We start from the raw sequence: 55,731 nt of genomic DNA, 5'->3' as shown, positions 1-55,731 counted from the left end.
GGGCCTGGCGTCACGGCGAGCACGAAGCTCGCCGCCAGAAAGGCCATGAACGCGGTGCTGCTCACGATTCAGGCCGTGCTTGGGCGACTTATGCCGAAGCCCTTCGCAGGTCGAGCGTGAACGGGAAGTTCGGGTTGCGCTCTTCTTTCGGCACGCTCATCGGGCCTGGCGTGTGGCCGGTGCGGAAGAAGCGCGCCAGGCGGCGGGCTTCGGCTTCGAGCGCGTTGATCGGGAAGGTGTCGTAGCTGCGGCCGCCCGGGTGCGCCACGTGGTACTGGCAGCCGCCCATCGAGCGGCTCATCCAGGTGTCGACCAGGTCGAACACCAGCGGTGCGTGCACACCGATGCTGGGGTGCAGTGCCGAGGGCGGGTTCCACGCGCGGTAGCGCACGGCGCCCACGAACTCGCCCACGTTGCCGGTGGGTTGCAGCGGGATCTTGCGGCCGTTGCAGGTGAGCACGTGGCGGTCGCCGACGAGGCCGGTCACCACGACCTGCAGCCGTTCCACCGACGAGTCGACAAAACGCGCGGTGCCGCCTGGTGCGCCCTCTTCGCCCATCACGTGCCACGGCTCCAGCGCCAGCCGCACTTCGACGTTCACGCCTTCGGCAGAAAAATCGCCGAGCCGCGGGAAGCGGAAGTTCAGGTGCGGCGCGAACCACTCGGGCTCGATCTTGTAGCCCGACTCGCCGAGCTCGGTGATCACGTCGCCCAGGTCTTGCGTGATGAAGTGCGGCAGCATGAAGCGGTCGTGCAGCTCGGTGCCCCAGCGCTTCAGGCGCTCGGGCCGGTAGGGCTTCATCCAGAAACGCGAGACCAGCGCGCGCATCAGCAGCTGCTGCATCAGGCTCATGCGTGCGTGCGGCGGCATCTCGAAAGCGCGCATCTCCAGCAGGCCGAGGCGGCCGGTCGGGCCGTCGGGCGAGTACAGCTTGTCGATGCAGAACTCGGCGCGGTGGGTGTTGCCCGACACGTCGATCAGCAGGTTGCGCAGAAGCCGGTCGATCAGCCACGGCGGGCACTGGCCTTCCTGTGCAGTAATGCGCTTGAGTTCGGCGAAGGCGATCTCGATCTCGTACACCGAGTCGTTGCGCGCTTCGTCGACCCGCGGCGCCTGGCTCGTGGGGCCGACGAAGAGGCCCGAGAACAGGTAGCTGAGCGCCGGGTGGTTGTGCCAGTAGGCGACCATGCTGGTCAGCAGGTCGGGCCGGCGCAGGAACGGCGAGTCGGCCACGGTGGCGCCACCGAGCACGAAATGGTTGCCGCCACCGGTACCCGTGTGGCGGCCGTCGAGCATGAACTTCTCGGTCGACAAGCGCGTTTCGTGCGCGGCCTGGTAGAGGTGTGTGGCCTGCTCGACCAGTTCGCCCCAGCTGTGCGCGGGGTGCACGTTGACTTCGATCACACCCGGGTCGGGCGTGACACGCAGCAGCGCCAGGCGCGGGTCTTTCGGCGGCTCGTAGCCTTCGAGGATCACCGGGAGCTTCATCTCGAGCGCCGTGTCTTCGACGGCGCAGACGAGCTCCAGGTAGTCTTCGAGCGCGCTCGCCGGCGGCATGAAGATGTAGAGCCGGCCGTTGCGCGGCTCGGCACTCATGGCGGTGCGTGTGACCGATGCGGCCGACTCGAACCGTGCCGGTGCCGGCAGGTGGGGTGTGACGCTGCTGCTGCTCGCGCCGCTGCCGTTCTCTGCCGCAAGCGCCGCTCGAGAGCGGCCCGCGAAGGTGCCGTTCGTTCCGTTGCTGGGGGTCACGGGCGCGCCATGACGGCTGTCACCCGTGGCCTCGCCACCGGCACGCTCGCCGAAGCGCAGGCGGCGGTACGGTGGCAGCGCCGCAAAGGTCTGCGTCTGGTCGGGCGGGTAGACCCAAGGCAGGTCGCTGTCTTTCGCCCACGGCTGCGAGTCGAGCGGCAGCCGGTAGCCCATTGCCGAGTCGCCGGGGATCAGGTAACAGCGCTCGCTGCGCAGGAACCACGGGCCGCTCTGCCAGCGAGGCGTGCCGCTCGGGTTGCGTGCCACAGGCAACACATGACCGACGATCTTGTCCAGCCCCTGCGTGAACACCTTGCGGATGCGGTCACGCTCGAGCTCGTCGCCTAGGCGCGCATCGAAAGGGTCGACGTTGACCGGCAGCTTGCGTTCGCGCCACAGGTAGTACCAGACGTCTTCGTGGGCCGGGAACACGAACGCCGGGTTCAGGCCGAGGCGCCTGGCCACGCCAGCGAGAAACTTGCGCGCCTCGACTTCGGTGACGCCGTAGTCCTTGTGTTCGCTGGCGAACAGCTCGGGGTGGGTCCAGATGGGCTCCTTGTCCTTGCGCCAGAACAGGTTCAGCGACCAGCGTGGCAGCTGTTCGCCCGGGTACCACTTGCCCTGGCCGTAGTGCAGCAGGCCGCCTTCGCCGTACTTGGCGCGCAGCTTGTCCATCAGGTCGGCACTGAGGATGCGCTTGGTCGGACCCATGGCCTCGGTGTTCCACTCGGCGCCTTCACGGTCGTCGACCGACACGAAGGTGGGCTCACCGCCCTGCGTGAGGCGCACGTCGTTGCGGTTCAGGTCGGCGTCGACCTGGTGTCCGAGCTTCTCGATCGTGGCCCACTGCGCTTCGGTGTAGGGCAGCGTGACGCGCGGCGCCTCCCACACACGCGTGACCGACATGCTGTGCTCGAACGTCGTCTCGCACTCGTCGATCGCGCCACTCACGGGCGCGGCCGAGCCGGGCTCGGGCGAACACGCGAGCGGGATGTGCCCTTCGCCGGCGAGCAGGCCCGAGGTAGGGTCGAGGCCGATCCAGCCGGCGCCGGGCAGGAACACCTCGCACCAGGCGTGCAGGTCGGTGAAATCGATCTCGGTGCCGCTCGGGCCGTCGAGCGACTTCACGTCGCTCTTGAGCTGGATCAGGTAACCCGAGACGAAGCGCGCGGCCACGCCAAGGTGGCGCATCAGTTGCACCAGCAGCCAGCCGGTGTCGCGGCACGAACCGCTCGCTTTCACGAGCGTTTCTTCGGGCGTCTGCACGCCCGGCTCCATGCGCACGAGGTAGCCGATGTCACGCTGCAGCTTCTGGTTCAGCGAGACGAGCCAGTCGTTGGTGGGTGTCTTCTCGCGCGGCACGGCCGCCAAGTACGCCTGGAACGCCTGGGCATCCTGCAGCTCGGGCGCCTTGGCGAGGTAAGGCGCGAGTTCGTGGGCGACTTCGGGTTCGTACTTGAAGGGGTAAGTCTCGGCCGACGGTTCGAGGAAGAAGTCGAACGGGTTCAACACCGCCATCTCGGCGACGAGGTCGATCTCGATCCGGAACGACGTGGTCTTGTCGGGGAACACCAGCCGCGCCAGGTAGTTCGACTGCGGGTCTTGCTGCCAGTTGATGAAGTGCGTGGCCGGTTCCACGCGCATCGAATAACTGAGGATTCGGGTGCGCGAGTGCGGCGCCGGGCGCAGCCGCACGATCTGCGGGCCGAGGTTGATCGGCCTGTCGTAGCGGTAATGCGTGACGTGGTTCAGCGCGACATGGATGGACATTCGGGGCTCCAGAACTTCGGTGAGATGCGCGCTAGGAAAACGGGCACGCGGCCCGTGAGAGGGTCAGGCCGCCACGGGCACGAGGAAGTCGCGGCTGATGCCCATGCCGAGGGTTCCGACACGTTCGAGAAATTGCGTGAGGTAGGCATGCAGGCCGGTAGCCAGGATCTCGTCGATGCGGCCGTATTGCAGGTCGGCGTGCAGCCGGCCGGCACGGCGCAGCGTTTCGGTCGACTGCTCGTTGGCCACGCGTTTCAGGTTCAGCACCACCTCTTGCATGCAGGCGGCGAGCGAGCGGGGCATGTCGGGGCGCAGGATCAGCAACTCGGCGACCTTCTCGGGGCGGATCACGTTGCGGTAAACCTTGCGGTAGACCTCGAAGCCAGAGACCGAGCGCAGGATGCCCGACCAGTGATAGAAGTCGACCTCGATGTCGCGGCCCGGGGCGCCGCCGTTGGTGCCGCCGTGGTACTCGCTTTCGACGGCGTGGAACTTCACGTCGAGCAGGCGGGCGGTGTTGTCGGCACGCTCCAGGAAGCTGCCGATGCGCAGGAAGTGGAAGGCCTCGTCCTGCAACATGGTGCCCACGGTCACGCCGCGCGAAAGATGCGAACGGAACTTGACCCACTCGAACAGGCTGCTCGGGTCGCGCAGATAGGAGTCGGTGGCGACCTTGCGCTGGAATTCGAGCCAGGTCTGGTTCTGCGTTTCCCAGACTTCGGTGGTCAGCGTGCCGCGCACCGCGCGGGCGTTTTCGCGCGCCGCCTGCAGGCAATTGCGGATGCTCGAGCCGTTCTCGGCATCGCTCACCATGTAGCGGATCACGCTGGCGGGCGTGACCTCGCCATAACGCCGGGCGAAGTCACCCGACAGTTCGCTGATGCTGAGCAGGCCTTTCCAGCCTTTCTCTGCCGCGTCGGCCGACTGCGGCAGCAGCGACGCTTCGTAGTTCACGTCGAGCATGCGCGCGGTGTTTTCGGCACGCTCCATGTAGCGAGCCATCCAGAACAGGTGATCGGCAGTGCGTGAAAGCATTTTTATTCTCCGGCCTCAGGCTTCCAGAACCCAGGTGTCTTTCGTACCGCCACCCTGCGACGAGTTGACGACCAGCGAGCCTTCTTTCAGCGCCACGCGGGTCAGGCCGCCCGGCACCATCTGCACTTCCTTGCCCGAGAGCACGAAGGGCCGCAGGTCGATATGGCGCGGCGCGATGCCACTTTCCACGTACGTCGGGCAGGTCGACAGGCTCAGCGTGGGCTGGGCGATGTAACCCGTGGGGTTGGCGAGAAGCGCCTTGCGGAAGTCCTCGATCTCGGCCTTGGTCGAGGCCGGGCCGACCAGCATGCCGTAGCCGCCCGCGCCATGAACTTCTTTCACCACGAGTTCGGCCAGGTTGTCGAGCACGTACTTCAGGTCGTCTTTCTCGCGGCACAGGTAGGTCGGCACGTTGTGCAGGATCGGCTTTTCGCCGAGATAGAACTCGACCATCTTCGGCACGTAGGGGTAGATCGACTTGTCGTCGGCCACGCCGGTGCCGATGGCGTTGCTGAGCGTCACGTTGCCGGCGCGGTAGGCCTTCAGCAGCCCGGCGCAACCGAGCGTCGAGTCCTTGCGGAACACTTCGGGGTCGAGAAAATCGTCGTCGACACGGCGGTAGATCACGTCGACGCGCTTGGCGCCCTGCGTGGTACGCATGTAGACGAAGTTGTCTTTCACGAACAGGTCCTGGCCTTCGACGAGCTCGATGCCCATCTGCTGCGCCAGGAACGCGTGTTCGAAGTAGGCGCTGTTGTGCATGCCCGGCGTGAGCACGACGACCGTGGGTTCGTTGACCGACGCGGGCGCGACCGAGCGCAGCGTTTCGAGCAGCAGGTCGGGGTAGTGCGCGACCGGTGCCACGCGGTGGCGGCTGAACAGCTCGGGAAACAGCCGCATCATCATCTTGCGGTCTTCGAGCATGTAGCTCACGCCGCTGGGCACGCGCAGGTTGTCTTCGAGCACGTAGTAGCTGCCGCTGCCGTCGGGGTTGGCGGCGCGCACGATGTCGATGCCCGAGATGTGCGAGTAGACGCCACCAGGCACGTCGACACCCATCATCTCCTTGCGGAACTGCGCGTTGTTCAGGATCTGATCGGCGGGCACGTGGCCGGCCTTGATGATCTCCTGGCCGTGGTAGACGTCGTGGATGAAGCGGTTCAGCGCGGCCACGCGCTGGGCCAGGCCCTTTTCCATTTCTTGCCACTCGTGGGCCGGGATCACGCGCGGGATCAAATCGAACGGGATCAGGCGTTCGTTGCCGTGGCCGTCTTCGTCTTTCGCGCCGTACACCGCAAAGGTGATGCCGACGCGGCGGAAGATCATTTCGGCCTCTTCGCGGCGCGACAGCATCACGTCGCTCGGCTGCTCGGCGAGCCAGCGCTCGTAGCCCTGGTAATGCTCGCGCACGGCGCCGGCGCTGGCATGCATTTCGTCGAAACTCGGTCTCATGGGCACGTCTCCTCGGGTGCAGGTTAGCAAATTCCAGGCCACGACCGGCGCCGATTCAGGAGCGGAAGAAACTTATCACGCCGGGCGATGGTGCCAGTAGCGCAAGGCCGCGTCACGCTGGCATTCACCCTCGGCAGAACCCCCGGCTTGCCAGCGCCACGCGCCACAGGCAGGGCTGGCTTGGGGCACGATGCCGCGCTCGCGGTAGCGCTGCAGCACGTCGGGAGCGGGGTGGCCGAAGCGGTTGCGGTAGCCGGCCTGGAACACCGCCGTGCCGGGGCGCACGGCGTCGAGGAAAGCGCCGGTCGACGAGGTGCGGCTGCCGTGGTGGGGCGCGATCAGCACGTCGCTGCGCAGCAGCTCGGCCTGCCCGGCCACGAGCGCCGCTTCCTGGTCGCGCTCGATGTCGCCGGTGAGCAGCACGCTGCGCCCGCCCTCGCGGGTTTCGGCCACGCGCAGCACACACGACATGGCGTTCGACTTGAGGTTGCGCTCGTAGTCGGCGGCGGCGGGGCGAAGCACGTCGAAGCGCACACCGTCCCAGAGCCACGACTGGCCGGCGCTGCAGCGGGTGTTCTGGCGGGCCATGCCAAGCAGCGGGTGCTGCGGTTCGAGCGAACTCAGCAGTTCACCGACCGGCACGGCCTTCAACAGCGCCGCGGCGCCGCCCACGTGGTCGAGGTCGCGGTGGCTCAGCACCAGCGTGTCGATGCGGGCTTCGCCACGGGCGCGCAGCAAGGGCAGGAGCACACGCTGGCCGGCATCGCTCTCACGCGAGTACTGCGGCCCGGCATCGAACAGCAGCAGGTGCTCGCGGGTGCGCACGAGCACCGAGGTGCCCTGCCCCACGTCGAGCGCCAGCAGGTCGAAGCGGCCGGCCTCCGGCAGTGGACGCGGTGGCAGCAGCAAAGGCAAGGCCAGAGGCAAGGCCAGTGCCCGCACGCGCCAGGGCAGTGGCAGCACCGCCAGCGTGGCCGCCAGCAGCCCGGCCACCTGCGCCCACGCCGGCGCGACCGGCACCGACCACACGGCTCCCGGCAACACACCCAGCAGGCCGAGCCAGGCATTGAGCCCTTGCACGACGCCGGCGCCCACCGACCACAGCGGCACCAGCACCACGCCGAGCAAGGCCAGCGGCGTGATCACGAGTGTGACCAGCGGGATCGCGACCAGGTTCGCGGCGAAGCCCACCACCGAGACCTGTTGAAAGAACACGAGCGTCAGCGGCGCCAGGCCGAGCGTGGCGATCAGTTGTGTGCGCAAGCCGTTGCGCACAGCCGCGCCGAGGCGCGAGAGCCAGCGACGCCCGCCCGCCGACTCGGCCGTGGCCGACTCTTCGCCGGGCGGCGCTGCCGACGCCATCAGCAAACCGACCGCCGCGAACGAGAGCCAGAACCCGGCCTGCAACAGGGCCCACGGGTCGAGCGCTGTCACGACCACCGCAGCCAACAGCAAGACCAGCGGCCAAGGCCAGCGCAGGCCCAGGCTCTGGAGCACGGTCACCGCGGCGAGCATCCAGACCGTGCGCTGCGAGGGCACGCCCCAGCCCGAAAACACCGCGTAGGCCGTCGCCAGCACCAGCCCGCCCCAACGCGCCGCGTGCGGCACCGGAACACTCATCATCAGGCGGGTACTGCGCCGCCACAACCCGCCGATGAGCGCCCCGCTGAGCCACGCGAACATCGTGATGTGCAAACCGCTGATCGAGACCAGGTGCGCCACACCGGTGTTGCGGTACAGGTCCCAGTCTTCGCGCTCGATCGCGCCCTGGTCGCCCACCGCGAGCGCGGCCAGCACCCCGGCGGCGCGGCGGTCGGGCACGCTCGTCTCGATGGCGTCGCGCACCCGCTGGCGCAGGCGTTCGACCGGGTGGCCGGCAGCGGCATGCAGCAGCACCGGCGCCGGCGCGTCGCGCACCGCGCCGGTTGCGCGCACACCTTGCTCGAACAACTGCAGTTCGTAGTCGAAGCCGTGCGGGTTCAGGTTGCCGTGCGGCTGACGCAAACGCAGCGTGAACGACCAGCGCTGGCCGGCGCGCAGCTCGGTCTGCGGCTGCGACAGCGTGGCGTCTTCGTGCCAGCCGCTGTACCAGCCGAGTGCCAGCAACGCGGGCAGCCGAACGGGCTGACCCTCGAGCAGCGCAGTGTCCACGTCGAAACGGAAACGCAGCCCTGAAGCACTGCGCTGCGGCAAGCTGGCCACGGTGCCGGTGACCTGGATGTCGCGCCCTTCCATCGTGGCGGGCAAGGCTTCGGCCAGGCGCAGCGACGCGCGCCAGCCCGAGGCCCCGAAGCCCAGCAAGGCCGCACCGAGCAGGCCCGCGGCGAGCGCCCACACGGCCGCCCGCTGCCAGCGCAAGACGACGATCAGCCCGAGCGCACCCACGCCCACTGCGGCCACATACAGAGCGGCGCCGGCAAGTTCGCGCTGCTGCAACTGCAGCGCCACGCCGGCCAGCCACGCCAGCGCCGCACCGGCCAGACGCCAGCCGGTGTTTGCTGTTCTCTGCATCGCTGCAGTGTAGGATTTGACGCTTCCGAACCGACCCCCACGAACCCATGCCCAACGCTGCCAGCTCCATCTACGACCGGCTCACCGAGCGTGGCATCACGCTGCCCCCGCTCGCCATTCCGGCGGCCGCCTATGTGCCCTTCGTGCGCACCGGCAACCTCGTCTTCATCTCGGGCCACATCGCCAAGCGCGATGGCAAGGCCTGGGTCGGCCAGCTCGGCCGCGACACCGACACCGCCACCGGCAAACTCGCCGCCCGCGCCATCTGCATCGACCTGCTCGGCACGCTGCACGCGGCCATCGGCGACCTGAACAAGGTCGTGCGCATCGTCAAGGTGATGAGCCTCGTCAACAGCACGCCCGACTTCACCGAGCAGCACCTCGTGACCAACGGCTGCTCCGAGCTGCTCGGCGAGATCTTCGGCGAACGTGGCGCGCATGCGCGCAGCGCTTTCGGCGTGGCGCAGATCCCGATGGGCGCCTGCGTCGAGATCGAGATGATCGTGGAGGTGGCTTGAGCGCGCCCGCACGCGGCGCCGACACCAGCCTGCTGCTCGCCGGAACCGCCATCGTCTGCATCGCAGCCGTGGCGGCCGCGTTGGTCTCGCAGCATGTGTTCGACATGCAGCCCTGCCCCTGGTGCGTGCTGCAGCGCGTGATCTTCCTCGCCATCGCCCTGGCCTGCGGCCTGGGGCTGCTGTGGCGCAACCGCACCGGGCGGTTGGTCTCGACCGGCCTGGGGCTGCTGCTCACCGTCTCGGGCATCGCCGCCGCGCTGTGGCAGCACTTCCAGGCGGCGGCATCGGCTTCGTGCAACCTGACGCTGGCCGACAAGATCGTGAGTGGCTTCCTGCAGCTCGACAGCCTGCTGCCCGAGGTGTTCTCGCCGCGCGCGAGCTGTGCCGACGCGGCCGTGAACCTGCTCGGTGTGCCCTACGACTTCTGGAGCCTGGCGCTGTTCGTCGCGATCGACGCGGTGCTCACGCTGGCGCTGATCAGAACGCTGCGCCGCGCCTGAGACGCACGCCCATGTGTGCGCCCCGATTGCAAATCGGCGGCGCCCACTCCATGCTCGGCTCCCCGCCCATACCGCCCATACCGCCCATACCGCCCATACCGCCCAGGAGCCCCGCATGACAACCAGATTCAAGTTCGCCATCACCTCGGCACTCGCCATCGCCACGCTCGGCGCCGCCGGTGCGTTGATGGCGCAGGCCAGCGGCCTGACGCGCACGCTGGTCGGCCGCGCCGACGTGTCGGTGCCGGGCCGCGAGGCGGTGGTCGCACGCGTCGAGGTCGCGCCCGGTGCCAAGGCCGGTCGCCACACGCACCCCGGCGACGAAATCAGCTATGTGATGGACGGCGAAGCCACCTTGCTGATCGACGGCCAGGCGCCCCGCACCGTGAAGGCCGGCGAGTCCTTCGTGGTCCCGGCCGGCGTCGTTCACGACGCCCACAACAACGGCGCGGCACCGATCAAGCTGGTCGGTGTGTACGTGGTTGAAAAGGGCAAGCCGCTCGCGTCGCCGGCCCCCTGATCGCCGGCACGGCGCAGCCCGCTCGGTTGCCGTTCAGGCGGCCAGCACGCGTGTGGCCTTCATCGCCGGGATGCCGAGCGCCTTGCCCTTGCGCGCACGCTTGCCGAGGTAAGGCGCGAGCGCCGCGCCTTTCAGCGTTTCGTCTTTCGCCTTTGCGCTGCGGCCGGTGCCTTGCACCAGCAGGGCCTGCGTGAACGCGGCCACGCTGACCAACGCGTCTTTCGCTTCCAGGTCGATCAGCGTCAGGCCACGACCGCCGTTGGCCTGCAGCTTCAACTCGTCGATGCCGAAGACCAGCAGTCGCCCGGCCATCGACAGGCAGGCCACCTGCGTCGCGCCCTGAACCGGGCTCGGCGGCAGCGGCTTCTCTTCGGCTTCGAGCGAGAGAAATCCCTTGCCGCCCTTCTGCCGCGAGACCAGATCACCCACCGTGGCCAGCAGACCGAACCCCCCGGTGCCTGCCAGCAGCAGCGTCTGCTGGACCGGCCCGGCGTGGTAGTGCGAAGGCTGCGTGCCCGATTCCAGATCGATCAGCGTCGTGATCGGCTGGCCGTCGCCGCGCCCGCTGGGCAAGAGGCTCACGGCGACCGAGTACACACGGCCATTGCTGCCGAAGACCAGCAGCACGTCGACACTGCGGCACTGGAAGGTGCCGTGCAAGGCATCGCCGGCCTTGAACGCGAGCGTGGCGGCGTCGACCTCGTGGCCCTTCAAGGCGCGCACCCAGCCCTTCAGGCTCACGACGACGGTGACCGGCTCGTCGACGATCTTCACTTCGGCGACCGCGCGCTTCTCGGCCTGGATCAGCGTGCGGCGTTCGTCACCATGCTGCTTCGCGTCAGCCTCGATTTCCTTGATGACCGTGCGCTTCAAGGCGCTCGGGTTGTTCAGGATGTCTTCGAGCTTCGCCTGGTCGGCGCGCAGCGCCGCCAGTTCCTGCTCGATCTTGATCGCCTCGAGCCGCGCCAGCTGGCGCAGGCGGATCTCGAGAATGTCTTCGGCCTGCCGGTCGCTGAGCTTGAAGCGTGCGATCAGCGCCGGCTTGGGCTCGTCGGCGGCGCGGATGATGCGGATCACCTCGTCGATGTTGAGCAGCACGAGCTGCCGCCCTTCGAGCACGTGGATGCGATCGAGCACCTTCGCCAGCCGGTGCTGCGTGCGCCGCTGCACGGTGGCCATGCGGAACTGCACCCACTCGGCCAGGATCTGGCGCAGGCTCTTCTGCGTGGGCCGGCCGTCGGCACCGATCATCGTGAGGTTGATCGGCGCCGAGCTCTCCAGGCTGGTGTGCGCCAGCAGGGTCGTGATCAGTTCCTGCTGGTCGATGGCGCGGGTCTTGGGCTCGAACACCAGGCGCACCGGCGCGTCCTTGCTCGACTCGTCGCGCACCGCGTCGAGCACGCCCAGCACGGTGGTGCGCAGTTGCGTCTGTTCGGTCGACAAGGTCTTCTTGCCGGTCTTCACCTTCGGGTTGACGAGCTCCTCGATCTCTTCGAGCACCTTCTGCGTGCTGGTGCCGTGCGGCAGCTCGTTGACCACGAGCTGCCACTGGCCACGCGCCAGGTCTTCGATCTTCCAGCGCGCACGCAGCTTCAGGCTGCCACGGCCGCTGGTGTACGCGGCGCGGATCTCGTCGGTGCTGCTGATGATCTGGCCGCCGCCCGGGTAGTCGGGGCCGGGCACGAGTTCGGCGAAATCTTCATCGCCCAGCTTGTCGTTCCGGATCAGCGCGACCGCCGCTGCCGCGATCTCGCGCAGGTTGTGGCTCGGCACTTCGGTGGCCAGACCGACGGCGATGCCGCTCGCGCCGTTCAGCAACACGAAGGGCAAGCGCGCCGGCAGCAGCTTCGGCTCTTCGGTCGAGCCGTCGTAGTTGGGCGTGAATTCGACCGTGCCTTCGTCGATTTCGTCGAGCAGCAGGCGCGTGATCGGCGCGAGCCGCGCTTCGGTGTAGCGCATCGCCGCCGCGCCATCGCCGTCGCGTGAGCCGAAGTTGCCCTGGCCGTCGATCAGCGGGTAACGCTGCGAGAAGTCTTGCGCCATGCGCACCATCGCGTCGTACGCCGCGGCGTCGCTGTGCGGGTGGAACTTGCCGAGCACGTCGCCCACGACCCGCGCGCTCTTCACGGCCTTCGGGCCGCTCGCGGTCGTGAACGCGAGGCCCATGCGTTCCATCGAGTACAGGATGCGCCGCTGCACTGGCTTCTGGCCGTCGCACACATCGGGCAAGGCGCGGCCCTTGACGACGCTGAGCGCGTATTCGAGGTAGGCGCGCTCGGCGTAGTTCGCGAGGCCGACGGCGTCGCCACCGCCGCCCGGGGGCGCGGTGAAAAGATCAGGTTCCGGAGTCATGGACAAGGGTGTTGGGAAAGGCAGATGGCCCGGCTGCCATCGTGAAACAAGCAGTCAGACCCGGATTCGATTCAGCGCGGAAAGCGCTCGCGCAACTTCAGCTTCCAGAACTTGCCGGTCGAAGTGCGTGGCACGGCGTCGATCACTTCGTAGCGGTCGGGCAACTGCCACTTCGCGAAGCCGTGCCGGAGCAAGTGCGCGCCCAGTTCGGCCGGGGCCGCATTCTGCCCCGGTTTCATCGCCACGCAGGCGAGCGGCCTCTCGCTCCACTTCTCGTCGGGAATGGCGATCACCGCCGCCTCGGCAATGGCCGGGTGCGCCATCAACGCGTTTTCGAGGTCGACCGAGCTGATCCATTCGCCGCCCGACTTGATGAGGTCTTTGGTGCGGTCGGTGATGCGCACATAGCCTTGCGCGTCCATCGTCGCCACGTCGCCGGTGCGCAACCAGCCGTCGGCGGTGAACTTGTCGGCCGCCACCGGCACCTGGTGGTACGAACCCGTGATGAAGGGGCCGCGCACCTGGATCTCGCCCATGCTCGTGCCGTCGTGCGGCGCGTCGTTGCCGTCGTCGGCACGGATGCGCACGTCGACCAGCGGCACCGGCATGCCGGCCATCGCGGCGCGGCGAAAGCGCTCGGCTTCGCCAGCGCCGTCGAGCTTCGACGACACGGTGGCCAGCGGCGAGGTTTCGGTCATGCCCCAGCCTTGCACGAGCCAGACCCCGTGGCGGTCGAAAGCGCGGATCAATGATTCAGGCACCGCCGCGCCGCCCACCATCGAGCGCATGCCGTTGGGCAGCTGCCAGCGGCCGGGCTCTTCGGCGAGCGCACGCTCAAAGCGCTGGATCAGGCCGAGCCAGATCGTGGGTACACCGACACTCAGCGTCGGCGGCTCGGCCTTGATCAAATCGAGCAGGTCGTCAGGATGCAGGTGGGGGCCAGGGAAGACGAGCTTCGCGCCCATCATCACCGCACCATAGGGCAGGCCCCAGCAGTTGGCATGGAACATCGGCGTGACCGGCAGCAGCACGTCGCTCGTGCGCAGGCTCCAGTTCTCGCCAAGGCAGCCGACCAGCGTGTGCAACACGGTCGAGCGGTGCGAATACACCACGCCTTTCGGCCGACCCGTGGTGCCCGAGGTGTAGCACATGGCCACCGGGTCATTCTCGTCGTGCGCGGGGTAGTTGAAGCTGTAGGGCGCGGCGCCGTCGAGCAAGGCCTCGTAGTCGTCGAACTCGGCCGCGACCGGTGCGCCGGAGAACGGGAACACGATCACGCGCTCGAACTCGTGCAGGTGCGCGAACTGTTTGTACAGCGGCAGCAGCACATCGTCGACGATCAGGAAGCGATCTTGCGCGTCGCCCGCGATCCAGCCGATCTCGTCGGGCGAGAGGCGCAGGTTCAGCGTGTGCATCACCCCACCGGCTGCCGGGATGCCGAAATAACACTCCAGGTGCGCGTGGTGGTTCCAGCTGAGCGTGGCGACACGCTCGCCCTTCTTCAAACCGAGTTTGTGCAGCGCCGAAGCGAGCGCGCGGGTGCGGCGGTGGATCTGCGCGTAGCTGTGGGTGCGGAGCGTCTTGTCGGGCAGGCGCGAGACGACCTGGTTGTCAGGAAACAGGTGCCCCGCGCGGTCGAGCAGGTGGTTCAGCGACAGCGGCACATTCATCATCGTGGCGTGCATGGTCTCGTCTCCTGTTTTCCGCGATCATGCCGCACCCTGCAGCCGCTGCTGCAGCAGCGCTGCGTGCTCGTGCTCGAGCATCGACATCACGATCAGCGAGTCGTAGCCGGTGTCGGTGCGCACGCTCTCGCGCAGCCTGCCCTCTTCGACAAAGCCTTCAGCGCGGTACAAGGCCTGCGCACGCACGTTGAGCGCCTTCACGTCGAGCCAGAAACGGTGCGCCCCGAGATCACGAAACGCCATCTGCGCCAGCAGCCGGATGCAGGCACGGCCGACACCGTGAGCCTGCGCGTCCGGCAACAGCACGATGCGCTTCAACTCGACCGAGCGGTGCGGGTTGCGGCACCCCTGCAGGATCACGAAGCCCGCCGACGGGTAACCCGCGCCGGCCTCGACAATGAAATGCCGAAAGTCGGGGAACCGGATCGCACCTTCGTGCTGGGTGCGTTCCCACGGTGTGATGAAGGGGCGGTTGGCGCTGTCCTGCTCGACCGAGATGACGAAGTCGAGGTCGGATGTCATCGTCGGGCGCAGGCGCACCGAAGTGGCGGTCACGGCAGCGGCCTCACACGTCCACCTCGACGTCGTCACCGTGCAGTTCCATCAGGTCGCGCCGCGCCTGCGCTTCGCCCTTGCCCATCAGCTTCGTCATCGACGCCACCGTTTCGGTGAAACCCAGCGCGGCGAACTCGACCTGGAGCAGGCGGCGCGTGTCGGGGTTCAGCGTCGTGTCCCAGAGCTGCTCGGCGTTCATCTCGCCCAGGCCCTTGAAGCGGCTGATGCTCCACGAGTTTTCACGCGCGCCTTCCTTGCGCAGCTTGTCGAGCGTGGCGTTCAGTTCGCCTTCGTCGAGCGCGTAGATCTTGGCGGCGGGCTTCTTGCCACGCGCCGGCGCGTCGATGCGAAAGAGCGGCGGCTTGGCGATGCAGATGTGGCCGGCTTCGACGAGCTTCGGAAAGTGCCGGAAGAACAGCGTGAGCAACAGCACCTGGATGTGCGAGCCGTCGACGTCGGCGTCGGAGAGGATGCAGATCTTGCCGTAGCGCAGGCCGCTCAGGTCGGGCGAATCGGTGGCGCCGTGCGGGTCGACGCCGATCGCGACGGCGATGTCGTGGATCTCGTTGTTGGCGAACAGGCGATCGCGTTCCACCTCCCACGCGTTGAGCACCTTGCCACGCAGCGGCAGGATCGCCTGCGTTTCCTTGTTGCGGCCCATCTTGGCGCTGCCGCCGGCCGAATCACCTTCGACGAGGAAGAGTTCGTTCAGCGACAGGTCGCGGCTCTCGCAATCGGTCAGCTTGCCCGGCAGCACGGCCACGCCGGAGCCCTTGCGCTTCTCGACCTTCTGGCTGGCGCGTTGACGCGTCTGCGCCTGGCGGATCACGAGTTCGGCCAGCTTCTTGCCGAAGTCGACGTGCTGGCTCAGCCACAGCTCGAGCGACGGCTTCACGTAGGTCGAGACCAGCCGCAGCGCATCCCGCGAATTCAGCCGCTCCTTGATCTGGCCCTGGAACTGCGGGTCGAGCACCTTCGCGCTGAGCACGAAGCTGGCGCGCGAGAACACGTCTTCGGGCATCAGCTTCACGCCCTTGGGCAAGAGGCTGTGCATGTCGATGAACCCCTTCACAGCACCGAACAGGCCGTCCTTCAGGCCCGACTCGTGCGTGCCGCCTGCGACGGTGGGGATCAGGTTCACGTAGCTCTCGCGCATCACGTTGCCGTCTTCGGTGAAAGCCACGCACCAGGCCGCGCCCTCGCCTTCGGCGAAGTTCTCGGTCTCGCCACCGTCGGCGTGGTGCGCGCCTTCAAACAACGGGATCACCGGGTCGCTCACGAGCGCCTGCATCAGGTAGTCGCGCAGGCCGCCCTTGTAGAGCCAGGTCTGCCGCTCTTCTTCATGCCGGCCGGTCTTCTCGGTCGTGAGCGTGACCGTCACGCCCGGCATCAGCACCGCCTTGCTGCGCAGCAGGTGGATCAGCTCGGCCTTCGGCAACTCGCCGCTCTCGAAGTACTTGGCATCGGGCCAGGCGCGCGCGCTGGTGCCGCATTTGCGGTCGGCGTTGGTGGCCTTGCGGACCTTCAGCGGCTCGATCACGTCGCCACCGGCAAAGGTCAGCGAAGCGACCTGCCCTTCACGCCAAACGCTCACTTCGAGCCGCTTCGAGAGCGCGTTGGTCACGCTGACCCCCACACCGTGCAGGCCGCCCGAAAAGCTGTAGGCGCCGCCCGCGCCCTTGTCGAACTTGCCACCGGCGTGCAGCCGCGTGTAGACGATCTCGACGACCGGTACCTGCTCTTCGGGGTGCAGCCCGAAAGGGATGCCGCGCCCGTCGTCTTCGACGCTGACCGAGCCGTCGGCGTGCAGCGTCACGTCGATGCGTTTGCCGAAGCCGGCGAGCGCTTCGTCGGCCGCGTTGTCGATCACTTCCTGCACGATGTGCAGCGGGTTGTCGGTGCGGGTGTACATGCCCGGCCGCTGCTTCACGGGCTCGAGCCCCTTCAAGACGCGGATCGACGCTTCGCCGTAGGTGTTGTTGCCGGGTTTGCTGGTTGCCATGGGCGCGGATTCTAGGAGCCTGCAAAAATGGGCCGACATCACAGGAGGTGTTATGAACCATCGCACACTCGGCCGCTCGGGCCTGCAGGTCTCGCCGCTGTGCTTCGGCGGCAACGTGTTCGGCTGGACGGCCGACGAAGCCACGTCGTTCAACCTGCTCGACGCCTGGGTCGATGCCGGCATGAACTTCATCGACACGGCCGACGTGTACTCGCGCTGGGTGCCGGGCCACACCGGCGGTGAGTCGGAAACGATCGTCGGCAAGTGGTTGAAGAAGAGCGGTAAGCGCAGCCGGGTGGTCATCGCCACCAAGGTCGGCAAGGACATGGGCGACGGCAAGGTCGGCCTGGCGCCGGCCTACATCCGCAGCGCGGTCGAAGCGTCGCTGAAGCGTTTGCAGACCGACGTGGTCGATCTGTACCAGTCGCACGACGACGACACCACGGTGCCGCTGGCCGACACGCTGGGTGCCTACGGCGAGCTGATCCAGGCCGGCAAGGTGCGGGCAATCGGTGCTTCGAACTTCACGCCTGCGCGTCTCTCGGAAGCGCTCGCGGTCAGCGCGGCCCAGGGCCTGCCGCGCTATGAGTGCCTGCAACCGCTCTACAACCTCGTTGAGCGGCCGGCCTTTGAAGCCGGGCTCGAAGCGGTGTGCGTGCAGCACGGCCTGGGCGTGATCAACTTCTACGCGCTGGCCAGCGGTTTTCTCAGCGGCAAGTACCGCTCTGCGGCCGACCTGGGCAAGAGCCCGCGCGGCCAAGGTGCCAGCAAGTACCTCAACCCGCACGGGCTGGGCGTGCTCGCTGCACTCGATTCGGTGGCCGCGCGTTTGAATGCCACGCCCGCGCAGGTGGCGCTGGCCTGGCAGATCGCGCGGCCCAGCGTCACGTCTCCGATCGCCAGCGCCACCTCGCTCGCGCAGTTGCAGGAGCTGCTGGCGGCGGCCTCGCTGCGGCTCGACGCCGAGGCGATCCGCAGCATCGATCTGGCCAGCGCCAGGGTCTGACGCCCGCTGTGTTGCGCGCGCTGCAGGGCGCGCCGCGATTGGCTACAGTCTCGGATGACCTCCGAGACCTCTTCCCCGCTGTCGTTGAAACAGGTGCTGATCTGCGGCGCCATGATCGTCACCCTGTCGATGGGCATCCGCCACGGCTTCGGCCTGTGGCTGCAGCCGGTCACGCTGGAACGCGGCTGGTCACGCGAAACGTTCGCGCTGGCGATCGCGATCCAGAATCTTTCGTGGGGCATTGCCGGGCCGTTCGCCGGCGCGCTCTCCGACCGTTTCGGGGCTTTCCGGGTGCTGCTGGTCGGTGCCGTGTTCTACGCGTCGGGCCTGGTCTTGATGGGCCTGTCGACGTCGGCGATCGGTTTCATGGGCAGCGCGGGCCTGCTGCTCGGCATGGCGCAATCGGGCACCACCTACGCGGTCGTCTACGGCGTGATCGGGCGCAACGTGCCGGCCAACAAGCGCAGCTGGGCCATGGGCGTCACAGCGGCAGCAGGCTCGTTCGGGCAGTTCCTGATGGTGCCGGTCGAAAACGGGCTGATCAACGGCGTGGGCTGGCAGTACGCGCTCTTCATTCTCGGTTTGTCGGCGCTGGCCATCGTGCCGCTGGCCTTTGGCCTCAAGGAGCCCGCGGTAGCGGCGGCGAAAGGCCCGCAGCAGAGCATGAAGGCCGCAGTGAGCGAAGCCTTCTCGCACCCGAGCTTTCTGCTGCTGATGGCCGGTTATTTCGTCTGCGGTTTCCAGGTGGTCTTCATCGGCGTGCACATGCCGAGCTACCTGAAAGACCACGGCCTGACGCCCGACGTGGCGACCACGGCGCTCGCACTGATCGGCCTGTTCAACGTGGTCGGCACCTACGCGGCCGGTTCGCTCGGCGAGCGTGTGCCGAAGAAGTACATCCTGTCGTCGATCTACGCGCTGCGGGCGGTGGCGATCACGGTGTTCCTGAGCGTGCCGCTCACGTCCTGGAGCGTCTACATCTTCGCCGCGGTGATGGGCACGCTGTGGCTCTCGACCGTGCCGCCCACGAACGCCGTGATCGCCCAGATATTCGGCGTGAAGTACCTGTCGATGCTGGGCGGTTTCGTGTTCCTGAGCCACCAGTGCGGCAGCTTTCTCGGCGCCTGGCTCGGCGGCCGGCTCTACAACATGACCGGCAGCTACGACGTGGTGTGGTGGATCGCGGTGGCGCTCGGCGTGTTCGCAGCGCTCGTGAACCTGCCCGTCAAGGAGCAGGCGATCGTGCGAGCCCAGCCTGTACCGGCATGAAGCTTCGTCGCGCGCTCATGTGGCTGGCGTCGGGCGCGGCGCTGCTGCTCGTGTTCGCCGCTTACCTGCGTCCGGACATCACGATGACCCTCGCGAACCAGCTCTGGGCTTGCTTCTGACATGAAACAGCCCCCAGCTCACTTCGTTCGCGGCCCCCGAGGGGCGCGTCAGTGCCTTCGGGCGGCCGGGCGGCACTGACATGAACGGTTCGAGCCACGGCGGTGGCGAAGCCTCCATCTGGGTGCAGCGTTGGTCGCACCTCGTGGCGCCCGGCGCCACGGTGCTCGACGTGGCTTGCGGCTCGGGCCGGCACCTGCGCTGGTTCGCGCAAAGGAGCTGCCGCGTCACCGGCGTCGATCGTGACGAGGCTGCGCTGGCACTTTCGAGCAACATCGCACGAACGGTGCTGGCCGACATCGAGTCGGGCCCGTGGCCGCTGCCGGGCCAGCGCTTCGACGCGGTCGTCGTCACGAACTACCTCTGGCGCGAGTTGCTGCCCACGCTGATGGGCAGCGTGGCCGAAGGCGGCGTGCTCATCTACGAGACCTTCAGCGCCGGCAACGAGCGTGTCGGCAAACCCTCGAACCCGAAGTTTCTGCTGCAGCCCAGTGAACTTCTTCGGGCCGCGCAGGGTCTGCGGGTGATCGCGTTCGAAGAAGGCTTTGCGACCGGCCCCGACCGTTTCATCCAGAGGCTCGTGGCGGTGCGCGAACGCACCGGTGACGCCGCCGCAGAGCGCTACCGGCTGTAGCCGGGGGCGGCCCGGCCCGGGCAGGTAAAATCTTCGGATTCAGAGGAACCCGCATGAAAGTCATCAACGGCAGCATCGTGGCGCTGGTCACGCCGATGCAGGAAGACGGCAGCGTCGACTACCCCGGCCTGCGCCGCCTCATCGACTGGCACGTGGCCGAAGGCACCGACTGCATCGGCGTTGTCGGCACCACTGGCGAGTCGCCGACCGTGTCGGTCGAGGAACACTGCGAAATCATCCGTGTGGCCGTTGAACATGCCAAGGGGCGTGTGCCGGTCATGGCCGGCGCGGGCGGCAATTCGACGGCCGAGGCGATCGAGCTCTCGCGCTACGCGCTGAAGGTCGGTGCCGACTGCACGCTGTCGGTCGTGCCGTACTACAACAAGCCTTCGCAGGAAGGCATCTACAGCCACTTCAAGGCGATTGCCGAAGCCGTCGACATCCCGATGGTGCTCTACAACGTGCCCAGCCGCACGGTGGCCGACATGCAGGTCGAGACCACGCTGCGCCTGGCGCAGGTGCCGGGCATCGTCGGTGTGAAAGAAGCCACTGGCGAGATCGACCGCGCCTCGTGGCTGATCAAGCGTGCACCGGCCGGCTTTGCCGTCTACTCCGGCGACGACGGTTCGGCCGTGGCGCTGATGCTTCTCGGTGGCCATGGCAACGTGAGCGTCACCGCCAATGTGGCGCCGAAGCTGATGCACGAACTGTGCGTGGCGGCGATGGCCGGCCGCGCCAAGGAAGCGGCGGCGATTCACCTGAAGCTGATGCCGCTGCACGCCCACCTGTTCACCGAGCCGAGCCCCGCACCCACCAAGTGGGCGATGGCCAAGCTCGGCCTCTGCGGCCCCGCCCTGCGCCTTCCGATCACACCGCTCACGCCCGCCGGGCAAGCCGTGGTCGGGCAGGCGCTGCTCGACGCCGGCCTCCTTTGACACGCGAACCGCGCGCCCCTCGTTCCTTGCCGGGGCACCGCGCCGATGCGGTTTGCTTGTCCGCCCCTTTCCGGAGAAACACTTGAGCCGTTCCTTTCCCATCGTTTCGCTGCGCGCTCTCGCGCTTGCAGCCACCCTGTCCTCGCTGTTCGGCTGTACGGCAGTTGGTGACGCGCTGAGCGGCGACAAGATCGACTACCGCAGCGGCGGCTCCAAGACGCCGGGCCTCGAAGTGCCGCCCGATTTGACCCAACTGACGCGCGACTCGCGCTACCAGCAAACACAAGGCACCACGGTGAGCGCGGCGTCGTACCAGGCCGCCCCGACCGCAGCGTCGGCAACGGCCCCTGCGGCTGCGGCCTCGGCCGCGGTCGCCCCGCAGTCCATCGGCGACATGAGCATCGAGCGCCTGGGCAACGAGCGCTGGCTGCGCAGCAGCCTGCCGCCGGAACAACTGTGGCCGCAACTGCAGGCGTTCTGGAAAGACCGCGGCTTCCGGATCATCACCGACGACCCGGCCGCAGGCGTCATGGAAACCGACTGGGCCGAGAACCGCGCCAAGCTGCCGCAGGACTTTGTTCGCTCGTCGATCGGCAAGGTGCTCGAGGGCCTCTACTCGACCGGCGAGCGCGACAAGTTCCGAACCCGCATCGAGCGAAGCGGCGGCGGCAGCGAGATCTACATCGTGCACCGCGGCATGATCGAAGTCGTGACCGGCCAGGGGCGCGAAAGCACGATCTGGCAACCACGCCCTTCCGATCCGCAACTCGAAGGCGAGTTTCTGTCGCGGCTGATGCTCAAGCTCGGCGCCAAGGAAGAGGCGGTGAAGGCTGCGGCCGCCGCCCCGGGCGCCACCAGCGCACCGGCGCGCGCCCGCATCGTCGAAGGCCAGGCGGCCCTGCAGGTCGACGACGGCTTCGACCGCGCCTGGCGCCGCGTCGGCGTGGCACTCGACCGCAGCGGCTTCACGGTCGAAGACCGCGACCGCAGCCAGGGTGTCTACTTCGTGCGCTACGTCGACCCGGCGAACATGGGCAAGGAAGAACCGGGCTTTTTCGCCAAGCTGTTCGGCCTGGACAAGAACGACAGCGGGCCGGCGAAGTACCGCGTCTCGGTCAAGGCGTCCGGCGACCGAAGTGTCGTCAGCGTGCTCGACGGGCAGGGCGCGCCCGAGACCAGCGATGCCGGCAAGCGCATCGCCACCACGCTGCTCGAAGAGCTGAAGTAAGTCGACCTCGTCTGCGCCCGGCGATGCGCTTTTGCAGCCTGGGCAGCGGCAGCGGTGGCAACGCCACCGTGGTCGAAACCACCAGCGGCGCGCGCACCAGCCGGGTCCTGATCGACTGCGGATTCTCGGCGCGCGAACTCGAAAGCCGCCTGGCCCGTGCCGGGCTGCGCAGCGAAGACCTCGACGCCGTGTTCATCACCCACGAACACGGCGACCACGTGGGCTGTGCCACCACACTGGCGCGACGCCACGGCCTGCCCTTGTGGATGAGCCGCGGCACCTGGCGCGCGATCGGCGAGCCCGGTCTCGAAGGGCTGCTGCAGTTCGCCCGCGACGGCCAGGCGATCGTCGTCGGCGACCTGATGCTGAGCCCCTACACCGTGGCGCACGACGCGCAGGAGCCACTGCAACTGCGGCTCTCCGACGGCGCACGCCACCTCGGCGTGCTGACCGACGTCGGTTCGATCACGCCGCACCTGCTGGCGAACCTGCAAGGCTGCGATGCGCTGCTGCTCGAGTGCAATCACGACCGCGGCCTGCTGGAGCAGTCACGCTATCCGGCATCGTTGAAGGCACGCATCGGCGGGCGCTTCGGCCACCTCTCGAACGACACGGCTGCCGAGATTCTTCGTGCCTGCACACACGGCGGGCTGCGCCATCTGGTGGCGGCCCATCTGAGCGAACAGAACAACCGCCCCGCCTTGGCCCGCGCCGCGCTGGCACATGCCTGCGGCGGGATGCCCGACGACATCGTCGTGGCCGACCCGGCCCTGGGCTTCGGCTGGCTCGACCTGTCCTGAAGCCCTGAGGCGCTTCGCCCAGGGCGGCGGTGGCCTCTGCGGCGAACGCGAATCTGCCAACGCGGTAAACTTTGATGCGACGCGTTCGCATTCGCGTTCCAGATTCAAACTGCCGCCGCCAAGCTCCGATGAAGCACGATCAGTCCACCTCTTCCCGCCCAGCGTCTGCGGCGTGGCTGCGGCAACCCTACGCGTCGGTGTGGTTGCCACTGGCCACCATCTTCGGCGCCACGCTGGCCTGGATCGCACTGCCGGCAGATCGTCTGGCGGCACTCGTCGCCGAATACGGCCTGGTCGAGAACGCCACGGCCGTGCTTTATGTCGTCGCCATGGCCTTCGTGCTTTTCTGCGCGCGCGCTGCCGCCGACTGGAAGACGCCGACGGCACTGCTGATCGGCATCGCCGGGCTGCTGGCGCGCGAACTCGACCTGCACCGCACCGCCGCCAACGACAGCGTGCTGCGTGTGTCCTTCTACTATGGCCACGCACCGCTGCAGACGAGGCTGTTCGCGCTGGCCACGGTCAGCCTGTTTCTGCTGGCCGTGGCCTACCTGGCGCTTCGGCACGCCTTGCCGCTGCTGCGAGCGCTGAAACAGGCCCATCCCCTCGCTGTCACGGTGCTCGTCTTCTTCGTGACCGGCATCGTCGCCAAGTCGTTCGACCGAGGCGTCGGCGTGTTGAAAGAAGACTTCGGGGTCGCGCTGTCGTTGCCCGCCGCAGTCTGGGCGCAAGCGATCGAAGAGACGCTCGAAGCCTGCCTGCCGCTCTTGGTCATGATCGGCGCGCAGCAGGTGGGCCGGGCGCGCGGCGGGCCATCACACCCGCGAGCATGAGCCTCACCACAGGCCAAAAAACGAAAAAGCCGCCCGAAGGCGGCTTCTTTGCAACCGGGGTGACCCGATTTACTTCTTGACAGCGTCGGCAGCCTTGCCAGCAGCGTCCTTGGCGGCGTCGGCGGCCTTGCCGGCGGCATCCTTGGCGGCGTCAGCGGCCTTGCCAGCAGCGTCCTTCATGGCGTCGGCGGTAGCGCCGGCAGCGGCAGAGCCGGCAGCCATCGCGCCCGACGCAGCGCCCATCGCGGCCGAAGCGGCGGTGTCAACAGCGCTGGCAGCGGCCGACGCGGCAGCAGCCACCATCGGAGCAGCAGCAGCCGAAGCGGCAGCAGCGGGAGCGGCCATTTCTTCCTTCTTGCCGCAGGCGGCAAGAGCAACGGCGGCGACGAGGGAAGCAAGCAGAAGCGACTTATTCATGTGTGTCCTCAAAGATCATTAGGGTCGAACAATTACCGGTAATTGTGGGAACCCCAGCCTTCGCAGAGCCCCAACGTTCGCAGACAAGGAACGCTCGAGCGTGTCCAGTGCCTAGCCTTCGATTATAGCCAGCTCTAGGGAGATTCCCTAGAGGCCGGTTGTCGACGCCGGGAAGCCCTCTTCCGATCGTTGCAAAACCGCATCAAACAACTCTTTGCAGCGCAGCCCTTCGGCCGCCTCGTGCGAGCGTTGCCCACGGTGGTGAACAGGGTCGGAAAGACGCACGCTCAGCAGCCCCGGCGCCAGCAGGATGGTGGGCATCTGCCCGGCTTCGAGCTCGGCATTGGTGCGGCAATGCACCACATGCGCCCAGGTCTGGCGCCACTCGACCCAGCGCGGATGGCGCCTTGCCAGTTCCGAAAAGTCTTCGGCGAGCAACGTGAGCCGGCGATGTGAAGACGCCCAATGCGAAAGTTGCTCGACCACCGCGCGCTCGCCGAGCGGCCAGTCGGCGAAGCTCGGGTCGCAGAGCATGAGTTCGCGGCAGCCGACGCTCGCCGCCTCGGCAAAAGCCTCTCGCACGGCAGTGTGGAACTCGCTGCGCGAAGTGATCACGGCGTCGGACGCGTTCATCGAGGGTCTCCTTCGTTCGGCACGGCGGCGGCATGCAGCCAGCCGTCATCGGCCCAGTCGTCGAGCAGCGCGCGCGCCTCGGCACTCAACAGCGCTTGCTCTGCGGCAGACAGCGATCTGACATCCGCGAGGCGATGCATCAATTGTGCGTCGCGCCCGCCGGCACGAAAAGACTCGCCGTTGATGAACACGTGGCGCGTGTCGTAGAGCATGCGGGTGCGGCGGTCGAGCACCACGCCATGCCCTGCCGGCGCGCCCGCGGGCGGGTCGAACCACACGCCGGCCTTGGGCTCGCTGAGCACCTCGCCGAGCGTGCAGTCGAGCGCCTGCCGATCGGCGAGCGCGCGCGCCACCGCGTCGAGCGCGAACGCGCTCAGCTCGGCCGGAATGCGCGCAGGTTCGGCCGCCGCGGCGAGCTTCGGGTCGCGGTACAAAACGTCTTTGGTGACCGGCTCGGCATCGTCGAGCAGGCGTTGCAGCAGTTCGCGGCCGAGTTGCTCGCGGCCCGGCGCCCGAAAGCCGATCGAGGCCGTCATGCACTCGCCATCGGCCACGCCGTCGTGGGCCCAGCCGGGCGGCAGGTAGAGCATGTCGCCGGGTTCGAGAAGCCACTCCTGCTCGGCCTCGAAGCGCGCCAGGATCTTCAACGGCACGCCGGGCACCAGCGTCTTGTCGCGGCTGCGGCCGATGCGCCAGCGCCGCCGGCCCTGCACCTGCAACAGGAAAACGTCATAGGAGTCGACGTGCGGGCCGACACCGCCGCGATCACTCGCGTAAGACAGCATCAGGTCGTCGAGCCGCGCGTCAGGCACGAAGCGGAAGCGCTGCAGCAGCGCGTGGGCCGCATCGACGTGCAGGTCGAGGCCTTGCACGAGCAGCGTCCAGCCCAGGCGCTTGGGACTCGGGATCACCCGTCGTTTGAGCGGCCCGTGGCGCAACGTCCACGCACCCTGGTCATGCACGATCAGGCGCGACTCGACATCGTCGCGCGCGGCCAGTTCAAACAGTTGCGAACGGCCCACGAGGGCCAGGCCTCCGGGCACGGCCTGGCGCACCAGAAGCGGCTTCTTCTGCCAGTGGCGGCGCATGAAAGTGCTGGGCGACAGGCCGCCCAGCAGGGGCGTGGCCCGAGTGATGTCCATGAAGTGATTGTGCGATGATCTTGCGATGCTTATCACTGTTCCATGCGTCGTCAGCCTGACCTGGCGGCTCCGAGATGCCCAAGGCAACGCGATCGACGAACTCGAAGACCCGGTCGAATTCTTCGTCGGTGGCGACGACCTTCTCGCCCGCGTCGAAGAATCCCTGATCGATCAGACCACCGGCTTCGAGGCTTCGCTGCACCTCGAGCCCGAGCAGGCCTTCGGTGACTACGACTCCGCGCTCGTTTTCTTCGAAGAGCGTTCGCTGTTCCCCCCCGAGCTCGAAGTCGGCATGCAGTTCGATGGTGTGCCCGAAGGTGCCACCACGCAAGGCATGCCGCCCGACCTGGCCTACACCGTGACCGAGATCTACGAAAGCCATGTGGTGCTCGACGGCAACCACCCGCTGGCCGGCATCGCACTGCGCCTCGACCTGGTGGTGCGCGACGTGCGCGAAGCCACCGAGTCCGAGATCGAAGCCAGCAGCGTCGACCAGCCGGTGTTCACGGTGATGAACACCGCGCCCGGCGGCAGCCACCTACATTGATTTTTCGCTGGCCAGCACGGCGTTTTCTGCCGTGGTCACCGGGCCCTTGCCGCTGAAGCGGTCGAGCGCGAGGTAGATCACCGGCGTGATGTAGAGCGTGATCGCCTGCGAGAAGACCAGCCCGCCGACCACCGCCAGGCCCAGCGGCTGCCGCAGCTCGGCGCCGGCGCCCAGGCCCATGGCGATCGGCAGCGCGCCCATCAGCGCAGCCAGCGTCGTCATCATGATCGGCCGGAAGCGCAACACGCAGGCTTCACGGATCGCCTCGGCCGGCGCCATGCCGCGTGTGCGCTGCGCGTCGAGCGCGAAGTCGATCATCATGATCGCGTTCTTCTTGACGATGCCGATCAAGAGCAGGATGCCGATGGTCGCGATCAGCGTCAGGTCCTGGTTGAAGATCTTCAGCATCAGCAAGGCGCCGACCGCCGCCGACGGCAGCCCGGCCAGAATCGTCAGCGGGTGCACATAACTTTCGTACAGCACACCGAGCAACACGTAGATCACGAGCAGCGCGCCGATGATCAGGATCGCCTGGCTGCCCTGCGAGCTCTTGAACACTGCGGCGTCGCCACCGTAGGCGGTGATCACCGACGCGGGCAGCCTGATCTGCTGGCCGTACTTCTCGATCTTGGCGGTGGCGTCACCCAGCGCCACGCCGGGCGCCAGGTTGAACGACACGGTCACCGCCTGCAGCTGGCCGACGTGGTTGATCGCCGTCGGCCCGACGCTGCGCTCGACCGTCGTGAAACTCGACAGCGGCACCAGCGAACCGTTGGTCGAGCGCACGTAGATGTTGTTGAAGGCACTTTCGTCCTGCTTCGCGCCGGGCGCCACTTCCATGATCACCTGGTAGCTGTCGGCCGGCGTGTAGATGGTCGACACCTGGCGTTCGCCGAAAGCACTGAACAAGGCGCTGCGCACCGCGTTGATCGACACGCCGAGCGTGTTGGCGCGGTCGCGGTCGATCTTCAGCGACGCCTGCAGGCCCTTCAGCTGCGAGTCGCTCGTCACGTCGCGGAACATCGGGTCGGCGCGCATCGGCTCCTGGAGTTTGGCGGCCCAGTCGCTCAGCTCGTCGGCCTTCACGCTCTGCAGGATGTACTGGTACTGCGCCTTGCTCTGGCGCCCGCCGAGCTGCAGGTTCTGCGTCGGCCGCATGAACACGGCGATGCCGGGCACCTCGCGCAGCTTGCGGCGCAGGCCTTCGATCACTTCCTTCATCGGCTTGCGCTCGGCACGCGGCTTCAGGTTGATGAAGAGGCGCCCGGTGTTCTGCGAGCCGCCACCCCCATTGAACGAGTTCACCGTGGCCACGTTCGGGTCGGCGCGGAACACGTCGGCCACCCGCGTCTGCAGCTGAACCATCGCGGGGAACGACGTGTCTTCAGAGGCTTCGGTGCTGACGTTGATCTGGCCGATGTCTTCTTCCGGGAAGAAGCCCTTCGGGATCTCGATGAACAGGTAGGCTGTGGCGAGAAAGGTCAGCAAGGCCACACCCATCACCGCCCAGCGGCGGCCCAGCGCCACGTCGAGCGTGCGTGTGTAGGCGCCGAGCAGCGCGTTGAAGCCGCGCTCGAACGAACGCACCAGCGCACCCGGCGGCTTCTTGTGCGCGTCGTCGGTGAGAAAGCGGCTCGCCAGCATCGGCACCAGCGTGAGCGAGACGAAGGCCGACGCCACGATCGCCAATGACACGATCACCGCGAACTCGTGGAACAGCAGACCGATCACCCCCGGCATGAAGAAGATCGGGATGAACACCGCGATCAGCGATGTCGAGATCGAGATGATGGTGAAACCCACTTCGCGCGAACCGCGCAGCGCCGCCTGGAACGGCGGCACGCCTTCTTCGACGTGCCGCATGATGTTCTCGAGCATCACGATCGCGTCGTCGACCACCAGGCCCACCGCCAGCGTGAGGCCGAGCAGCGAGATGTTGTCGAGCGTGTAGCCGAAGGCCCAGAGCAGCGAGATCGCACCGACCAGCGACACCGGCAGCGACAGCGTGGGGATCACCGTGGCGACGAAGCGCCGCAGGAACAGGAAGATCACCAGGACCACGAGCACGATGGTGCCGAACATCGTGAGCGTGACGTCGTGCAGCGCCGCGCGGATAGACACCGAGCGGTCGTTCACCAGCGAGACCTTCACCGACTGCGGCAGCTGGGCCTGGAAGCCCGGCATCGCCGCGCGCACCGCGTCGACCACCTGCACGGTGTTGGCGTCGGGCTGGCGTTGCACCGCGAGCGAGATCGAGCGCTCGCCGTTGAAGCTGGCGAAAGTCTTGACGGTCTCGAAGCTGTCTTCCACCGAAGCCACGTCGCGCAGCCGCACCGGGTTGCCGCCGCGGTTGCTGACGATCAGGTCGGCGAACTCGGCGGCGTTGCGCAGCTGCCGGTTGGCCTGCAGCGTCAGCGTCTGTTGTGGGCCTTCGAGGGTGCCGACCGGGGTGTTGGCATTGGCCGCCGACAGCGCGGCACTCAGTTCGTCCAGGCCGATGTTGCGCGCGGCCAGCGCCTGCGGGTCGACACGCACCCGCACCGCATAACGCTTCTGCCCGAAGATGTTGACCTGCGCCACGCCGGTGATCGTCGACAGGCTGGGCGAGATCAGGTGCTCGGCGTAGTCGTTCAGGTCAGACAGGCTGAGCGAAGGCGAGGTCAGCGCCATGAACAGGATCGGTGCGTCGGCCGGGTTGACCTTGCGGTACGAGGGCGGCGAGGTCATGTCTTGGGGCAGCGCGCGCTGCGCGCGCAGCAGCGCGGCCTGCACGTCGACCGAGGCGGCGTCGATGTCACGCCCCTGGTCGAACTCGAGCGTGAGCGAGGTGCTGCCCAGCGTGTTGCTGGAACTGATGATGTTCAGCCCCGGAATGGTCGAGAACTGCTTTTCGAGCGGCAGCGCCACCGAAGTCGCCATGGTCTCCGGACTGGCCCCGGGCAGGCCGGCGAAGACGTTGATCACCGGCGTGTTGTAGCTCGGCAAGGCCGCCACCGGAATGCGGCTGTAGGCGATGACGCCCGCCACGACGATCGCCGCGTTGAGCAGGACGGTGAGCACCGGCCTGCGGATGAACAGTTCCGAAAGATTCATGGTGCGCCCGCCGAAGCCGGGCGTGAAGCCGCTGCGGAAGCGCCGTTGCCGGCCCGGCGCGCGCGCCCGCCGCCCGGCTCGGCGGCCATCTCGACCACGCCGACGCCAGGGCGCACGTTTTGCCGGCCGTCGAGCACGATGCGCTCGCCGGCGCGCACGCCGCTGGCGACCGCATCGGGCCCGCTCGCGTACAAGACTTCGACCGGTTTGGAAACCGCCTTGTTCTCGGCATCGACCGTGTAAAGAACGCTGCCGCGCGGCCCCTGGATCACGGCCGCCTGCGGCACGACCACGGCGTCTTTCAGTGTCTGCACTGCCAGCCGCACGCCGACGAAGGAGCCCGGCCACAGCGCTTCGTCGTTGTTGCCGAACTGCGCCTTGACCCGCACCGTGCCCGAGTTCGCGTCGACCACGTTGTCGACGAACTGCAGCTTTCCGGTGATCGAGCCGCGGCCTTCGGGCAAGACCGCGATCACCTTGCCGCCGCCGGCGCGCATGGTCTGCAACGCCGCGCCCAGGTTGCGCTGCGGCAGGCTGAAGCTCACCGCGATCGGGTCGAGCTGGGTGATCGTCACGAGTGCGGCGCCACCCGGCTGCACGGTGCTGCCGGCGAACACGTTGATCGCACCGGCGCGGCCCGCGGCGGGTGCGGTGATGCGGTTGTACGAGAGCCCGACCTGGGCCGCCTCGATGGCAGCCCGGTCGGCCGCGACCACAGCCTGCTGCGCCTCGACCAGGGTCTGGTTGGTGTCGACGGCGCCTTGTGAAATGAAGTTCTGAGCCAGCAGGTCGCGGCTGCGTTGCAGCTGGCGCTGGGCGTCGGCCAACGCCGCCATGTCCTTGGCCATCTGGGCGCGCGCCTTGGCGAGGTTGACCTCGTCGGTGCGGGCATCGAGCGTGAACAGCAACTCGCCGGCCTTCACGAACTGCCCCTCGCGGATGTGGACCTTGGTGATCACGCTGCTCACCTGCGGCCGGATGTCGACGCTGTTGAGCGCCGTGACCGTGCCGGTGGCTTCGAGCACGACGTCCACGTCACGCTGCACGGCGCGCACCGTGGTGACACTCACCATGCCCCCGCCGGGGCGCGAAGCAGCTCCCGAAGCAGCCGGCGCCGCGCCGGCCGCCGCGGCACCGGCCGGCGGCTCCTGGCTGCACCCGCTGGAGAACAAGACCGCGCCCACGACCCACGCCGACCCCAACAACACATGCTTCATGAAATTCCCGTGTGGGCCAGCTCGCCCGATCTGTGACTGCGCAATAGTTACCGCATGTAATTTTGGCGCGATCGAACGCGCCTTTCAACGAGTGCAATCACGCAGACAAGTTCAGCCCGCGCCGGGATTCAGGCCCGCCCGGTCGAGCCGAAGCCGCTTTCGCCCCGGTCGGAAGCCCCAAACTCTGTGACGACACGAAAGGTCGCCTGCACCACCGGCAGGATCACCAGTTGGGCGATGCGCTCCATCGGCTGCACCGTGAAGTCGGTGTTGCCGCGGTTCCAGCAACTCACCATCAGCGGGCCCTGGTAGTCGGAATCGATCAGGCCGACCAGGTTGCCGAGCACGATTCCGTGTTTGTGGCCCAGCCCCGAGCGCGGCAGGATCACGGCCGCCAGGCCCGGGTCGCCGATGTGGACCGACAGGCCGGTCGGGATGAGTCTGGTCTGGCCGGGCTCGAGCACGAGTGGCGCATCGAGGCAGGCTCGCAGGTCGAGCCCGGCGCTGCCGGGCGTGGCATAGGCGGGCAATTGCGACGCCATGCGCGCGTCGAGCACTTTCACATCGATCACCGACATCGCGAAAAACCTCGGGTGAGCCCCTCTGTACAGGGGCGGTTGGAAGAGCGGCTACCGGGCCGCCAGCCGCGACGCGATCTCGGCCACGAGCTGGCGCGCCAGCGTGAGCTTGTCGGCGCGCGGCAGTTCACGCACGCCGGCGGAGTCGACCAGCGTCAACGCGTTGTCGTCCGCCCCGAACGTGGCCGGCCCGAGGTTGGCCACGATCAGCGGTACGCCTTTGCGTTCGAGCTTTTCGCGCGCGTGCTTGATCAGGTCGTGGCTTTCAGCCGCGAAGCCGACGCAGTAGGGCCGGCGGCTCGCGGCCGTGTCGGGCAGGCGGGCGACCGCCGCGAGGATATCGGGGTTCTCGGTCAGCTCGAAGCTCGGCACGGTCTTGCCAGGGGCTTTCTTGATCTTCTGCTCAGACGCCGACGCCGCGCGCCAGTCGGCCACCGCGGCGGTCGCGACGAAGACGTCGTGCACCGGTGCCGCGCGAAGCACGGCGTCGAACATTTCCTGCGCCGTGCCCACGTCGACGCGTTGCACACCGCGCGGCGTGTCCAGGTGCACCGGGCCGGCCACGAGCGTCACCTTGGCGCCCGCTTCGGCCGCCGCCCGAGCGATCGCGAAGCCCATCTTGCCGCTGGAACGGTTGGTGATGCCGCGCACCGGGTCGAGCGGCTCGAAGGTCGGACCGGCGGTGATCAGCAGCCTCGTGCCGGCCAGCAGCTTGGGTTGAAAGAAGGCCACCAGATCGGCGAGCAGTTCGGCCGGCTCGAGCATCCGGCCATCGCCGATCTCGCCGCAGGCCTGGTCACCGCTGCCCGGGCCGAGCACGAAGGCGCCGTCGCTCTTCGCCTGCGCCACGTTGCGCTGCGTGGCTGGGTGCGCCCACATCTCCCGGTTCATGGCCGGTGCCACCAGCAGCCGGCAGCGTTCGACCGGGCGCGCCAGACACATCAGGCTCAGCAGGTCGTCGGCGCGGCCCTGCGCCAGTTTGGCGATGAAGTCGGCGCTGGCCGGCGCCACCACCACCGCGTCGGCTTCGCGGGTGAGGTTGATGTGCGCCATGTTGTTCGGCTCGCGCGCGTCCCACTGGCTCGTGTGCACAACGCGGTTCGAGAGCGCCTGCATCGTCACCGGCGTGATGAACTGCTCCGCCGCTGCGCTCATCACGACCTGCACCGTGGCGCCGGCCTTGACCATCTCGCGCACGAAATCGGCGGCCTTGTAGCAGGCCACACCGCCCGAAAGGCCGAGCACGATGTGCTTGCCGGCGAGCTCGTTCGACAGGGCGCGCCGGCTCACAGTGGCGTCCAGGCGCGCGACAGGTCGCTGAGGTTGAACAGCACCCGCACCGCCTTGCCGTAGACCTGCGCGTGCGGCAGAAAGCCCCAGACGCGCGAGTCTGCCGAGTTGTCGCGGTTGTCGCCCATCATCAGGTACTGCCCCGCCGGCACCGTGCACGACCACTCGGTCGGCCCCTGGGCCTGGCAATGGTCGGCCATGCCGTCGGTGGGCAAGCGGCCCAGCACGAAAGGGTTGACCTTGATCGTGCGGCTGTTGCCGGCCACGGTTTCACGCAGCAACCACTGGCCGCGGTCTTCGGGCGCGACCTGCGCGCCGGTACCTTCGCTGACCACCTGCGCATCGAACGGTGCGCCGTTGACGGTGACCGCGCCGTTGTGAAACTCGACCCGGTCGCCCGGCACGCCGACGAGGCGCTTCACGTAGAACTCGGAGACGTCGAGCGGGTAGCGGAACACGACCACATCGCCGCGTTGCGGCTGGCCGAATTCGATCGCGGTGTTGGTGAAGGGCAGGCGCGGCCCGTAGGCCAGGTGGTTGACGAGCAGGTAGTCGCCGACACGCAGCGTCGGTTCCATCGAGCCCGTCGGCACCCTGGGCCAATCGGCCACCGCCACGCGGCAGGTGAACATCAACGCGACGACCACGAAGAGCTCGGAGCCGAAGCTGACCCACAGCGGCTTCTTCTCGGGCACGCGCCCGAGGCGACGGGTCTTGAGCTTCCAGGCCACCCAGCAAGCGCCGGTCGCCAGCGTGGCCAGGGCGAGGATCTCGTTGATGGAAAAACCGATCTGCATCAGGCTGGGCTCCGCCTCAGAAGAAGCGTGGATTATCGGTGCGGCGCGGAGCGCACTGCAGGCTCATGCCGTGGGCGGTTTGGCAAGCAGCAAGGGCTCGATCAGCTCGCGCGCCGCCGCGCCCATCCAGTCGAGATCGCCCAGCACCGAATGGCGCGGCGTGCCGTGGCGGTCGATCAGCACGGTGGTGGGGAAGACACGCGGGGTCCAGGCCGCTGCGGCCGACCCGTCGCGGTCGAGCAGGATCGGCAGCGAGACCGGCCGCTGGTCGAGAAAGCGCTTGATCACCGGCGCCGCTTCTTTGTAGTTGACCGCCAGCACCAGCAGCCCCGCGCGCTCGTGGCGGGTGGCCACGAGTTCCAGCGAAGGCATTTCGGCGCGGCAGGGCTCGCACCAGCTGGCCCAGAAGTTCAGCATCACCGGGCGGCCCTTCAGCGCAGGCAGGGCCCAGGCCTTGCCGTCGAGGTCGGCCAACTCCAGCGGCGGCGCCGCCTTGCCCTCGGGCCAGGGCCGCACCATGTAGGCAGCGCGCGCCAGCCCGGGCACCGCCGCGGTCGCCGCGGCGGCCAGCGACAGGCCGAGGACTTGGCGGCGCGATGTCTGGCAACCTGGTGGCGTCTTCATGACCTGCATTCTGAGCGATACCGACGTAAGCTAGGGCGAACTCGAACGACACCCTTGCCACCTGTCGGGCAAGCCCGACCACCTGGGCCGAAAGCGCATGCACCGAACTCCCCGATTCATCCAAAGCCACGCTGGCAACGACAGCGCCGACCTCGCTGCCGCCAAGGCGGCGCTTCTCGGCTCGCCGGCCAGCGCCGCACCGAAGTTCTTCTACGACCGGCTGGGCTCGACGCTGTTCGAGGCGATCACCGAATTGCCCGAGTACTACCCGACGCGCACCGAGGCCGCGATCTTTGCGGCCCACGGCGCGGCCATGGCCGGCGCCGTGGGTTCGGGTGCCACGCTGATCGACCTGGGCGCCGGCAATTGCGCCAAGGCCACGCGGCTCTTCCCGCTGCTGGAGCCGCGCCAGTACGTGGCCATCGACATCTCGGTCGACTTCCTTCACGACGCATTGCGGCGCGTGCAGCGTGAACATCCGCCGCTCGACGTGGTCGGCCTCGGGATGGACTTTTCAGAGTCGCTCGAACTGCCGGCCGGGCTTGTCGAGCACCGGCCGGTGTTTTTCTACCCGGGCTCGAGCATCGGCAACTTCACACCGGAAGAAGCACTGGCCTTCCTGGCCAGAGTGCGGGCGCAGGCCGATGGCGGTGGCCTGTTGATCGGCGTCGATCTGGTCAAGCCGCACGCCGTTCTGCACGCCGCATACGACGACGCGCTCGGTGTCACGGCTGCCTTCAATCTCAACCTGCTGCGGCACCTCAACCCGTTGATCGGCGCCGACTTCGACCCTCGGCAATGGCGCCATGTGGGGCTGTACAACGCCGCGGCGTCGCGCGTCGAGATGCACCTGGAAGCGCGCACAGCGCTCACCGTGCGCTGGCAAGGTGGCGAACGCTCCTTCGCCGCCGGCGAGCGCATCCACACCGAAAACTCCTGCAAGTACACGGTCGACGGTTTCGCGGATCTGCTGCAGCAGGCCGGCTTCGCGAAGCCGAGGCACTGGACCGACGAACGCGGCTGGTTCGCGGTGTTCTGGGCCGGCGCCGAGTGAAGCGTCTGGCTTCAGTGCTCTGCCAGGAATTGCAGCAAGCGCCGACGTGAGGCTTCGCGCGCCGCCGGGTCGCCCCCGACGTGCACGCCCTGCCCCGGCTTCACGCCATTGGGCACGTCCTTGCGCAAGCGAACCGGCGCGTTCGAATCGAACCCGTGGTACGCGCCGGCATAGCCTTCGATCTCGGTTTTTACCGGGCCGGCAGCGGTGCTGGCCAGTTCATGACAGGGTGCGGCAGCGGTCCAGTCGTCGGCCTCGCCGACCATCATCAGCAACGGCGTGCTCGACGCGAAACCGCGCTTGAGTTCGGCCTCGCAGCCCGGGTAGAAAGCCACGGCGAACGACGCTTTCACGCTGGCCGCGGCGACTGCCGGGTGGCGCGTGTTGATCGCCGCCAGCACCGTGCTGCCACCGTTCGACCAACCGAGCAAACCGAGGCGCTGCGGGTCGGCCTCAGGGCGCTTCGCCAGCCAGGCAAGTGCGGCGAGCGCGTCGAGGCGACGGTTGGCCTGCGTCACGTGCCGGGTGCCGACCTTCTGGGTGCACAACTCCTTCTCGCCCCGCGGTGTGAGCGAGTCCAGCACGAGCGCGTGCGCGCCCTGCGCGTTCAGCAGCGCGGCGTAGTGGCGCATGCGCTCGTCGAGCCCGCCCCTGCGGGCGTAAGGCCCGCCGCAACCGTGCAGCAGCACGAGCGCGGGCGCGGGCGCGCGCGTCGGGCCCACAGGCGCTGCGAACCAGTGGCCGAGCAAGCGCACCGGCCGGGCGCTGGCCACGTCGAGGCTGTCGAATTCGACTTGTTCTTGTGCCTGCGCCGCGGGCAGCAGCGCCGCTGCGAACACGAGCAGCGCGGTGCGCAACAAGTCAGGCACTCGGCGGGCCGGCGTCGATCGACGCGGGTGCGGGGTGGAAACGCGCCATCGCGTGGGCATCCACGTAACGCCCGTCGCGCATCGCGTAACCCTTGAACGTGCCTTCGATCTCGAAGCCGAAGCGGCGGTAGAGCCGCAACGCAACAGCGTTGTCGGTGTACACGGTGAGTTCGATGCGCAAGGTGTTGAGCCAGTGGTCGGCGTAGTCGCACAAAGCCGTCATCAAGGCCGCGCCCACGCCCTGCCCCTGCGCCGCGCGGGCGACCGAGATGCCCAGGCCCATCACGTGGCGCCGCCGCAGGGCCGGGCCTGCTGCATACAACCCGGCCGAGGCGACGACCTCGCCGTTCAGCTCGGCCACGAGCGACAGGTCGGGCTTGTCGGCGGCACCGGTGCCGGCGAGCTGCGCGGCCCAGCGCTCTTCGGTCGGGTAAGGCACCTGCAGCAGGCCACCGTAGACGGCCGGGTCGCTCATCAGCTTCGCGAGCGCCGCCGCGTCTTTCGTGGTGACGCGACGGATCGTGAGAGTCATGGCGCGTCCATTCTCAGCCGCCGTTCAGGCCCGCTCGGCCACCCAGGCTTGCACCGAGGCCAGTGCCGCACCCACCTTGGCGGGCTCGGTGCCGCCAGCCATCGCCATGTCGGCCTTGCCGCCGCCCTTGCCGCCGACCTGCTGCGCGACGAAGTTGACGAGCTCGCCGGCCTTCAGCGTGCCGACGCGGTCGTTGGTGACGCCGGCCGCGAGCTGCACCTTGCCACCTTCCACGGCGGCCAGCACGATGACCGCGCTCTTGAGCTTGTCTTTCAGCTTGTCGAGCGTGTCGCGAAGCGTTTTCGCGTCGGCGCCTTCGAGCTGTGCCGCCAACACCTTCAGGCCGTTCAGGTCGACCGCTTTGGAGAGCAGGTCGTCGCCCTGCGCCGATGCGAGCTTGCCTTTCAGCGCGGCCAGTTCCTTTTCGAGCGAACGCACCTGGTCGAGCACTTGCGTAAGGCGCGCTGGCACTTCGGCGGGCGCGGCCTTGAGCGTGCCGGCGAGTTGCGCGACCGTGCCTTCGAGCGACTGCAGGTAGGCCAGCGCGTTGTCGCCGGTCACTGCCTCGACGCGCCGCACACCGGCAGCCACGCCGCTTTCGGCAACGATCTTGAAGAGGCCGATGTCGCCGGTGCGCTGCACGTGCGTGCCGCCGCACAGCTCGCGGCTGCTGCCGATGTCGAGCACACGGACTTCGTCGCCGTACTTCTCGCCGAACAGCATCATCGCGCCCGATTTCTGCGCCGCTTCGATCGGCATCACACGGGCCTGCGTGGCCGCGTTGGCGAGGATCTCGGCGTTGACCAGCGCTTCGACCTGCGCGATCTGGCCGATCGTCATCGGCGTGTTGTGCGCGAAGTCGAAACGGGTGCGCTCGGCATTCACGAGCGAGCCTTTCTGCTGCACGTGCTCGCCCAGCACCTCGCGCAAGGCCTTGTGCATCAGGTGCGTGGCCGAGTGGTTGCGCACGGTCTTGATGCGGCGCTCGGCGTCGACACGTGCGTTGAGCACGTCGCCGACCTTGATCTCGCCTTCGACGACACGGCCGTGGTGGCCGGAGACGGCCGCCTGCACCTTAACCGTGTCTTCGACGAGCAAACGTGACGTGGCGTTGCGCAGCTCGCCGGTGTCGCCGGCCTGCCCGCCCGACTCGGCGTAGAACGGCGTGTGGTCGAGCACGATCACGGCGTCGTCGCCGGCCTTCGCGCCGTGCGCCGGCGTGCCGTCGATGTAGATGGCAGTGACTTTCGCGCCTTCGTGCACGAGCTGGTCGTAGCCATGGAACGTGGTGTTGGCGCCGCTGTACTCGAGGCCGGCCGCCATCTTGAACTTGCCGGCCGCACGCGCCTGGTCGCGCTGGCGGTTCATCGCGGCGTCGAAGCCGGCGCTGTCCACGCTCACGCCGCGCTCGCGGCACACGTCGGCCGTGAGGTCGAGCGGGAAGCCGTAGGTGTCGTGCAGCTTGAAGGCGGTTTCGCCGTCGATGGTTCTGGCGCCACCGGCCAGCGCGGCTTCGAGGATTTCCATGCCGTTCGCAATGGTGCGAAAGAACCCTTCTTCTTCCTGCTTCAACACCTCGGTCGCGCGCTTCTCGTTCTGCCGCAGCTCGGGGTAGGCGTCGCCCATCTCGGCCACGAGCGCGGCCACGAGCGTGTGAAAGAACGGTTGGCGCGCGCCGAGCTTGTACCCGTGGCGGATGGCGCGGCGCGTGATGCGGCGCAGCACGTAGCCGCGGCCGGCGTTGTTGGGGATCACACCGTCGACGACCGTGAAGGTGCAGGCGCGGATGTGGTCGGCAATCACCTTCAGCGAAGGCGCGTCCTTGTCGCAATCACCGGCGCCATTCGCGTCGACCGCCTTCTTCGACGCGGCCAGCAAGTTCACGAAGGTATCGATCTCGTAGTTGCTGTGCACGTGCTGCAGCACGGCCGCCAGGCGCTCCAGCCCCATGCCGGTGTCCACGCTCGGCTTGGGCAACTTGTGCATCACGCCCGCTTCGTCGCGGTTGAACTGCATGAACACGTTGTTCCAGATCTCGATGTAACGGTCGCCGTCTTCGTTCGGCGAGCCGGGCGGGCCGCCGGCGATCTCGGGGCCGTGGTCGTAGAAGATCTCGGTGCACGGGCCGCAGGGGCCGGTGTCGCCCATCATCCAGAAGTTGTCGGAAGCGTAGCGCGCGCCCTTGTTGTCGCCGATGCGCACGATGCGCTCCACCGGAACGCCGATGCCCTTGTTCCAGATCTCGTAGGCCTCGTCGTCTTCGGCATACACCGTGACCCAGAGCTTTTCTTTCGGCAGCTTGTAGACCTCGGTGAGCAGTTCCCACGCGTAGGCGATGGCGTCTTTCTTGAAGTAGTCGCCGAAGCTGAAATTGCCCAGCATCTCGAAGAAGGTGTGGTGGCGTGCGGTGTAGCCCACGTTCTCGAGGTCGTTGTGCTTGCCGCCCGCGCGAATGCACTTCTGCGACGTGGTCGCGCGGTTGTACGGGCGCTTGTCGAAGCCGAGGAACACGTCCTTGAACTGGTTCATACCGGCGTTCGTGAACAGCAGCGTCGGGTCGTCGCCGGGCACCACCGGGCTCGAGGCGACGATGGTGTGGCCCTTCGACTCGAAGAACTTCAGGAAGGTCTGGCGGATTTCCGAGGCTTTCATTCCGTGGCTTTCTGGCGGCGACGCGTGGCCGCCATGAGCGGCCCGTAACTGCTTGATTTATCGAGGTTTTCGATTATAGGTCGGGGGTGCTGCCGCAGCCCCGCGGCGCCCCCCGCCGAAGCCGCGCGCTTTATGATCGTTCGCACCCGCGCCGAACACGCCATCTCTCCGGAGCTTCCCCATGGACATGAAGACCTCGCCCCTCGCCACGCTCGCCGACCCCGGCCTGCTCAAGACCCACGCCCTGATCAACGGCGAATGGGTCGCCGGCAAGGCGCGCTTCGATGTGACCGACCCGGCCACCGGGCTGAAGCTCGTCGACGTGGCCGACCTCGGCGTCGCAGAGACGCAAGCCGCGATCCACGCCGCGAACCGCGCGCTCCCGGCCTGGCGTGGCAAGACGGCGAAAGAGCGCGGCACGATCCTGATGAAGTGGTTCAACCTGATGCTCGCCCACGCCGACGACCTGGCGCGCATCATGACGGCCGAGCAAGGCAAGCCGCTCGCCGAAGCGAAGGGCGAGGTCGTCTACGGCGCGAGTTTCATCGAGTGGTTTGCCGAAGAAGGCAAGCGTGTCTACGGCGAAACGATTCCGACCACCGACAACAACAAGCGCTACCTCGTCATCAAGCAGGCCATGGGCGTGTGCGCAGCCATCACGCCGTGGAACTTCCCGATCGCGATGATCACGCGCAAGGTCGGCCCGGCGCTGGCCGCCGGCTGCCCGGTGATCGTCAAACCTGCCGGCCAGACGCCGCTGTCGGCGCTCGCGATCGCCGAACTCGGACAGCGCGCCGGGCTGCCGCCAGGCGTGCTGAACGTCATCACCGCGAAGAAATCGGCCGAGATCGGCCAGCTGCTGTGCGAGAGCGACGTGGTGCGCCACCTCTCGTTCACGGGTTCGACCGAAGTCGGCCGCATTCTCGCGAAACAGTGCGCGCCGACGATCAAGAAGCTGTCGCTCGAACTTGGTGGCAACGCGCCTTTCATCGTGTTCGACGACGCCGACCTCGACAGCGCCGCCGACGGTGCGCTCGCCAGCAAATACCGCAACGCCGGCCAGACCTGCGTGTGCGCGAACCGCTTGTACGTGCAGGACAGCGTCTACGACGCCTTCGTCGCGAAGCTGACCGCGAAAGTGAAGGCGATCAAGGTCGGCAACGGGTTCGAGGCCGGCATCAACCAGGGCCCGATGATCGACGACAACGCGGTGGCGAAGATCGAGAGCCACGTGGCCGACGCGCTGGCCAAGGGCGCAAAGCTCGTGACCGGTGGCAAGAAATTCGGCGCGCGATTCTTCGAGCCCACGGTGTTGACCGACACCACCGCCGACATGCTCTGCGCACGCGAAGAGACCTTCGGCCCGGTGGCGCCGGTGTTCCGTTTCAAGACCGAAGCCGAAGCGATCGCGCTCGCCAACGACACCGAGTTCGGCCTGGCCGCGTACTTCTACAGCCGCGACGTGGGCCGCATCTTCCGCGTCGGCGAAGCGCTCGAATCGGGCATGGTCGGCATCAACACCGGCATCATCTCGACCGCCGAAGTGCCTTTCGGTGGCGTGAAGCAGTCGGGCCTCGGGCGCGAAGGTTCGCACCACGGCATCGACGACTACGTCGAGATCAAGTACCTCTGCATCGGCGACATTCTCAAGTAGCCTGCGCAGAAGGGCGCGGCGGCTTCAATCGTCGTTGGCTGCGCGCGCGATCTGAGTTGCATCGCCGGGCGCGTTCGCGAAGCCGGCGCGACCCTGCGCCATGGCCGAGGCGGCCAGGCCGAGCGCGCGGCGCAACAAGGCGTCGGGTTGGGCGCCGTCCTGCGGATACTGCCCGATGCCCAGCGCGACCGACACGGCGAGGGTTTCGCCGGCGACCGTGAACGGGTCGAGCAACGCCTTCACGAGCTTGGCACCGACCCGCTCGGCATCGGCCGGCGCCAGGATCGAACCGAGCAGCACCGCGAACGAAGCGTCGCCGAGCGCGGCCACCACGTCGCTCGCGCGCACACCCGCACGCAGGCGCACGGCGATCTTGCGGCGCAAGACGTGGGCGGCTTCCAGGCCGAGCCGGTTCTGCGTCGCCGCCAGGCCTTCGACACGAAGCACCAGCACGGCCATCGGCGATGGTTCACGCTCGCGCAGCGCGAGCAAGTGGCTCATGTGTTCGATGAGCTGCTGCTGGTGCGGCAGGCCGGTGGCCAGATCGGTCGCGTAGGACTTGCGTGCGTCGCGCTCGACCCGCTTGCGCTCGATGGCGGCACGCACACGTTGTGGGAGCGAAACGGCGTCGAGTTCTGGCGCTTCGAGCACGTCTTGCGCGCCGCGCTGCAGCCAGGCGAGCACAGCACCACTGTCGAGCCCGGAGCCCACCACCAGTGTGGCCGGGGCCAGCATGGGCACGTCGGTCAGGGTGGCGACATGTGCGGCCAAGCCTGCATCGAACAGCAAGGCATCGAAAGCACGCGACGCCAGCACCGCCTGCAGCTGCGCCGCGTCGGTACACACCTGCACCTTGAACGGGCCGAAGGCCGAGCCTTCGAGGCGCTGAACGCAGGCGTCGGAAAGTGACATGAGCGCCAGAACGCTCAGCGGAGTCGAAAGCATGGAAAGGGCAAGCTGGGGCCAGGGTGGCGGATTGTGAGCGCGCGCATGGCCGCACAGCATGCGGCCATTCCCTGAGAAAGACGGAAGCGGGGCGGCGCCCGCAAGCGACTGCAGCGCAGCCCGGTCAGGCGGCGACCACGTCGCGCAGTGTGGGCGCGGCGCGCGCGAGGCGCTTGAAGGTGGCGAGGTCCTGGTCGATCTGGTCGAGTTCGCAGATCAGGCGGGCGAGCTTGGCCTCGCTGCGCTCACCGGCGCCGCCGACGGAGTTGATCTCGTCGCGCAAGCGGGCGTAGTTGTTCTTCAATTCGTTCAGGGACATGCCTCATTCCTCGTCGCGGCGCACACCACTCAAAGCGCCGGAAAGAAGTGTCGCCGTGCCGTCCGGCACGCACCATCACTCGGGTGAGGGGGTCGATGGGCTTGAAAATCTGCAGGCGGGATGCATGGCCGTGGCATGCATCGAACAGGGCCGCGCAGAGCGCGCGTCGCTTGGAGCGGGTGAGGGGAATCGAACCCCTGTATGAAGCTTGGGAAGCTGCCGTTCTACCATTGAACTACACCCGCAGCGCTGCGGAGTTTACGCGAATGAAAAGCGGCGCCCGAAGGCGCCGCCGTCATCTGGTCAGAACAGCCGATCAGGGGTTGCCGAGCACCGAGCAGACCAGCACCGCGGCCAGTTCCCGCGTGTCGATGAGGCCGGCCTTCTTAGCGGCCAGCGCGTCCTTCGCGACGCAGGCGACGAACTTGCCTTTGTCGAGCCGGCCCTTCTTGCCTTCGGCGGCCGCTTCGCAGGCTTCGACCTTCACGTGCAGCAGGTCGCCGTTGTCGAGCGCGTTCGGCACGTGCGTGTTGCAGTAGCCGATCTTCAGGGGCTCGAGCTTCCAGCCGATGTCTTGCATCAACGAGGGCGTGAGGTCGAGGTTGCGTGCCGAGCGCAGGTCACCGTTGATGAAGGGCTCCATCAGCACGTTGGGCGTGGCCACGGTGTCGAAGTGCGAGACCGACGACCCGGGAGCGATCGTCGCCGGCGCGTACAGGCGCACATAGCCGGAGTTCGCACCTGCGAGACGCGCCGGGTCGGTGAAGAACCCCACCGACACGCCCGGAAGCGCCGCCTTGATCGCCGTGCCGTCGGCTTGAGAAACGCTGATCGCCGGGATGGTGACCGTGGCGTCGGTGCCGCCCAGGCCGATGGCACCGCCGGCCTGGTTGTTGCCGATGATCACGCCCTTGGCGCCTGCGTTCTGCGCGTTCTTGGCCTTGACCGCAAACCCGCATACGCCCCGGTCGATGAGGGCGATCTTGCCCGCCACCGGCGCGGTGACCGCGGTGCAGCCGAAGTCCGCACCATTGGCCAGCACGATCTCGCCACCGAAGTTGGCTGCCGTCGCCGCGGCACCGAACGATGCCGTGCCGAACACCAGCTCCTGGTTCAAGGTGCCGGTCACCCGGATGCCCTGGTACGGCCCGAGCACCAGCGGTGCATTGGCCGTCACCTTGTCACCCGCCCAGACCAGGTTGCCGGTGTTGCGCGCCGAGAAGTTGATGAACAGCGGCAGGTCGGGCCCGAACGCGGTGGTGTTCCAGCGCTCGTTGAAGGTCAGGTCGAGCGTGTTGGCCATGTACACGTCGGGCAGGCCGTCGGGCGTGGTGCCCGAGGTTTCGCTGGCGAAGTTGGAGAAGCCCAAGCCGTGCGACACCTCGTGCATGAACGTGTCCAGGAAGTCGATCTGACCCGTGGGCGCGTTGTTGTCCAGGCCGTAGTACCAGCCCGGCCCGGCGATGCAGTCGGCCTTGCCCACGTCGCCATTGAAGTTGGCGACGATGTCGTCGTTGAACGGCTCGGCCAGCGGGCCCGGGTCGAGCGGGCCCGGCGTCAGGTCTTGCCCGGTCAGCGCGTTCGCGAGCGACGAGTGGTACCAGTGGCCGGCCAGTGGCGCGCCAGGGAAGTCAGAGAAGATCTGCAGCGTTCCGGCCTGCGCCAGCACACCGCTGCCGGCGTCGCAATCGAGGCGCGCGAACGAGCCCTGGACGACGATGGTCACGTTGCTGCGCAGCGTCTTGCCCCAGAGCTCGAGCGCCTTGCGGTAGGCCACGAGGCGTTGTGCGCCGATGGTCTTGCCGGTGTTGCCGCCCACCGCGGTGGCGGGCGTCGGGTCGTTGAAACCGACACCGGCTGCGTCGACGTTGTTCAGCACAAGATTGGCCGCAAAAGCGGGCATCGCGCAAGCCAGGCCGAGCACGGCGGCCATGAGGTTCTTTTTGTGGTTCATGGTCGGCTCACTCCGTCGGGCGCACGTCGCGCGAAACCGGGTGGTCGAGCCCGGGCTGGTTGTGGCTGATGGCCAAGGAGCCGTCGGGCTGGCGCTGCGCCTTCAGCGTGACGAGGTACTCCGTCCCCAGCACCGCACTGCGCATGCCGCCGCCGTGCTGCACCACGCGCATCGGTGCGCTCTTGGCACCCGTGGCGGCACCGCGTGCGCTGCGTGCGGCGCTCTGGCTCGCGCGCATGGCTTCCGCTTCTTCCGCTGTCGGCGCCCGCAACTGGCCGGTGACCTTGTCGCGCACGGCGCGCCTGGCCTCGGGTTGTGCCGCGGCGGCAGGCTGTGCCTGGGTGTCGGAGACGGGAGCGTCGGCCGCGCTGGCCGCGCCCGCCGACACCGCCAACGCCAGTGACGCTAGCGTTGCCGAAGTGATGCTGGATCTCATCTGGAAGACTCCTCTTGTGGGTGAAAAGGTGCGGCCTCGGAAACCCGAACCTGGTCAGTGCCGTTGTACGACTGTCGAACCAGGCCCGATCCGGACACGCGGAACGGAGTGAGCAATCTGCGTGCCCTCCTCGCCCGCGACGTTATGCACGGCGTGCAATGCCGACAACCCCCGCTATTACGGGGCGTATTTACCCTTGCTGGCTTGTGGTCAACGCAGCGCGTCGCCCGGCACCGGCGCCTGGGCGCGGTCGGCCGGGCAGAGCAGCCACTTACCGGCTTGTGTCGCGTGGTACACGGCCACGCGCTTTTCGTCGCGCACCATGATGCGCCAGCCGGGCACTGCGGCCTGGGTGTAGAGCCGGTCCGGCGCCGGGCAGCCGATGGCCCCGTCGCGCCAGATGACGGCTTCGGTGCGCGCGCTCAGGCCTTTTCCACCGTCATCACGTTGCCAAAGCGCGGCCGCATCGACACGAACCGCGAGCGCGACGGCTTCTGCCATCGTTTCGGGTGCGCCCGCCACCTGCCCGGTGCGCGGCTCGGGCTCGCGCGGCAGCACTTTGCTGCGCGTCTGGGCCCAGCCGGGCGAGCTGGCGATCGAGACGCCGAGCGCCATGCAGAGCAGAAAGCGTTGTCGCCGGTCATCCATGGGGTTCATTCTGGCCCTTCGTGCTGTGTGAGCGAACCACGGCGGCGGCCCGCGGCCGGCCCGGGCCGATCAGGCCGGTCGACAGCGCCACGCCACAGACGATCACCGCCGCGCACAGCAGCATCCACCCGGTGAGGTGCTCGTCGAGAAAGACGACGCCATAGAACACCGCGAAAACCGGCACCAGAAAGGTCACGGTGAGGGCGCGCGCCGGGCCAGCGCTTTCGATCAGGCGGAAGTAGAGGATGTAGGCGACGCCGGTGCAAAAGACACCCATCACCACCAACGCCCACCAGGCGCGCACGCCTGGCCACTGCGCCGGCCAGCTCCAGAGGGCCGGCACGGCCAGGAAGAGCGTGGCGCCGACCAAACTACCGGCGGCGTTCGCCAGCGGCGCCACGCCACCGAGCCAACGGCGCGCGGCACTGGCCGCGACGCCGTAGCTCAGGCACGCGGCCAGGCAGGCGAGCACGGCCCACAGCGCGGCGTTTCCGGCCGTGCCGGAACGAACGCCGATCGCGTCGCCCGCCAGCATGGCGACACCGGCGAACCCGATCACCAGCCCCGGTACACGCCAGCCGCGCGGCCGCTCATTGAACCAGGCCCAGGCCACCAGCGCCCCGAACATCGGCGCCGTGGCGTTGAGCACCGCGCCCAGGCCGGCGTTGATCGTCAGCAGCGCGAAACAGAACAGCGCGAACGGCAGACCGGAATTGAAGATGCCGACACCGAGGATCGGCCGCCAGTGCTTGATCAAGGTCGGGCCATGCCCGCGCCACAACGCCAGCGGCAGCAGCACCGCCGCGGCGATCGCCACCCGCACCGCGGCGGTCGGCAACGCACCGAATTCGGCCGCGCCCACGCGCATGAACAAGAAAGAGGCGCCCCACAACGCGCCGAGCAACACGAGATCGATCACCCAGTGGTGCGGGTGGCGGCCCGGGACGGAAGGCGGATTCGACATGCAGCGATGCTAGCGGCCGACACGCTGGCGCTGCGCCGTTTCCGGACATCTCACTGTGGCCAGTGGTAGAACCCCAGCTTTCCGAAGCGCCACGCCACGACCGCACCATGCCCGAGCCCTCTGACGACACGACCGCCGCGCCCGCCGGCCGCCCAGCCCGCCCGATCCGCAGTTATGTGCTGCGCACCGGGCGCATGGGCAGCGGCCAGAAGCGTGCGCTCGTCGAACTCGCGCCACGCTTCGTGCTGCCCTACGAGCCCCGGGTGATCGACGCCGGCGCGGTGTTCGGCCGCGAGGCACCGCTCGTTTTCGAGATCGGCTTCGGCATGGGCGATGCCACGGCGCAGATCGCGGCCGCCCTGCCCGGCACCGACTTCATCGGCGTCGAGGTGCACGAGCCCGGCGTCGGCGCGCTGCTGCAGCGCATCGACGAAACAGGGCTGGGCAACCTTCGGATCGTGCAGTTCGACGCCGTGCAGGTGCTCGAACACATGATCGCGCCCGGCTCACTGGCCGGTGTGCACGTGTTCTTTCCCGACCCGTGGCACAAGAAGAAGCACAACAAGCGGCGCCTGATCCAGCCGCCGCTGGTGCAACTGCTGCAAAGCCGGATCGCGCCCGGCGGCTACCTGCACTGCGCGACAGACTGGCAACCTTATGCCGAGCAAATGCTGGAGGTGCTGTCGGCCGAACCGGCACTGCGAAACAGCACCGACGGGTTCGCCGCGAAGCCTGGCTACCGCCCGTTGACGAAGTTCGAGAACCGTGGCCTCAGGCTCGGCCACGGTGTGTGGGACCTGGTGTTCTTCAAGCGCTGAGCGCGCCGGAAAGCGCGAACTTTCAGTCGGCCCAGGTCACCATTCCGGTGTAGGCCGTCACCAGCACCACGATGCCGAAGGCGATGCGGTACCAAGCGAACGCCACGAAGGTGTGGGTCGAGATGTAGCGCAGCAACCAGCGCACGCAGACCCAGGCCGAGAGGAACGAGAACAGCAGGCCCACGCCGAAGACCGGAATGTCGGCGGCCGAGAGCAGCGCGCGCTCCTTGACCAGGCTGTAGAGGCCCGCGCCGATGAGCGTGGGGATGGCCAGGAAGAAGCTGAAGTCGGTCGCGCACTTTCTGCTCAGGCCGAGCAACATGCCGCCGATGATGGTGGCGCCCGAACGGCTCGTGCCCGGGATCATGGCCACGCACTGCACGAGGCCGACCTTCAGCGCGTCGAGCGGCGTCATGTCGTCGACAGAGTCGACCCGCGCCACACTGGTGCGGCGCTCGGCCCACAAAATGATGAAGCCGCCAATGATGAAGGTGCTGGCCACGACCACCGGCGTGAACAGGTTCGCCTTGATCGCCTTGCCGAACAGCAGGCCGAGCACCACAGCCGGCACGAACGCGATCGCCACATTGATCGCAAAACGCCGCGCTTTGGCGTCATTGCCCAGGCCGAGCATGGTCTCGCGCAGGCGTTGCCAGTAGACGATGATCACTGCGATGATCGCGCCGGTCTGGATCGCGATGTCGAAGACCTTGCTTTTTTCGTCGTGGATGCCGAGCAGCGAGCCGGCGAGGATGAGGTGGCCGGTGCTGGACACCGGCAGGAATTCGGTCAGGCCTTCGACGATTCCCATGATCGCGGCCTTGACGAGCAACAAGAGATCCAAAGCCCACTCCACTGAAGAAAGTGCCGGCATCTTAGCGAGGCGACAGCCCCGCGCCGTCAGCGTTTTTCGATCGGCAGCAGCGTGACGCGCAAACCGTGCGGCGTGACACGCAACTCGCTCGGGCGGTAGCCGCGCCCTTCGACCGCTTCCACGTCTTTCGGGCGCAGCGTGTGGATCACCTGATCGTCGAGCCCCTGTTCCGCCAGCAGCGTGCCCAGGCGTTCGAACTGGCGTTGAAGAAGCGCCGGCGCGCCGTCGATCTGCAGCCGCTCGACCTTCACCTGCGTCACGCGCAGCGTGTTGTCGGTGGGCTCGAAGCGCAGGCCGAAGCTCAACGCCAGGGCGCCGCGGTGCTGCGAGCGCAGCAGCCGGTCGGTGCTTGAAAGTTCGAAATCGGTCGCGATGCGGTTGGCTTCGGGCAACATGCGCAGGCGCGGGGCGCTGACGGTCACGTCGAAGACCTCGAGCACGCGCCGCGTCAGCGGGAAGCGCCGCGACAGCAGTTCTTCGAGCTGGGCCTGGCTCACGTCGACCGTGCGCGGGCCGAACAGCGCGGCGCATCCGCCAAGCCACGCGGTGCCGGCGATCAGCGCCGGCAGAAGGAATTGACGTCTTCGCACGGCGGCGATTCTAGACAGCCACCCGGCCACGCCGGCTTGACCCTGGCCGCCCCGCCCGTTACATTACTGACCCACCGGTCAGTATGAAGCCTTCCCTCCCTCAGCCCCCCGCGCTGCCGGCGCGCCAGCGCCGCAAGCAGGCGCGCCCGATGGAGCTGCTCGATGCGGCGCTCGACCTGTTCGTCGAACGCGGTTTTGCAGCCACCCGCTCCGAAGACGTGGCCGCACGCGCTGGCGTGTCGAAGGGCACCCTGTACCTGTACTACCCGAGCAAGGAAGAACTGCTCAAGGCCGTGATCAGCCACAACGTGGTGAACCAGATCGCCGAAGGCAGCGAGATCGTTCGCCAGTTCGAGGGCAGCTCGACGGAGCTGCTGTCGATGATGCTGATGCTCTGGTGGGAACGCATTGGCGAAACCCGCGCATCGGGCATCATCAAGCTGATGACATCCGAGGTGCGCAACTTCCCCGAGGTGGCGCAGTTCTATGTCGACGAGGTCGTGACGCCGTCGAACCAGATGCTCGCGCAAGTGATCCAGCGCGGCGTCGACCGCGGCGAGTTCCGCAACGTGAACGTGCCCGAAGTGGTGCACGCGCTGGTCGGGCCGCTGATCTTTCTGGTGCTCAACAAACACTCGCTCGGCGCCTGCTCGATCTCATTCCTGCTGGAGCCGCGGGTGGTGATCACGGCGCTGATCGACATGGTGCTCAACGGGCTGGTGCCGCGCAACGAACCGCGGCCGGCACCGTCACCGGCAACAGGGAACAGGAAAAAGAAAAAATGAAACGCTGGATGAAATGGGCTGTTCCCGTGGTCGCCGTGCTGGTGCTGGGCGGGTTCGTCGGCCGTGCGATCAAGATGAAGAAGCAGGACGAAGCCGCGGCGGTGGGCGCACCCGCCTCCCCGGTGCTCGAACTCGCGGCCGCCGACCTGATCGTGCTGCGCCCGCTCGAACTCACGCGCACCCTCGCGGTCTCGGGCGGGCTGAAGGCCGTGAACAGCGCCGTCGTGAAGGCCAAGGTCGCGGCCGAGATCAAGTCGCTCACGGTGCGCGAGGGCGACAGCGTGAAAGCGGGTCAGGTGATCGGCCAGCTCGACACAGCCGAGTACGACCTGCGCTTGCGACAGGCCGAACAGACCGCCGCGTCGGCGCGCGCGCAGCTCGACATCGCCAAACGCGCGCTCGAGAACAACCGCGCGCTGGTGGCACAAGGGTTCATCTCGCCGACCGGGCTGGAGACTTCGGTCTCGAACGAAGCGGCGGCGCAGGCTTCATGGCAGGCCGCGGCGGCAGCGACCGATCTGGCACGCAAGTCGCGCGCCGACTCGGTGCTCGTGGCACCGATCAGCGGCGTGGTCTCGCAGCGCCTGGCGCAGCCGGGCGAGCGCGTCGGCGTCGACGTGAAGATCGTCGAGATCGTGGACCTGTCGCGCATCGAACTCGAAGCCGCGGTCGCGCCCGAAGACGTGGGTGGCGTTCAGGTCGGCAACACGGCTCGCCTGAGTGTCGACGGGCTCTCGCAGCCGGCCACGGCCACCGTGGTGCGCATCAACCCGAGCACGCAGTCGGGCACGCGCGCCGTGCTCGTTTACCTCGCGCTGCAGCCGCAGCCAGGTCTGCGCCAGGGCCTGTTCGCGCGCGGCAGCATCGACATGCAGCGCAAGACGGCGCTCGCGGTGCCGGTGGCGGCGGTGCGCATCGATCAGGCCCAACCTTATGTGCTGGCGGTGCAGAACGGCAAGGTCGCACTGCGAAACGTCGGCCTCGGCCTGCGCGGTGAGGCGGTGCTCGACGGTCGCACCGAGAGCGTGGCCGAACTGACGAGCGGTGCGCAGGCCGGCGACACGGTGCTGCGGGCCACCGCAGGCGCGGTGCGCGACGGAACCGTCGTGAAACTGCCCGGGGCGGTGGCGCCTGCGGTCGCCATGGCAGCGTCGGCCGCAGCCTCCAGGCCCTGAGCATGTGGTTCACCCGCGTCTCGATCGGCAACCCGGTGATGGCCACGATGGTCATGCTGGCATTCGTGGTGCTCGGCCTGTTCAGCTACCAGCGCCTGGCGGTCGACCAGTTCCCGAACATCGACTTCCCGACCGTGGTGGTGGTGATGGACTACCCCGGCGCCTCGCCCGAGATCGTGGAGAGCGAAGTCACCAAGAAGGTCGAGGAAGCGGTCAACACCGTGGCCGGCATCAGCACCTTGTCGTCACGCTCTTACGAAGGCACTTCGGTCGTGATCGTCGAGTTCAATCTCGATGTCGATGGCCGCAAGGCGGCCGACGACGTGCGCGAGAAAGTCTCGTTGATCCGCCCGCTGCTGCGTGACGAAGTGAAAGAACCGCGCATCTCGCGTTTCGACCCGCAGAGCGTGCCGATCTTCAACGTGGCCGTGTTGTCGACCGACGGAAAGAAGACGCCGCAGGAGCTCACCACCTGGGCCACACAGGTGCTGCAGAAGAAGCTCGAGAACGTGCGTGGCGTCGGCTCGGTCAGCGTGGTCGGCGGCATCGAGCGCGAGATCAACCTCTACCTGAAACCGGCCGCGCTCGACGCGCTGGGCATCAGCGTCGACCAGGTCGTGGCCTCGGTGAAGAGCGAAAACCAGGAGCTGCCGCTCGGCTCGATCCGTTCGCTCGAACAGGAACGGGTGGTGCAGATCAACGCGCGCCTCAAGCGCCCGGAAGACTTTCGTGACATCGTGGTGGCACGCAAGGGTGGCAACGCGGTGAAGCTGTGGCAGGTGGCCGACGTGGTCGACGGCCCCCAGGAAGTGGAAAGCCTCGCGCTCTACAACGGCCAGCGCACCGTGCTCTTGAGTGTGCAGAAGTCGCAGGGCGAAAACACGATCGCGGTGGTCGACGGCCTGCAGAGAGCGCTGCTCGACGCCGTGCCGCTCACGCCGCCGGGCGTGAAGGTCGAAGTCAACCGCGACAACTCTCGTGCGATCCGCCTGTCGGTGGCGAACGTGAAGCGCACGCTGATCGAAGGCGCGGCGCTCACGATCCTGATCGTCTTCCTGTTCCTGAACTCGTGGCGCTCGACCGTCATCACCGGCCTCACCCTGCCGATCGCGCTGATCGGCACCTTTCTCTTCATGTACCTGTTCGGCTTCACGATCAACAGCATCACGATGATGGCGCTGAGCCTGTGCGTGGGCCTCTTGATCGACGACGCGATCGTGGTGCGCGAGAACATCGTGCGCCATGTGCAGATGGGCAAGAGCGCGCACGACGCGGCACTGGCCGGCACCAACGAGATCGGCCTGGCCGTGCTCGCCACCACGCTCTCGATCGTGGCGGTGTTCCTGCCGATCGGTTTCATGGGCGGCATCGTCGGCAAGTTCTTCCACGAATTCGGCTTGACGATCGTGGCCGCCGTGCTGATCTCGATGTTCGTGAGCTTCACGCTCGACCCGATGCTCTCGAGCGTGTGGCATGACCCGGCCGCACATGGCGCGGACCGGGGGCCGCCGGTCACGCTCTACGACAAGACCATCGGCCGCGTGACCGGCCTGTTCGACCGTTTCACCGAATCGCTGTCGCACGCCTACCAGGGCATCCTCGCCTGGTCTCTCGCGCACAAGCTGGCGACCGTGGCGCTCGCCCTCGCCACCTTCGTCGGCAGCTTCTTCGTCATTCCGCTGCTCGGCGCCGAGTTCGTGCCCAAGGCCGACTTCTCTGAAACCCAGCTCAACTTCTACACGCCGGTCGGCTCGTCGCTCGAACTCACCGAAGCGCGCGCGAAGCAGGTCGACACGGCGCTGCGCGAGCTGCCCGAAGTGAAGTACACGGTGACCACGATCAACAGCGGCCAGGCCGCCGGCAAGATCTACGGCGCCGTCTACGTGCGCCTGGTCGACCGCAAGGAGCGCAGCCGCAGCATCACGCAGATGATCCCGACGCTGCGTGAGCGCCTGGCACGCATCCCCGGCATCACCGTCACCAACATCGGCGTGACCGACCTGGGCGGTGGCAAGAGCCTGCAGTTCTCGGTGCAGGGCACCGACCTGGCCGAGCTCGAGCGCCTCTCGCGCCTGATCGTACCGAAGCTGCAGGCCATTCCCGGCCTCGTCGACCTCGACAGCACGCTCAAGCCCGACAAGCCCACGGTCGCGATTGCCGTGAAGCGCGACGCCGCTTCCGATGCCGGCTTGAACGTCAACATGCTCGCCTCGAGCCTGCGCACGCTGGTGGCGGGCACCACGGTGGGCAACTGGCGCGCGCCCGATGGCGAAAACTACGACGTGAACGTGCGCGTGGCGCCCGAGAGCCGCGTCTCGATCTCCGACCTGCAGCGCATCCCGATCAACGTGGCTGCCGCCGCCGACGGCTCGGCGCGTTCGGTGCGCCTGTCGCAGGTGGCCGACGTGACCGCCTCGACCGGCCCGAACCAGATCAACCGCCGCGACCTGAACCGCGAGATCAACTTCGACGCCAACGCGCTCGGCCGCAGCTCGGGCGACGTGTCGGCCGACATCAAGAAGGCGCTCGACACCATCGCCTTCCCGCCCGGCTACCGGTACAGCTTCGGCGGCTCGACCAAGAACATGACCGAGTCGTTCCAGTACGCGATCGGTGCGCTGGCGCTCGCCATCGTCTTCATCTACATGATCCTGGCGAGCCAGTTCAAGAGCTTTCTGCAGCCGCTGGCCTTGATGAGTGCCCTGCCGCTCACGCTGATCGGCGTGGTGCTGGCGCTGCTGATGTTCCGTTCGACGCTGAACATGTTCAGCATCATCGGCATCGTGATGCTGATGGGGTTGGTGACGAAGAACGCGATCCTGCTGGTCGACTTCGCCATCCGGTCGCGCGCGGGCGAAAACGGCGAGGCGCCGATGCAACGCACCGAAGCGCTGCTGCACGCCGCCAAGGTGCGCTTGCGCCCGATCCTGATGACGACGCTGGCGATGATCTTCGGCATGGTGCCGCTGGCGTTCGCACTGTCAGAAGGCTCGGAGCAGCGCGCCCCGATGGGCCAGGCCGTGATCGGCGGCGTGATCACCTCGTCGCTGCTCACGCTCGTGGTGGTGCCGGTCATCTACTGTTACCTCGACGACCTGGCGGCCTGGGCAAAGCGGCGTTTCGGGTCGAAGAAGCCGGTGGCCGCGGGCGTCGACCCGGCGCTCGCCAAATAGAATCGAAGACGTCAATTTTTCATTGGTGCACGACATGAACATCGAACAAGCCCGCTTCAACATGATCGAGCAGCAGATCCGCCCCTGGGACGTGCTGAACCAGGGGGTGCTGGAGCTGCTGGCCGTCGTGCGGCGAGAAGACTTCGTGCCCGACGGCTACCGCGCGCTCGCGTTCGTCGACACCGAAGTGCCGCTGCCGGGCGGCCAGTGCATGCTGGCGCCAAAGGTCGAAGCGCGTTTGCTGCAGGAACTGGCCGTCCACAAGCATGAGCGCGTGCTTGAAGTCGGCGCGGGTTCCGGCTTCATGGCCGCCTTGCTCGCACACCGCGCCCAACACGTCACCACGCTCGAGATCGACGCCGGCCTGGCCGACTTCGCCCGCGCCAACCTGCGCCGCGCGGGCGTGATGAACGTGACGGTGAACCACGCCGACGGCTCCAAAGGCGTTCCGGCCGACGCACCCTTCGACGTGATCGTGCTCTCGGGTTCGGTCGCCGAGCTGCCGGACGACCTGCTCGCGCAGCTCAAGGTCGGCGGCCGGCTCGTCGCCGTCGTCGGGCAAGAGCCGGTGATGCGCGCCATGCTGGTCACACGCACCGGCGAGCAAGGGCTGGAGCACACGGTGCTGTTCGACACCGTGGCCCAGCGCCTGCAGGGCTTCGACGAACCGACCCGTTTCAAGTTCTGATGAAGCAGCTCAGCGCCCCCGACCTTTACGCGTTCCAGACAGCGCCCGGCGCCATGGCGCCGCTGCTGCTCGACGTGCGCGAAGACTGGGAAGTGCAGCTGGCGCCGGTGGCCGTGAACGGGCTGCGCGGTCTGCACATCCCGATGAACGACATTCCGTCGCGCCTGGCCGAGCTCGACCCGGCGCAGCCTGTCGTCTGTATTTGTCATCACGGGGCCCGCAGCGCGCAGGTCGTCGCATTCCTCGAGCGCCAGGGCTTCGATGCCGTCTATAACCTCGCCGGCGGCAGCGACGCCTGGTCGCTGCAGGTCGACCCCAGCGTGCCGCGCTACTGAACCACGCCGTACACCAAAACAAGTGAAACAAGGAAACGTCATGCCCGTTGCCAGCCCCCGCCTGCTGCCCCTTCGACGCGCCGCAGCGCACTGGCGCCTGGCGCCGCTGGCCGTGGCCACGGCGCTGTGCTTCGCTCACGGGGCGCGCGCGCAAAGCCTGCAGGAGCTCTATGAAGCGGCGCGCGGTTACGACGCCAGCTATTTGTCGGCGCGCGCACTGCTCGATTCGTCGAAGTACCGCGTCGACCAGGTCAACGCGCTGCGCCTGCCTTCGGTCGGCCTCGGCGTGAGCGGCTCGCGCTCGACCACCGACACGCCGGCGTCGAGCACGGTCAACACCAGCACCACGGCCTACGGCGCCACGCTCAGCGGCCGGCAGTCGCTGTTCAACCGCGCCAATGGCGTGACGATCTCGCAGGCGCAGAAAAGTCTTGAAGTCTCGGCCGCCGACTTCGAAGCCGCCGAACAAGACCTGATCGTGCGCGTGGCCCAGGCCTACTTCGACGTGCTGGCCGCACAAGACACGCTGGCCACCACGCGCACCAGCAAGGCCGCCATCTCCGAGCAGCTGGCCTCGGCCAAGCGCAATTTCGAGGTCGGCACCGCCACCATCACCGACACGCGCGAAGCGCAGGCGCGCTTCGACCTCGGCACCGCGCAAGAGATCGTCGCCGCCAACGACCTGCAGACCAAACGCATCGCGCTCGACCAGCTCGTGGGCCGCAGCAACGTCGCGCCCAACCAGCTCGCCGTGCCGGTGGCGCTGCCGGCCACGGCCCCGGCCAACATCGACGAATGGGTGAGCCGCGCCGACGAAGAGCACCCGCTGGTGCGAAAGGCGCGGCTCGGCTTCGAAGTGGCGCAGCTCGAGACCGAAAAGGCCAAGGCCGGGCACCTGCCGACCGTCGACCTGACCGCGAGCTACACACGCGGCCACGCCTCGACCAACGGCGACGCACGCGTGACCACGCCCGGCGGCTCGTCGGTGGTGGGCTTCAACCAGGCGGGTGCGAACAACTCCACCGGCATCGCGGTGACGATGAACGTGCCGCTGTTCGCCGGCTTCGCGATCCAGAACCGCGTGAAAGAAACCGTGGTGCTCGAAGACAAGGCCCGCAACGACCTCGAAGCGGCGCGCCGCGGCGTGGCCCAGGGCACGCGCCAGGCCTACTTCGGTGTCGAGTCGGGCAAGGCGCAGGTGAAGGCGCTCGAAGCCGCCGAATCGTCGAGCCAGCTCGCGCTCGAAGCCACGCAGCTCGGCTACCGCGTCGGCGTGCGCGTCAACCTCGACGTGCTGAACGCGCAGACGCAGTTGTTCCAGACCCGGCGCGACCTCGCCAAGGCCCGTTACGACGTGCTGGTCGGCAGCCTCAAGCTGCGCCAGGCCTCGGGCCGACTCAAGCCGGAAGACGTGGCGGCGCTGAACCAGTTGCTCGCGAAGTAGGCCCGGCGG

50 protein-coding genes and 1 tRNA gene (1 of these 51 running past the window's edge) are annotated in these 55,731 nt (G+C 67.7%); 21 read left to right on the top strand and 30 right to left on the bottom strand.

Translation table 11 applies throughout. The features are described 5' to 3' along the window. The 5 genes from AC30PD_RS09090 to AC30PD_RS09070 all read right to left on the bottom strand — a co-directional run. Nucleotides 1-65, bottom strand: partial view of a LysE family translocator gene (locus AC30PD_RS09090; RefSeq protein WP_489535332.1) — the beginning only. 571 nt of this gene lie to the left of the window's left edge; only the first 65 of its 636 coding nucleotides appear in the window; the start codon lies at nt 63-65; its stop codon lies beyond the left edge, outside the window. Nucleotides 66-88: 23 nt separating this feature from the next. Then, nucleotides 89-3,523 (bottom strand): transglutaminase family protein, encoded by a 3,435-nt coding sequence (locus tag AC30PD_RS09085; protein ID WP_489535331.1) that lies wholly within the window; start codon nt 3,521-3,523, stop codon nt 89-91. 63 nt (nt 3,524-3,586) lie between these two features. After that, nucleotides 3,587-4,558, bottom strand: a complete 972-nt coding sequence (locus AC30PD_RS09080; RefSeq protein WP_489535330.1) for an alpha-E domain-containing protein — start codon at nt 4,556-4,558, stop codon at nt 3,587-3,589. 15 nt (nt 4,559-4,573) lie between these two features. Continuing rightward, on the bottom strand, nt 4,574-6,010 hold the full coding sequence (locus AC30PD_RS09075; protein ID WP_489535329.1) for a circularly permuted type 2 ATP-grasp protein: 1,437 nt from the start codon (nt 6,008-6,010) through the stop codon (nt 4,574-4,576). Nucleotides 6,011-6,085: 75 nt separating this feature from the next. Beyond that, a complete protein-coding gene (locus AC30PD_RS09070; protein ID WP_489535328.1) occupies nt 6,086-8,521 on the bottom strand; it encodes a DNA internalization-related competence protein ComEC/Rec2 in 2,436 nt (811 codons plus the stop codon). Between the two features lie 47 nt (nt 8,522-8,568). Between AC30PD_RS09070 and AC30PD_RS09065 the strand changes: the two genes are divergently transcribed. From AC30PD_RS09065 to AC30PD_RS09055, 3 genes are all read left to right on the top strand, one after another. Continuing rightward, entirely contained in the window at nt 8,569-9,039 is a 471-nt protein-coding gene (locus AC30PD_RS09065; RefSeq protein WP_489535327.1) for a RidA family protein, read from the top strand. Next, nucleotides 9,036-9,539 carry a disulfide bond formation protein B gene (locus tag AC30PD_RS09060; protein WP_489535326.1) on the top strand — a complete coding sequence of 168 codons (504 nt, stop codon included), beginning with the start codon at nt 9,036-9,038 and terminating at the stop codon, nt 9,537-9,539. Before AC30PD_RS09065 ends, AC30PD_RS09060 begins: the two co-directional genes overlap by 4 nt. Nucleotides 9,540-9,654: 115 nt before the next feature. Further along, a complete protein-coding gene (locus tag AC30PD_RS09055) occupies nt 9,655-10,059 on the top strand; it encodes a cupin domain-containing protein (RefSeq protein ID WP_489535325.1) in 405 nt (134 codons plus the stop codon). 33 nt (nt 10,060-10,092) lie between these two features. Here AC30PD_RS09055 and parC read toward each other — a convergent pair whose 3' ends face one another. The 4 genes from parC to AC30PD_RS09035 form a co-directional block, all read right to left on the bottom strand. Then, nucleotides 10,093-12,411, bottom strand: coding sequence for a DNA topoisomerase IV subunit A (parC, locus tag AC30PD_RS09050; protein ID WP_489535324.1), 2,319 nt, complete (start codon nt 12,409-12,411; stop codon nt 10,093-10,095). Nucleotides 12,412-12,482: 71 nt separating this feature from the next. Continuing rightward, on the bottom strand, nt 12,483-14,096 hold the full coding sequence (locus AC30PD_RS09045; RefSeq protein WP_489535323.1) for a long-chain fatty acid--CoA ligase: 1,614 nt from the start codon (nt 14,094-14,096) through the stop codon (nt 12,483-12,485). A 24-nt stretch (nt 14,097-14,120) separates the two neighbouring features. Beyond that, nucleotides 14,121-14,651 carry a GNAT family N-acetyltransferase gene (locus tag AC30PD_RS09040; RefSeq protein WP_489535322.1) on the bottom strand — a complete coding sequence of 177 codons (531 nt, stop codon included), beginning with the start codon at nt 14,649-14,651 and terminating at the stop codon, nt 14,121-14,123. Nucleotides 14,652-14,661: 10 nt separating this feature from the next. Continuing rightward, entirely contained in the window at nt 14,662-16,653 is a 1,992-nt protein-coding gene (locus AC30PD_RS09035; protein WP_489535321.1) for a DNA topoisomerase IV subunit B, read from the bottom strand. A 52-nt stretch (nt 16,654-16,705) separates the two neighbouring features. On the opposite strand from AC30PD_RS09035, the gene AC30PD_RS09030 reads away from it, so the two are divergent. The 8 genes from AC30PD_RS09030 (at nt 16,706) to AC30PD_RS08995 (ending at nt 23,475) form a co-directional block, all read left to right on the top strand. Further along, nucleotides 16,706-17,659: an aldo/keto reductase gene (locus AC30PD_RS09030; RefSeq protein ID WP_489535320.1), complete on the top strand. Its 954-nt coding sequence runs from the start codon at nt 16,706-16,708 to the stop codon at nt 17,657-17,659. Nucleotides 17,660-17,713: 54 nt separating this feature from the next. Further along, nucleotides 17,714-18,928, top strand: a complete 1,215-nt coding sequence (locus tag AC30PD_RS09025; RefSeq protein ID WP_489535319.1) for an MFS transporter — start codon at nt 17,714-17,716, stop codon at nt 18,926-18,928. Continuing rightward, nucleotides 18,925-19,047 carry a hypothetical protein gene (locus AC30PD_RS09020; RefSeq protein ID WP_489535318.1) on the top strand — a complete coding sequence of 41 codons (123 nt, stop codon included), beginning with the start codon at nt 18,925-18,927 and terminating at the stop codon, nt 19,045-19,047. Before AC30PD_RS09025 ends, AC30PD_RS09020 begins: the two co-directional genes overlap by 4 nt. 80 nt (nt 19,048-19,127) lie before the next feature. Then, the gene (locus AC30PD_RS09015; protein WP_489535317.1) at nt 19,128-19,679 is read left to right on the top strand and encodes a class I SAM-dependent methyltransferase; all 552 of its coding nucleotides are present in this window, start codon (nt 19,128-19,130) and stop codon (nt 19,677-19,679) included. A 53-nt stretch (nt 19,680-19,732) separates the two neighbouring features. After that, a complete protein-coding gene (gene dapA / locus AC30PD_RS09010) occupies nt 19,733-20,614 on the top strand; it encodes a 4-hydroxy-tetrahydrodipicolinate synthase (RefSeq protein WP_489535316.1) in 882 nt (293 codons plus the stop codon). 82 nt (nt 20,615-20,696) lie between these two features. Next, nucleotides 20,697-21,842 carry an NlpB/DapX family lipoprotein gene (gene bamC / locus AC30PD_RS09005; protein ID WP_489535315.1) on the top strand — a complete coding sequence of 382 codons (1,146 nt, stop codon included), beginning with the start codon at nt 20,697-20,699 and terminating at the stop codon, nt 21,840-21,842. Between the two features lie 23 nt (nt 21,843-21,865). Next, nucleotides 21,866-22,642, top strand: coding sequence for an MBL fold metallo-hydrolase (locus AC30PD_RS09000; protein WP_489535314.1), 777 nt, complete (start codon nt 21,866-21,868; stop codon nt 22,640-22,642). Nucleotides 22,643-22,770: 128 nt separating this feature from the next. Further along, complete coding sequence (locus tag AC30PD_RS08995; protein WP_489535313.1) at nt 22,771-23,475, top strand: hypothetical protein; 705 nt, start codon at nt 22,771-22,773, stop codon at nt 23,473-23,475. A gap of 69 nt (nt 23,476-23,544) precedes the next feature. Here AC30PD_RS08995 and AC30PD_RS08990 read toward each other — a convergent pair whose 3' ends face one another. The 3 genes from AC30PD_RS08990 to AC30PD_RS08980 all read right to left on the bottom strand — a co-directional run bounded on the left by AC30PD_RS08990 (nt 23,545) and on the right by AC30PD_RS08980 (nt 25,667). Further along, on the bottom strand, nt 23,545-23,892 hold the full coding sequence (locus AC30PD_RS08990; protein WP_489535312.1) for a hypothetical protein: 348 nt from the start codon (nt 23,890-23,892) through the stop codon (nt 23,545-23,547). Nucleotides 23,893-24,039: 147 nt separating this feature from the next. Further along, a complete protein-coding gene (locus tag AC30PD_RS08985) occupies nt 24,040-24,525 on the bottom strand; it encodes a hypothetical protein (protein ID WP_489535311.1) in 486 nt (161 codons plus the stop codon). Then, a complete protein-coding gene (locus AC30PD_RS08980; protein WP_489535310.1) occupies nt 24,522-25,667 on the bottom strand; it encodes a JmjC domain-containing protein in 1,146 nt (381 codons plus the stop codon). Before AC30PD_RS08980 ends, AC30PD_RS08985 begins: the two co-directional genes overlap by 4 nt. A gap of 25 nt (nt 25,668-25,692) precedes the next feature. Here AC30PD_RS08980 and AC30PD_RS08975 point away from each other — a divergent pair, with 25 nt between their 5' ends. Beyond that, nucleotides 25,693-26,214: an FKBP-type peptidyl-prolyl cis-trans isomerase gene (locus AC30PD_RS08975; RefSeq protein WP_489535309.1), complete on the top strand. Its 522-nt coding sequence runs from the start codon at nt 25,693-25,695 to the stop codon at nt 26,212-26,214. Here the strand turns inward: AC30PD_RS08975 and AC30PD_RS08970 are convergent. The 6 genes from AC30PD_RS08970 to AC30PD_RS08945 form a co-directional block, all read right to left on the bottom strand. Further along, nucleotides 26,206-29,307 carry an efflux RND transporter permease subunit gene (locus AC30PD_RS08970; protein WP_489535308.1) on the bottom strand — a complete coding sequence of 1,034 codons (3,102 nt, stop codon included), beginning with the start codon at nt 29,305-29,307 and terminating at the stop codon, nt 26,206-26,208. The genes AC30PD_RS08975 and AC30PD_RS08970 overlap by 9 nt on opposite strands. Beyond that, on the bottom strand, nt 29,304-30,524 hold the full coding sequence (locus AC30PD_RS08965) for an efflux RND transporter periplasmic adaptor subunit (protein ID WP_489535307.1): 1,221 nt from the start codon (nt 30,522-30,524) through the stop codon (nt 29,304-29,306). Before AC30PD_RS08965 ends, AC30PD_RS08970 begins: the two co-directional genes overlap by 4 nt. A 128-nt stretch (nt 30,525-30,652) precedes the next feature. Further along, on the bottom strand, nt 30,653-31,102 hold the full coding sequence (gene dut / locus AC30PD_RS08960; protein WP_489535306.1) for a dUTP diphosphatase: 450 nt from the start codon (nt 31,100-31,102) through the stop codon (nt 30,653-30,655). A gap of 51 nt (nt 31,103-31,153) precedes the next feature. After that, nucleotides 31,154-32,392, bottom strand: coding sequence for a bifunctional phosphopantothenoylcysteine decarboxylase/phosphopantothenate--cysteine ligase CoaBC (gene coaBC / locus AC30PD_RS08955; RefSeq protein WP_489535305.1), 1,239 nt, complete (start codon nt 32,390-32,392; stop codon nt 31,154-31,156). Beyond that, nucleotides 32,389-33,189, bottom strand: coding sequence for a signal peptidase I (gene lepB / locus AC30PD_RS08950; RefSeq protein WP_489535304.1), 801 nt, complete (start codon nt 33,187-33,189; stop codon nt 32,389-32,391). Before lepB ends, coaBC begins: the two co-directional genes overlap by 4 nt. Before the next feature lie 63 nt (nt 33,190-33,252). Beyond that, nucleotides 33,253-33,813: a TlpA family protein disulfide reductase gene (locus AC30PD_RS08945; RefSeq protein ID WP_489535303.1), complete on the bottom strand. Its 561-nt coding sequence runs from the start codon at nt 33,811-33,813 to the stop codon at nt 33,253-33,255. A 97-nt stretch (nt 33,814-33,910) separates the two neighbouring features. Between AC30PD_RS08945 and egtD the strand changes: the two genes are divergently transcribed. After that, nucleotides 33,911-34,867 (top strand): L-histidine N(alpha)-methyltransferase, encoded by a 957-nt coding sequence (egtD, locus tag AC30PD_RS08940; RefSeq protein ID WP_489535302.1) that lies wholly within the window; start codon nt 33,911-33,913, stop codon nt 34,865-34,867. Between the two features lie 11 nt (nt 34,868-34,878). On the opposite strand, the gene AC30PD_RS08935 is transcribed toward egtD, so the two are convergent. The 3 genes from AC30PD_RS08935 to alaS are packed head-to-tail and all read right to left on the bottom strand — an operon-like array spanning nt 34,879 to nt 38,920. Then, nucleotides 34,879-35,736, bottom strand: a complete 858-nt coding sequence (locus tag AC30PD_RS08935) for a dienelactone hydrolase family protein (protein ID WP_489535301.1) — start codon at nt 35,734-35,736, stop codon at nt 34,879-34,881. Further along, entirely contained in the window at nt 35,729-36,268 is a 540-nt protein-coding gene (locus AC30PD_RS08930) for a GNAT family N-acetyltransferase (RefSeq protein WP_489535300.1), read from the bottom strand. The genes AC30PD_RS08935 and AC30PD_RS08930 overlap by 8 nt, the downstream gene beginning before the upstream one ends. Before the next feature lie 24 nt (nt 36,269-36,292). Beyond that, the gene (gene alaS / locus AC30PD_RS08925) at nt 36,293-38,920 is read right to left on the bottom strand and encodes an alanine--tRNA ligase (protein ID WP_489535299.1); all 2,628 of its coding nucleotides are present in this window, start codon (nt 38,918-38,920) and stop codon (nt 36,293-36,295) included. A gap of 181 nt (nt 38,921-39,101) precedes the next feature. Between alaS and AC30PD_RS08920 the strand changes: the two genes are divergently transcribed. Beyond that, on the top strand, nt 39,102-40,574 hold the full coding sequence (locus AC30PD_RS08920; protein WP_489535298.1) for an NAD-dependent succinate-semialdehyde dehydrogenase: 1,473 nt from the start codon (nt 39,102-39,104) through the stop codon (nt 40,572-40,574). A 24-nt stretch (nt 40,575-40,598) separates the two neighbouring features. On the opposite strand, the gene AC30PD_RS08915 is transcribed toward AC30PD_RS08920, so the two are convergent. The 7 genes from AC30PD_RS08915 to AC30PD_RS08885 form a co-directional block, all read right to left on the bottom strand. Continuing rightward, the gene (locus AC30PD_RS08915) at nt 40,599-41,486 is read right to left on the bottom strand and encodes a GGDEF domain-containing protein (RefSeq protein WP_489535297.1); all 888 of its coding nucleotides are present in this window, start codon (nt 41,484-41,486) and stop codon (nt 40,599-40,601) included. Nucleotides 41,487-41,643: 157 nt separating this feature from the next. Then, nucleotides 41,644-41,838: a hypothetical protein gene (locus AC30PD_RS08910; protein WP_489535296.1), complete on the bottom strand. Its 195-nt coding sequence runs from the start codon at nt 41,836-41,838 to the stop codon at nt 41,644-41,646. Between the two features lie 171 nt (nt 41,839-42,009). Beyond that, a tRNA-Gly gene (locus AC30PD_RS08905) sits at nt 42,010-42,083 on the bottom strand. Between the two features lie 71 nt (nt 42,084-42,154). Next, nucleotides 42,155-43,792: a PA domain-containing protein gene (locus AC30PD_RS08900; RefSeq protein WP_489535295.1), complete on the bottom strand. Its 1,638-nt coding sequence runs from the start codon at nt 43,790-43,792 to the stop codon at nt 42,155-42,157. Nucleotides 43,793-43,799: 7 nt separating this feature from the next. Further along, on the bottom strand, nt 43,800-44,228 hold the full coding sequence (locus AC30PD_RS08895) for a post-PEP-CTERM-1 domain-containing protein (RefSeq protein ID WP_489535294.1): 429 nt from the start codon (nt 44,226-44,228) through the stop codon (nt 43,800-43,802). Between the two features lie 210 nt (nt 44,229-44,438). Beyond that, complete coding sequence (locus AC30PD_RS08890) at nt 44,439-44,876, bottom strand: DUF8738 domain-containing protein (protein ID WP_489535293.1); 438 nt, start codon at nt 44,874-44,876, stop codon at nt 44,439-44,441. Continuing rightward, nucleotides 44,869-45,840: a DMT family transporter gene (locus tag AC30PD_RS08885; RefSeq protein ID WP_489535292.1), complete on the bottom strand. Its 972-nt coding sequence runs from the start codon at nt 45,838-45,840 to the stop codon at nt 44,869-44,871. Before AC30PD_RS08885 ends, AC30PD_RS08890 begins: the two co-directional genes overlap by 8 nt. Before the next feature lie 107 nt (nt 45,841-45,947). Between AC30PD_RS08885 and trmB the strand changes: the two genes are divergently transcribed. Beyond that, nucleotides 45,948-46,658, top strand: a complete 711-nt coding sequence (gene trmB, locus AC30PD_RS08880) for a tRNA (guanosine(46)-N7)-methyltransferase TrmB (RefSeq protein WP_489535291.1) — start codon at nt 45,948-45,950, stop codon at nt 46,656-46,658. Nucleotides 46,659-46,680: 22 nt separating this feature from the next. Here trmB and AC30PD_RS08875 read toward each other — a convergent pair whose 3' ends face one another. Then, on the bottom strand, nt 46,681-47,502 hold the full coding sequence (locus AC30PD_RS08875; protein ID WP_489535290.1) for an undecaprenyl-diphosphate phosphatase: 822 nt from the start codon (nt 47,500-47,502) through the stop codon (nt 46,681-46,683). Between the two features lie 56 nt (nt 47,503-47,558). Beyond that, nucleotides 47,559-48,122: a hypothetical protein gene (locus AC30PD_RS08870; RefSeq protein WP_489535289.1), complete on the bottom strand. Its 564-nt coding sequence runs from the start codon at nt 48,120-48,122 to the stop codon at nt 47,559-47,561. An 83-nt stretch (nt 48,123-48,205) separates the two neighbouring features. Here AC30PD_RS08870 and AC30PD_RS08865 point away from each other — a divergent pair, with 83 nt between their 5' ends. Genes AC30PD_RS08865 through AC30PD_RS08840 form a run of 6 tightly spaced genes read left to right on the top strand, consistent with a single transcriptional unit; the run spans nt 48,206 to nt 55,722 of the window. Next, nucleotides 48,206-48,907, top strand: a complete 702-nt coding sequence (locus tag AC30PD_RS08865; RefSeq protein WP_489535288.1) for a TetR/AcrR family transcriptional regulator — start codon at nt 48,206-48,208, stop codon at nt 48,905-48,907. After that, nucleotides 48,904-50,082, top strand: coding sequence for an efflux RND transporter periplasmic adaptor subunit (locus tag AC30PD_RS08860; RefSeq protein ID WP_489535287.1), 1,179 nt, complete (start codon nt 48,904-48,906; stop codon nt 50,080-50,082). The genes AC30PD_RS08865 and AC30PD_RS08860 overlap by 4 nt, the downstream gene beginning before the upstream one ends. Before the next feature lie 2 nt (nt 50,083-50,084). Beyond that, nucleotides 50,085-53,255 (top strand): efflux RND transporter permease subunit, encoded by a 3,171-nt coding sequence (locus AC30PD_RS08855; RefSeq protein WP_489535286.1) that lies wholly within the window; start codon nt 50,085-50,087, stop codon nt 53,253-53,255. A 34-nt stretch (nt 53,256-53,289) separates the two neighbouring features. Beyond that, entirely contained in the window at nt 53,290-53,943 is a 654-nt protein-coding gene (locus tag AC30PD_RS08850) for a protein-L-isoaspartate O-methyltransferase family protein (RefSeq protein WP_489535285.1), read from the top strand. Beyond that, nucleotides 53,943-54,278: a rhodanese-like domain-containing protein gene (locus tag AC30PD_RS08845; RefSeq protein ID WP_489535284.1), complete on the top strand. Its 336-nt coding sequence runs from the start codon at nt 53,943-53,945 to the stop codon at nt 54,276-54,278. The genes AC30PD_RS08850 and AC30PD_RS08845 overlap by 1 nt, the downstream gene beginning before the upstream one ends. Before the next feature lie 40 nt (nt 54,279-54,318). Next, entirely contained in the window at nt 54,319-55,722 is a 1,404-nt protein-coding gene (locus AC30PD_RS08840; RefSeq protein WP_489535283.1) for a TolC family outer membrane protein, read from the top strand. Nucleotides 55,723-55,731: the final 9 nt, after the last annotated feature.

The sequence above is a fragment of the Rhizobacter sp. genome (assembly GCF_032229685.1).
Classification (GTDB): Bacteria; Pseudomonadota; Gammaproteobacteria; order Burkholderiales; family Burkholderiaceae_C; genus LMDS01.
This window is presented reverse-complemented; position numbering and strand designations above follow the sequence as displayed.

What these genes read in the sequence shown, in the direction of transcription:
- alaS (WP_489535299.1), bottom strand. Translation starts at nt 38,920, where the DNA reads ATGAAAGCCTCGGAAATCCGCCAGACCTTCCTGAAGTTCTTCGAGTCG.
- AC30PD_RS08975 (WP_489535309.1), top strand. Translation starts at nt 25,693, where the DNA reads ATGCTTATCACTGTTCCATGCGTCGTCAGCCTGACCTGGCGGCTCCGA.
- AC30PD_RS08895 (WP_489535294.1), bottom strand. Translation starts at nt 44,228, where the DNA reads ATGAGATCCAGCATCACTTCGGCAACGCTAGCGTCACTGGCGTTGGCG.
- AC30PD_RS08995 (WP_489535313.1), top strand. Translation starts at nt 22,771, where the DNA reads ATGAAGCACGATCAGTCCACCTCTTCCCGCCCAGCGTCTGCGGCGTGG.
- egtD (WP_489535302.1), top strand. Translation starts at nt 33,911, where the DNA reads ATGCACCGAACTCCCCGATTCATCCAAAGCCACGCTGGCAACGACAGC.
- AC30PD_RS09035 (WP_489535321.1), bottom strand. Translation starts at nt 16,653, where the DNA reads ATGGCAACCAGCAAACCCGGCAACAACACCTACGGCGAAGCGTCGATC.
- AC30PD_RS08985 (WP_489535311.1), bottom strand. Translation starts at nt 24,525, where the DNA reads ATGAACGCGTCCGACGCCGTGATCACTTCGCGCAGCGAGTTCCACACT.
- dapA (WP_489535316.1), top strand. Translation starts at nt 19,733, where the DNA reads ATGAAAGTCATCAACGGCAGCATCGTGGCGCTGGTCACGCCGATGCAG.
- AC30PD_RS08850 (WP_489535285.1), top strand. Translation starts at nt 53,290, where the DNA reads ATGAACATCGAACAAGCCCGCTTCAACATGATCGAGCAGCAGATCCGC.
- lepB (WP_489535304.1), bottom strand. Translation starts at nt 33,189, where the DNA reads ATGCAGATCGGTTTTTCCATCAACGAGATCCTCGCCCTGGCCACGCTG.
- AC30PD_RS09020 (WP_489535318.1), top strand. Translation starts at nt 18,925, where the DNA reads ATGAAGCTTCGTCGCGCGCTCATGTGGCTGGCGTCGGGCGCGGCGCTG.
- AC30PD_RS08890 (WP_489535293.1), bottom strand. Translation starts at nt 44,876, where the DNA reads ATGGATGACCGGCGACAACGCTTTCTGCTCTGCATGGCGCTCGGCGTC.
- trmB (WP_489535291.1), top strand. Translation starts at nt 45,948, where the DNA reads ATGCCCGAGCCCTCTGACGACACGACCGCCGCGCCCGCCGGCCGCCCA.
- AC30PD_RS09025 (WP_489535319.1), top strand. Translation starts at nt 17,714, where the DNA reads ATGACCTCCGAGACCTCTTCCCCGCTGTCGTTGAAACAGGTGCTGATC.
- AC30PD_RS08915 (WP_489535297.1), bottom strand. Translation starts at nt 41,486, where the DNA reads ATGTCACTTTCCGACGCCTGCGTTCAGCGCCTCGAAGGCTCGGCCTTC.
- AC30PD_RS08970 (WP_489535308.1), bottom strand. Translation starts at nt 29,307, where the DNA reads ATGAATCTTTCGGAACTGTTCATCCGCAGGCCGGTGCTCACCGTCCTG.
- AC30PD_RS08990 (WP_489535312.1), bottom strand. Translation starts at nt 23,892, where the DNA reads ATGAATAAGTCGCTTCTGCTTGCTTCCCTCGTCGCCGCCGTTGCTCTT.
- AC30PD_RS08945 (WP_489535303.1), bottom strand. Translation starts at nt 33,813, where the DNA reads ATGAAGACGCCACCAGGTTGCCAGACATCGCGCCGCCAAGTCCTCGGC.
- AC30PD_RS09070 (WP_489535328.1), bottom strand. Translation starts at nt 8,521, where the DNA reads ATGCAGAGAACAGCAAACACCGGCTGGCGTCTGGCCGGTGCGGCGCTG.
- AC30PD_RS09045 (WP_489535323.1), bottom strand. Translation starts at nt 14,096, where the DNA reads ATGCACGCCACGATGATGAATGTGCCGCTGTCGCTGAACCACCTGCTC.
- AC30PD_RS08840 (WP_489535283.1), top strand. Translation starts at nt 54,319, where the DNA reads ATGCCCGTTGCCAGCCCCCGCCTGCTGCCCCTTCGACGCGCCGCAGCG.
- parC (WP_489535324.1), bottom strand. Translation starts at nt 12,411, where the DNA reads ATGACTCCGGAACCTGATCTTTTCACCGCGCCCCCGGGCGGCGGTGGC.
- AC30PD_RS09055 (WP_489535325.1), top strand. Translation starts at nt 9,655, where the DNA reads ATGACAACCAGATTCAAGTTCGCCATCACCTCGGCACTCGCCATCGCC.
- AC30PD_RS08845 (WP_489535284.1), top strand. Translation starts at nt 53,943, where the DNA reads ATGAAGCAGCTCAGCGCCCCCGACCTTTACGCGTTCCAGACAGCGCCC.
- AC30PD_RS09030 (WP_489535320.1), top strand. Translation starts at nt 16,706, where the DNA reads ATGAACCATCGCACACTCGGCCGCTCGGGCCTGCAGGTCTCGCCGCTG.
- AC30PD_RS08885 (WP_489535292.1), bottom strand. Translation starts at nt 45,840, where the DNA reads ATGTCGAATCCGCCTTCCGTCCCGGGCCGCCACCCGCACCACTGGGTG.
- AC30PD_RS08980 (WP_489535310.1), bottom strand. Translation starts at nt 25,667, where the DNA reads ATGGACATCACTCGGGCCACGCCCCTGCTGGGCGGCCTGTCGCCCAGC.
- AC30PD_RS08865 (WP_489535288.1), top strand. Translation starts at nt 48,206, where the DNA reads ATGAAGCCTTCCCTCCCTCAGCCCCCCGCGCTGCCGGCGCGCCAGCGC.
- AC30PD_RS09075 (WP_489535329.1), bottom strand. Translation starts at nt 6,010, where the DNA reads ATGAGACCGAGTTTCGACGAAATGCATGCCAGCGCCGGCGCCGTGCGC.
- AC30PD_RS08900 (WP_489535295.1), bottom strand. Translation starts at nt 43,792, where the DNA reads ATGAACCACAAAAAGAACCTCATGGCCGCCGTGCTCGGCCTGGCTTGC.
- AC30PD_RS09000 (WP_489535314.1), top strand. Translation starts at nt 21,866, where the DNA reads ATGCGCTTTTGCAGCCTGGGCAGCGGCAGCGGTGGCAACGCCACCGTG.
- AC30PD_RS08855 (WP_489535286.1), top strand. Translation starts at nt 50,085, where the DNA reads ATGTGGTTCACCCGCGTCTCGATCGGCAACCCGGTGATGGCCACGATG.
- dut (WP_489535306.1), bottom strand. Translation starts at nt 31,102, where the DNA reads ATGTCGGTGATCGATGTGAAAGTGCTCGACGCGCGCATGGCGTCGCAA.
- AC30PD_RS09080 (WP_489535330.1), bottom strand. Translation starts at nt 4,558, where the DNA reads ATGCTTTCACGCACTGCCGATCACCTGTTCTGGATGGCTCGCTACATG.
- AC30PD_RS08930 (WP_489535300.1), bottom strand. Translation starts at nt 36,268, where the DNA reads ATGACTCTCACGATCCGTCGCGTCACCACGAAAGACGCGGCGGCGCTC.
- AC30PD_RS08920 (WP_489535298.1), top strand. Translation starts at nt 39,102, where the DNA reads ATGGACATGAAGACCTCGCCCCTCGCCACGCTCGCCGACCCCGGCCTG.
- AC30PD_RS08910 (WP_489535296.1), bottom strand. Translation starts at nt 41,838, where the DNA reads ATGTCCCTGAACGAATTGAAGAACAACTACGCCCGCTTGCGCGACGAG.
- AC30PD_RS08965 (WP_489535307.1), bottom strand. Translation starts at nt 30,524, where the DNA reads ATGAAGCATGTGTTGTTGGGGTCGGCGTGGGTCGTGGGCGCGGTCTTG.
- AC30PD_RS08860 (WP_489535287.1), top strand. Translation starts at nt 48,904, where the DNA reads ATGAAACGCTGGATGAAATGGGCTGTTCCCGTGGTCGCCGTGCTGGTG.
- AC30PD_RS09065 (WP_489535327.1), top strand. Translation starts at nt 8,569, where the DNA reads ATGCCCAACGCTGCCAGCTCCATCTACGACCGGCTCACCGAGCGTGGC.
- AC30PD_RS09015 (WP_489535317.1), top strand. Translation starts at nt 19,128, where the DNA reads ATGAACGGTTCGAGCCACGGCGGTGGCGAAGCCTCCATCTGGGTGCAG.
- AC30PD_RS09085 (WP_489535331.1), bottom strand. Translation starts at nt 3,523, where the DNA reads ATGTCCATCCATGTCGCGCTGAACCACGTCACGCATTACCGCTACGAC.